This is a genomic window from Bradyrhizobium stylosanthis, from assembly GCF_001641335.1.
Lineage (GTDB): Bacteria > Pseudomonadota > Alphaproteobacteria > Rhizobiales > Xanthobacteraceae > Bradyrhizobium > Bradyrhizobium stylosanthis.
In genome coordinates, this window is sequence record NZ_LVEM01000005.1 from 561860 (window position 1) to 617115 (window position 55256).

General features: G+C 63.9%; 57 protein-coding genes (2 of these 57 running past the window's edge). 32 read left to right on the plus strand and 25 right to left on the minus strand.

Features of this window, described 5'->3' with window-relative positions; genetic code table 11:
* The 6 genes from A7X65_RS33950 to A7X65_RS33975 form a co-directional block, all read right to left on the minus strand.
* Nucleotides 1–370: the 5' portion of a peroxiredoxin gene (locus A7X65_RS33950; RefSeq protein ID WP_008543132.1), read on the minus strand. It extends 116 nt beyond the left edge of the window; only the first 370 of its 486 coding nucleotides appear in the window; its start codon is at nucleotides 368–370; its stop codon lies beyond the left edge, outside the window.
* 108 nt (nucleotides 371–478) lie between these two features.
* Nucleotides 479–1054, minus strand: coding sequence for a DUF924 family protein (locus tag A7X65_RS33955; RefSeq protein ID WP_063693596.1), 576 nt, complete (start codon nucleotides 1052–1054; stop codon nucleotides 479–481).
* A 16-nt stretch (nucleotides 1055–1070) separates the two neighbouring features.
* A complete protein-coding gene (locus A7X65_RS33960; protein WP_063693598.1) occupies nucleotides 1071–2756 on the minus strand; it encodes a long-chain fatty acid--CoA ligase in 1686 nt (561 codons plus the stop codon).
* A gap of 193 nt (nucleotides 2757–2949) precedes the next feature.
* Nucleotides 2950–4401, minus strand: coding sequence for a D-alanyl-D-alanine carboxypeptidase family protein (locus A7X65_RS33965; protein ID WP_063693600.1), 1452 nt, complete (start codon nucleotides 4399–4401; stop codon nucleotides 2950–2952).
* Between the two features lie 188 nt (nucleotides 4402–4589).
* Nucleotides 4590–6386 (minus strand): glucan ABC transporter ATP-binding protein/ permease, encoded by a 1797-nt coding sequence (locus A7X65_RS33970; RefSeq protein WP_063693602.1) that lies wholly within the window; start codon nucleotides 6384–6386, stop codon nucleotides 4590–4592.
* Between the two features lie 84 nt (nucleotides 6387–6470).
* Nucleotides 6471–7520 (minus strand): ABC transporter substrate-binding protein, encoded by a 1050-nt coding sequence (locus tag A7X65_RS33975; RefSeq protein ID WP_063693876.1) that lies wholly within the window; start codon nucleotides 7518–7520, stop codon nucleotides 6471–6473.
* Nucleotides 7521–7747: 227 nt separating this feature from the next.
* Between A7X65_RS33975 and A7X65_RS33980 the strand changes: the two genes are divergently transcribed.
* The 7 genes from A7X65_RS33980 (at nucleotide 7748) to A7X65_RS34010 (ending at nucleotide 13457) form a co-directional block, all read left to right on the plus strand.
* A complete protein-coding gene (locus A7X65_RS33980; protein WP_063693604.1) occupies nucleotides 7748–8116 on the plus strand; it encodes a hypothetical protein in 369 nt (122 codons plus the stop codon).
* A gap of 129 nt (nucleotides 8117–8245) precedes the next feature.
* On the plus strand, nucleotides 8246–8650 hold the full coding sequence (gene hisE / locus A7X65_RS33985) for a phosphoribosyl-ATP diphosphatase (RefSeq protein ID WP_063693623.1): 405 nt from the start codon (nucleotides 8246–8248) through the stop codon (nucleotides 8648–8650).
* Between the two features lie 36 nt (nucleotides 8651–8686).
* On the plus strand, nucleotides 8687–9289 hold the full coding sequence (locus A7X65_RS33990) for a YqaA family protein (protein ID WP_082885150.1): 603 nt from the start codon (nucleotides 8687–8689) through the stop codon (nucleotides 9287–9289).
* A gap of 46 nt (nucleotides 9290–9335) precedes the next feature.
* Nucleotides 9336–9875: a hypothetical protein gene (locus tag A7X65_RS33995; protein WP_063693625.1), complete on the plus strand. Its 540-nt coding sequence runs from the start codon at nucleotides 9336–9338 to the stop codon at nucleotides 9873–9875.
* Nucleotides 9876–9911: 36 nt separating this feature from the next.
* Nucleotides 9912–11312, plus strand: a complete 1401-nt coding sequence (locus tag A7X65_RS34000; RefSeq protein ID WP_063693627.1) for an aspartate ammonia-lyase — start codon at nucleotides 9912–9914, stop codon at nucleotides 11310–11312.
* A 257-nt stretch (nucleotides 11313–11569) separates the two neighbouring features.
* Nucleotides 11570–12538: an NAD(P)H-dependent flavin oxidoreductase gene (locus A7X65_RS34005; protein WP_063693630.1), complete on the plus strand. Its 969-nt coding sequence runs from the start codon at nucleotides 11570–11572 to the stop codon at nucleotides 12536–12538.
* A 145-nt stretch (nucleotides 12539–12683) separates the two neighbouring features.
* The gene (locus A7X65_RS34010) at nucleotides 12684–13457 is read left to right on the plus strand and encodes a thioesterase family protein (RefSeq protein ID WP_063693632.1); all 774 of its coding nucleotides are present in this window, start codon (nucleotides 12684–12686) and stop codon (nucleotides 13455–13457) included.
* Nucleotides 13458–13978: 521 nt separating this feature from the next.
* On the opposite strand, the gene A7X65_RS34015 is transcribed toward A7X65_RS34010, so the two are convergent.
* Nucleotides 13979–15541: an AMP-binding protein gene (locus A7X65_RS34015; protein ID WP_063693635.1), complete on the minus strand. Its 1563-nt coding sequence runs from the start codon at nucleotides 15539–15541 to the stop codon at nucleotides 13979–13981.
* A gap of 106 nt (nucleotides 15542–15647) precedes the next feature.
* Here A7X65_RS34015 and A7X65_RS34020 point away from each other — a divergent pair, with 106 nt between their 5' ends.
* The 4 genes from A7X65_RS34020 (at nucleotide 15648) to A7X65_RS34035 (ending at nucleotide 18777) form a co-directional block, all read left to right on the plus strand.
* Nucleotides 15648–16613, plus strand: coding sequence for an NAD(P)H-dependent flavin oxidoreductase (locus A7X65_RS34020; protein ID WP_063693637.1), 966 nt, complete (start codon nucleotides 15648–15650; stop codon nucleotides 16611–16613).
* Nucleotides 16614–16838: 225 nt separating this feature from the next.
* Nucleotides 16839–17087 (plus strand): hypothetical protein, encoded by a 249-nt coding sequence (locus tag A7X65_RS34025; RefSeq protein ID WP_063693639.1) that lies wholly within the window; start codon nucleotides 16839–16841, stop codon nucleotides 17085–17087.
* Nucleotides 17088–17218: 131 nt separating this feature from the next.
* Nucleotides 17219–17944 (plus strand): hypothetical protein, encoded by a 726-nt coding sequence (locus tag A7X65_RS34030; RefSeq protein ID WP_063693878.1) that lies wholly within the window; start codon nucleotides 17219–17221, stop codon nucleotides 17942–17944.
* Between the two features lie 137 nt (nucleotides 17945–18081).
* Nucleotides 18082–18777, plus strand: a complete 696-nt coding sequence (locus A7X65_RS34035; RefSeq protein ID WP_063693641.1) for a hypothetical protein — start codon at nucleotides 18082–18084, stop codon at nucleotides 18775–18777.
* Between the two features lie 54 nt (nucleotides 18778–18831).
* Here the strand turns inward: A7X65_RS34035 and A7X65_RS34040 are convergent, their stop codons facing one another.
* Nucleotides 18832–19056 (minus strand): cysteine rich repeat-containing protein, encoded by a 225-nt coding sequence (locus tag A7X65_RS34040; protein WP_063693643.1) that lies wholly within the window; start codon nucleotides 19054–19056, stop codon nucleotides 18832–18834.
* A gap of 235 nt (nucleotides 19057–19291) precedes the next feature.
* Here A7X65_RS34040 and A7X65_RS34045 point away from each other — a divergent pair, with 235 nt between their 5' ends.
* On the plus strand, nucleotides 19292–19582 hold the full coding sequence (locus A7X65_RS34045; protein ID WP_063693645.1) for a hypothetical protein: 291 nt from the start codon (nucleotides 19292–19294) through the stop codon (nucleotides 19580–19582).
* 134 nt (nucleotides 19583–19716) lie between these two features.
* Here A7X65_RS34045 and A7X65_RS34050 read toward each other — a convergent pair whose 3' ends face one another.
* The 4 genes from A7X65_RS34050 to A7X65_RS34065 all read right to left on the minus strand — a co-directional run bounded on the left by A7X65_RS34050 (nucleotide 19717) and on the right by A7X65_RS34065 (nucleotide 23028).
* On the minus strand, nucleotides 19717–21639 hold the full coding sequence (locus A7X65_RS34050; protein WP_063693647.1) for a sensor histidine kinase: 1923 nt from the start codon (nucleotides 21637–21639) through the stop codon (nucleotides 19717–19719).
* Nucleotides 21636–22319 carry a response regulator gene (locus tag A7X65_RS34055; RefSeq protein WP_063693649.1) on the minus strand — a complete coding sequence of 228 codons (684 nt, stop codon included), beginning with the start codon at nucleotides 22317–22319 and terminating at the stop codon, nucleotides 21636–21638. Before A7X65_RS34055 ends, A7X65_RS34050 begins: the two co-directional genes overlap by 4 nt.
* A 192-nt stretch (nucleotides 22320–22511) precedes the next feature.
* Nucleotides 22512–22760, minus strand: a complete 249-nt coding sequence (locus tag A7X65_RS34060; protein ID WP_145666777.1) for a GCG_CRPN prefix-to-repeats domain-containing protein — start codon at nucleotides 22758–22760, stop codon at nucleotides 22512–22514.
* A gap of 25 nt (nucleotides 22761–22785) precedes the next feature.
* Nucleotides 22786–23028 (minus strand): hypothetical protein, encoded by a 243-nt coding sequence (locus A7X65_RS34065; protein ID WP_063693651.1) that lies wholly within the window; start codon nucleotides 23026–23028, stop codon nucleotides 22786–22788.
* 276 nt (nucleotides 23029–23304) lie between these two features.
* Between A7X65_RS34065 and A7X65_RS34070 the strand changes: the two genes are divergently transcribed.
* Nucleotides 23305–24264, plus strand: coding sequence for an AraC family transcriptional regulator (locus A7X65_RS34070; RefSeq protein WP_063693654.1), 960 nt, complete (start codon nucleotides 23305–23307; stop codon nucleotides 24262–24264).
* Nucleotides 24265–24272: 8 nt separating this feature from the next.
* On the opposite strand, the gene A7X65_RS34075 is transcribed toward A7X65_RS34070, so the two are convergent.
* Complete coding sequence (locus tag A7X65_RS34075) at nucleotides 24273–24506, minus strand: hypothetical protein (RefSeq protein ID WP_063693656.1); 234 nt, start codon at nucleotides 24504–24506, stop codon at nucleotides 24273–24275.
* A 123-nt stretch (nucleotides 24507–24629) separates the two neighbouring features.
* On the opposite strand from A7X65_RS34075, the gene A7X65_RS34080 reads away from it, so the two are divergent.
* Nucleotides 24630–25091 (plus strand): DUF6314 family protein, encoded by a 462-nt coding sequence (locus tag A7X65_RS34080; protein WP_063693658.1) that lies wholly within the window; start codon nucleotides 24630–24632, stop codon nucleotides 25089–25091.
* A gap of 34 nt (nucleotides 25092–25125) precedes the next feature.
* Here the strand turns inward: A7X65_RS34080 and A7X65_RS34085 are convergent, their stop codons facing one another.
* On the minus strand, nucleotides 25126–25428 hold the full coding sequence (locus A7X65_RS34085) for a hypothetical protein (protein ID WP_063693660.1): 303 nt from the start codon (nucleotides 25426–25428) through the stop codon (nucleotides 25126–25128).
* Between the two features lie 135 nt (nucleotides 25429–25563).
* Here A7X65_RS34085 and A7X65_RS42240 point away from each other — a divergent pair, with 135 nt between their 5' ends.
* Nucleotides 25564–25782 carry a hypothetical protein gene (locus A7X65_RS42240; protein ID WP_156528357.1) on the plus strand — a complete coding sequence of 73 codons (219 nt, stop codon included), beginning with the start codon at nucleotides 25564–25566 and terminating at the stop codon, nucleotides 25780–25782.
* Nucleotides 25783–26515: 733 nt separating this feature from the next.
* Here A7X65_RS42240 and A7X65_RS34095 read toward each other — a convergent pair.
* Nucleotides 26516–27523, minus strand: coding sequence for an alpha/beta fold hydrolase (locus A7X65_RS34095; RefSeq protein ID WP_082885151.1), 1008 nt, complete (start codon nucleotides 27521–27523; stop codon nucleotides 26516–26518).
* 297 nt (nucleotides 27524–27820) lie between these two features.
* Between A7X65_RS34095 and A7X65_RS34100 the strand changes: the two genes are divergently transcribed.
* From A7X65_RS34100 to A7X65_RS34110, 3 genes are all read left to right on the plus strand, one after another.
* Nucleotides 27821–28687, plus strand: a complete 867-nt coding sequence (locus A7X65_RS34100) for an alpha/beta fold hydrolase (RefSeq protein WP_082885152.1) — start codon at nucleotides 27821–27823, stop codon at nucleotides 28685–28687.
* A 38-nt stretch (nucleotides 28688–28725) separates the two neighbouring features.
* Complete coding sequence (locus A7X65_RS34105; protein WP_063693664.1) at nucleotides 28726–29604, plus strand: polysaccharide deacetylase family protein; 879 nt, start codon at nucleotides 28726–28728, stop codon at nucleotides 29602–29604.
* Nucleotides 29605–29767: 163 nt separating this feature from the next.
* Nucleotides 29768–30493 carry an alpha/beta hydrolase gene (locus tag A7X65_RS34110; RefSeq protein ID WP_063693666.1) on the plus strand — a complete coding sequence of 242 codons (726 nt, stop codon included), beginning with the start codon at nucleotides 29768–29770 and terminating at the stop codon, nucleotides 30491–30493.
* Between the two features lie 172 nt (nucleotides 30494–30665).
* On the opposite strand, the gene A7X65_RS34115 is transcribed toward A7X65_RS34110, so the two are convergent.
* Both A7X65_RS34115 and A7X65_RS34120 read right to left on the minus strand, forming a co-directional pair.
* The gene (locus A7X65_RS34115) at nucleotides 30666–31178 is read right to left on the minus strand and encodes a YkgB family protein (protein WP_063693668.1); all 513 of its coding nucleotides are present in this window, start codon (nucleotides 31176–31178) and stop codon (nucleotides 30666–30668) included.
* A gap of 45 nt (nucleotides 31179–31223) precedes the next feature.
* Nucleotides 31224–31760 carry a carboxymuconolactone decarboxylase family protein gene (locus A7X65_RS34120; RefSeq protein ID WP_063693670.1) on the minus strand — a complete coding sequence of 179 codons (537 nt, stop codon included), beginning with the start codon at nucleotides 31758–31760 and terminating at the stop codon, nucleotides 31224–31226.
* A gap of 158 nt (nucleotides 31761–31918) precedes the next feature.
* Between A7X65_RS34120 and A7X65_RS34125 the strand changes: the two genes are divergently transcribed.
* Nucleotides 31919–32887: an AraC family transcriptional regulator gene (locus A7X65_RS34125; protein ID WP_245324019.1), complete on the plus strand. Its 969-nt coding sequence runs from the start codon at nucleotides 31919–31921 to the stop codon at nucleotides 32885–32887.
* A 29-nt stretch (nucleotides 32888–32916) separates the two neighbouring features.
* Here the strand turns inward: A7X65_RS34125 and A7X65_RS43390 are convergent, their stop codons facing one another.
* From A7X65_RS43390 to A7X65_RS34145, 4 genes are all read right to left on the minus strand, one after another.
* Nucleotides 32917–33234 carry a hypothetical protein gene (locus A7X65_RS43390; protein ID WP_245324020.1) on the minus strand — a complete coding sequence of 106 codons (318 nt, stop codon included), beginning with the start codon at nucleotides 33232–33234 and terminating at the stop codon, nucleotides 32917–32919.
* A gap of 111 nt (nucleotides 33235–33345) precedes the next feature.
* Nucleotides 33346–34266: a DUF427 domain-containing protein gene (locus A7X65_RS34135; RefSeq protein WP_063693672.1), complete on the minus strand. Its 921-nt coding sequence runs from the start codon at nucleotides 34264–34266 to the stop codon at nucleotides 33346–33348.
* A gap of 161 nt (nucleotides 34267–34427) precedes the next feature.
* The gene (locus A7X65_RS34140) at nucleotides 34428–39947 is read right to left on the minus strand and encodes a trifunctional serine/threonine-protein kinase/ATP-binding protein/sensor histidine kinase (protein ID WP_063693674.1); all 5520 of its coding nucleotides are present in this window, start codon (nucleotides 39945–39947) and stop codon (nucleotides 34428–34430) included.
* Between the two features lie 739 nt (nucleotides 39948–40686).
* Nucleotides 40687–41214: a YkgB family protein gene (locus tag A7X65_RS34145; RefSeq protein ID WP_063693676.1), complete on the minus strand. Its 528-nt coding sequence runs from the start codon at nucleotides 41212–41214 to the stop codon at nucleotides 40687–40689.
* Between the two features lie 462 nt (nucleotides 41215–41676).
* Between A7X65_RS34145 and A7X65_RS34150 the strand changes: the two genes are divergently transcribed.
* From A7X65_RS34150 to A7X65_RS34205, 12 genes are all read left to right on the plus strand, one after another.
* Nucleotides 41677–42042: a response regulator transcription factor gene (locus A7X65_RS34150; protein WP_063693678.1), complete on the plus strand. Its 366-nt coding sequence runs from the start codon at nucleotides 41677–41679 to the stop codon at nucleotides 42040–42042.
* Nucleotides 42039–42698: a sigma factor-like helix-turn-helix DNA-binding protein gene (locus A7X65_RS34155; protein ID WP_208608636.1), complete on the plus strand. Its 660-nt coding sequence runs from the start codon at nucleotides 42039–42041 to the stop codon at nucleotides 42696–42698. Before A7X65_RS34150 ends, A7X65_RS34155 begins: the two co-directional genes overlap by 4 nt.
* 56 nt (nucleotides 42699–42754) lie before the next feature.
* Complete coding sequence (egtD, locus tag A7X65_RS34160) at nucleotides 42755–43735, plus strand: L-histidine N(alpha)-methyltransferase (protein WP_245324021.1); 981 nt, start codon at nucleotides 42755–42757, stop codon at nucleotides 43733–43735.
* Nucleotides 43736–43869: 134 nt separating this feature from the next.
* Nucleotides 43870–44124 (plus strand): hypothetical protein, encoded by a 255-nt coding sequence (locus A7X65_RS34165; protein ID WP_063693685.1) that lies wholly within the window; start codon nucleotides 43870–43872, stop codon nucleotides 44122–44124.
* Between the two features lie 37 nt (nucleotides 44125–44161).
* On the plus strand, nucleotides 44162–44848 hold the full coding sequence (locus A7X65_RS34170) for a sensor histidine kinase (RefSeq protein WP_063693687.1): 687 nt from the start codon (nucleotides 44162–44164) through the stop codon (nucleotides 44846–44848).
* 19 nt (nucleotides 44849–44867) lie between these two features.
* Entirely contained in the window at nucleotides 44868–45380 is a 513-nt protein-coding gene (locus tag A7X65_RS34175) for a YkgB family protein (RefSeq protein ID WP_063693689.1), read from the plus strand.
* Nucleotides 45381–45891: 511 nt separating this feature from the next.
* Complete coding sequence (locus A7X65_RS34180) at nucleotides 45892–47538, plus strand: ATP-binding protein (RefSeq protein ID WP_167358322.1); 1647 nt, start codon at nucleotides 45892–45894, stop codon at nucleotides 47536–47538.
* Between the two features lie 2 nt (nucleotides 47539–47540).
* Nucleotides 47541–48155 (plus strand): response regulator transcription factor, encoded by a 615-nt coding sequence (locus tag A7X65_RS34185; protein WP_063693692.1) that lies wholly within the window; start codon nucleotides 47541–47543, stop codon nucleotides 48153–48155.
* A gap of 346 nt (nucleotides 48156–48501) precedes the next feature.
* Nucleotides 48502–49434 (plus strand): helix-turn-helix transcriptional regulator, encoded by a 933-nt coding sequence (locus A7X65_RS34190; RefSeq protein WP_063693694.1) that lies wholly within the window; start codon nucleotides 48502–48504, stop codon nucleotides 49432–49434.
* A 194-nt stretch (nucleotides 49435–49628) separates the two neighbouring features.
* On the plus strand, nucleotides 49629–50498 hold the full coding sequence (locus tag A7X65_RS34195; protein WP_063693696.1) for an alpha/beta fold hydrolase: 870 nt from the start codon (nucleotides 49629–49631) through the stop codon (nucleotides 50496–50498).
* A gap of 41 nt (nucleotides 50499–50539) precedes the next feature.
* Complete coding sequence (locus tag A7X65_RS34200) at nucleotides 50540–51514, plus strand: zinc-binding alcohol dehydrogenase family protein (RefSeq protein ID WP_063693699.1); 975 nt, start codon at nucleotides 50540–50542, stop codon at nucleotides 51512–51514.
* A gap of 32 nt (nucleotides 51515–51546) precedes the next feature.
* On the plus strand, nucleotides 51547–52317 hold the full coding sequence (locus A7X65_RS34205; protein WP_063693701.1) for an SDR family oxidoreductase: 771 nt from the start codon (nucleotides 51547–51549) through the stop codon (nucleotides 52315–52317).
* A gap of 101 nt (nucleotides 52318–52418) precedes the next feature.
* On the opposite strand, the gene A7X65_RS34210 is transcribed toward A7X65_RS34205, so the two are convergent.
* From A7X65_RS34210 to A7X65_RS34225, 4 genes are read right to left on the minus strand one after another with little or no spacing between them, the layout of a single operon-like run.
* Entirely contained in the window at nucleotides 52419–52631 is a 213-nt protein-coding gene (locus tag A7X65_RS34210; RefSeq protein WP_063693703.1) for a hypothetical protein, read from the minus strand.
* A 46-nt stretch (nucleotides 52632–52677) separates the two neighbouring features.
* A complete protein-coding gene (locus A7X65_RS34215; RefSeq protein ID WP_245324022.1) occupies nucleotides 52678–52944 on the minus strand; it encodes a DUF6510 family protein in 267 nt (88 codons plus the stop codon).
* Nucleotides 52945–52949: 5 nt separating this feature from the next.
* A complete protein-coding gene (locus A7X65_RS34220; RefSeq protein WP_063693705.1) occupies nucleotides 52950–53711 on the minus strand; it encodes a ferredoxin reductase in 762 nt (253 codons plus the stop codon).
* Nucleotides 53698–54315: a sulfite oxidase-like oxidoreductase gene (locus A7X65_RS34225; protein ID WP_063693706.1), complete on the minus strand. Its 618-nt coding sequence runs from the start codon at nucleotides 54313–54315 to the stop codon at nucleotides 53698–53700. The genes A7X65_RS34220 and A7X65_RS34225 overlap by 14 nt, the downstream gene beginning before the upstream one ends.
* 222 nt (nucleotides 54316–54537) lie before the next feature.
* Here A7X65_RS34225 and A7X65_RS34230 point away from each other — a divergent pair, with 222 nt between their 5' ends.
* On the plus strand, nucleotides 54538–55256 hold the 5' end (the start) of the coding sequence (locus A7X65_RS34230) for an amidase (protein WP_063693707.1). Its footprint extends 796 nt past the window's final position; 719 of the gene's 1515 nt are visible here — the first part of the coding sequence; it begins with the start codon at nucleotides 54538–54540; the stop codon falls past the right edge of the window.

The window sequence follows — 55256 nt, forward strand, 5'->3', positions numbered from 1 at the left end:
GGATGCCGAGGCCGTTGGCAGAGGCGTCGAGCTCCATGCCGATCGCCTTGGCGAATTCGGCATTGCCGTCGGCGAGGAAGATCGCCTCGTCGCGCTGATCGGTGTCGCGCTTCCAGGCGTTCATGACGAAGGCGTCGTTGACCGAGACGATCGCGATGGTGTCGACGCCCTTGTCCTTCATGGCGTAGGCATTGAGGAAGATGCTCGGCAGATGCATCTTGTGGCAGGTGCCGGTGTAGGCGCCAGGCACGGCGAACAGCGCCACCTTCTTGCCCTTGAAGATATCGTCGGTGGTCTTCACCTGCGGGCCTTCCGCCGTCATCACGCGGAATTTCGCCTCGGGCAGCTTGTCGCCAGTCTGGATCGCCATCGTCAGTCTCCCTGAAAATCGGTCCCGCTTTTTAGACCGGGCCGCGGGCCTGCACAATATTGCCGGCGGGGAAAGCGGCGGCGGTGGCCGCCCTTCACCGCGATGTCATCAGCCGGAAAAGCCGCCATTGTCGAGGAAGGCCTGCTCTTCCTCCGTGGTCAGACGCCCGAGGACGCGGTTGCGGTGGGGAAAGCGGCCGAACCGGCGGATGATGTCGGCGTGCACCCGGGCGTATTTCAGGTTCTCGGCACTGTCAGCCTCGTTGGCGACATTTTCGGCATTCTGAAACAGCGCGACGCAATGCTCCTGGTCGGGCAGGTGCTCGGAATGCATGAAGGGCAGATAGAGGAATTCGCGCAGCACGGGGTCGACCCTGCGGTCGGCGCCGCGATCGATGGCCCGCCGCGCGACCTCGCGTGCCCGCGCATCGCTGGAAAACGTCCGGGGATCGTCGCGGAACATGTTGCGGGGAAACTGGTCGAGCACGATGACGAGTGCGAGCGCGCCGTCGTCGCTCGCCTCCCAGGCTGCCAGTTCGCCGATGGCTGCCTTCTGCCACAGCGGGAGAAAGCGACGTCTGACGTCCGCGTCGAAGGCGTCGCTGCGCTCGTACCAGCGCTCGCGGCCGGCCTCACGCCAGAAAGCGAGAATGCCCGATGGCGTGGTGTCGTTCACGTCAGTCATGCATCAAAAGGCAGCCTCAGGCCGCCTCCGCCTTCTTCTCGTCGCGCAGCTGCCGGCGCAGGATCTTGCCGACATTGGTCTTCGGCAGGTCACTGCGGAATTCGATGTGCTTGGGCACCTTGTAGCCGGTGAGCTGCTCCTGGCAGAACTTGATCACGGCTTCCGCGGTGAGGTTCGGATCCTTCTTCACCACGAAGGCCTTCACCGCCTCGCCCGACTTGGAATCGGGGATGCCGATCACGGCGCATTCGAGCACGCCCGGATGGCTCGCGATCACTTCCTCGATCTCGTTCGGATAGACGTTGAAGCCGGAGACCAGGATCATGTCCTTCTTGCGGTCGACGATCTTGGTGTAGCCCTTCTCGTCCATCACGCCGATGTCGCCGGTGCGGAAATAGCCGTCCGGCGTCATCACCTTGGCGGTCTCTTCCGGCCTGTTCCAATAGCCCGACATCACCTGCGGGCCCTTGGCGCAGATCTCGCCGGGCTGGCCGAGCGGGACTTCGTTGCCGTCGTCGTCGCGGATCGAGATCCAGGTCGAGGGCACGGGGATGCCGATCGATCCCGAGAACTCGTTCGTGGTCGCGGGATTGCAGGTCAGCGTCGGCGACGTCTCGGACAGGCCGTAGCCTTCGGCGATGAAGCAGCCGGTCACCGCCTTCCACTGCTCGGCCACCGGGCGCTGCACGGCCATGCCGCCGCCGTTGGAGATCTTCAGCTTGGAGAAGTCGAGCTTCTTGAAATCAGGATGATGCATCAGGCCGTTGTAGAGGGTGTTGACGGCCGGGAAGCTGTTGACCTGGTATTTCGCCAGCTCCTTGACGAAGCCCGCGATGTCGCGCGGGTTCGGGATCAAGAGATTGCAGCCGCCGGCGCGTACCGCGAGCAGGTAGCAGGCCGTCAGCGCGAAGATGTGATAGAGCGGCAGCGCGCAGACGATCATCAGCTGCTCGACATGCGGCGGCTGGGCCAGCGCCGGCTGCAGCCAGGCGTCGTTCTGCAGGACGTTGGCGACGATGTTGCGGTGGAGCAGCGTCGCGCCCTTGGAGACGCCGGTGGTGCCGCCGGTATATTGCAGGAAGGCGACGTCGCCCGGCGACAGTTTCGGCTTGTTGAACGTCATGCCGCGACCGGCCGAGATCGCGTCGTTGAACGACACCGCGCCCGGCAGCGACCAGGCCGGCACCATCTTCTTGACGCGGCGGACGACGAGATTGACGATCACGCCCTTGAAGCCGAGCAGGTCGCCCATGCTGCCGACGATGACGTGCTTCACGCCCGTCTTGGCGATCACCTGCTCGACGGTGTGCGCAAAGTTCTCCAGCACGATGATGGCTTCGGCGCCGGAATCCTTGAGCTGATGCTCGAGCTCGCGTGGGGTGTAGAGCGGGTTGACGTTGACGACGGCAAAGCCGGCGCGCAGCACCGCCGCGGTTGCAATCGGATATTGCAGCACGTTCGGCATCATGATCGCGACGCGCGCGCCGCGCTGGAGGCCGCGGCCCTGCAGATAAGCGGCGAGCGCCAGCGACATCTGGTCGAGGTCGCGATAGCTGATCGACTTGTCCATGCAGATGAACGCCTTGCGATCGGCGAACTTGCTGAAACTCTCCTCCAGCAGGTCGACCAGCGATGCGTACTGCGTCGGCTCGATATCAGCAGGCACGCCGGGCGGATATTGCTTGAGCCAGATGCGCTCCATGGAAAACTCCCCTCAATTTACCAGAGCCCGTTGTGTCTCGGGCTTGCCTCATTGCCGCCAGTATCGAGCCTGCCGGAACGGGTGGCAAGTCGTCGAGGCTTAGGGCAAAGGCCGGGGGGAGGCTACTGGAATCGTCGCAAACCGCGTTGCCGCAGGTGCGAAGCGCGGGGTGCGGTTTGATGTCCGAGGCGCGTTAACTGTTGTTGGCAGGCTTGGCGGCGGCCGGCTTGGTCGCGGCCTTGGGCTTGGGCTTGGCCGCCGGATCGCCGCTCGCCGGCTTCTCTGCGGGTTTCGCCGCCGCATCGTGCTTGGCGGCGGCATGCTTGGTGCCGGCCGGCTTGGCCGCGGTCTTGGCGTCGCTCTTGGCGTCGGCCGGTTTGGCTGCCGCGGTCTTGGCGTCCTTCTTGTCCGCGGGCTTGTCGGCCGCGTCGGGCTTCTTGGCAACGCGCGACTTCTTGCCACGCGGCTTGGAGGCGGTCTGCTGGTCGGCATCGGCTGCGACCGCCGCGATCAGGGCGGGGCCGGTGCGGGTCGGGCCGGTATAGACCAGCACCGGTTCAGCCGGCGCCGCCGCGGTGGCCATCAGCTCGGAAGCCTTCATCAAAGGCGGCTGCAGGCCGGCCGTGAAGAACGTCACCTGCGCTTCGCCGCCGGTGGCCGATGCCGATCCGCTGGTGCCGCCATTGGTGGCGATCAGGGCATCGTCGTCGTCGCTGGCCGGCCGCTTGCGATGACCGCCGCACATGTCCTCGCGCAGGTTCGGCGGCGAGGCGTCGACCGGCACCAGCTTGTCGACGGTGCCGAGCGAGGGACGGAGCCAGGTGAGATTGTCCTGGGCGAAGCCGCGTTCGAGCAGCTGCGCCGCCTTCACCGCACGCGCGGTGCCGGAATTGGCGCCGAGCACGACGGCGATCAGCCGGCGGCCGTTGCGCGTGGCGGAGGCCACGAGATTGTAACCGGAAGCGCAGATGAAGCCGGTCTTGAAACCGTCGGCGCCGGGATAGCGGCCGATCAGCTTGTTGAAATTCCCGGTGACGCGCTTGCCGAAGCGGATCGCCGGGATGTGCACGAAGTATTCGTATTCCGGCAGGTCGCGCAGGAACGAGCGGGCGAGAATGCCGAGGTCGCGGGCGGAGGTGATCTGGCCGTCGGCAGGCAGGCCGTTCGGATTGACGTAGCTCGTCTGCGTCATGCCGAGCTTCTGCGCGGTGTCGTTCATCATCGCCGAGAAGCCGTCGATCGAGCCGCCGACGCCTTCGGCGAGCACCACGGCCATGTCGTTGGCCGACTTGACCATCATCATCTTCAGCGCGTTGTCGACGGTAAGCTGTGTTCCCGGCCGGAACCCCATCTTCGACGGCGACTGCGAGGCGGCCGTCGGCGACACCGTGAGCAGCGTGTCGAGCGTGAGCCTGCCGTCCTTCACCGCCTTCAGCGTCACATAGGCGGTCATGATCTTGGTGACGGAGGCGGGATACCACGGGATCGTCGCATTCTCCGCCTGCAGCACCTTGCCGCTCTCGGCTTCGATCAGCAGCAGCGCTTCGGCATTCGCGACGCGCGGCGCAAGCAATGCGGCGCATGCGAGGGAGGCAGCGAACAGGTTGAACAGGGATTTGCGAAGCAGCGGGCGAAGGGCGTGCACTATCCGATTCCGGTCCTTGGAGAGCCGCCTGATACGGACGGTTCTCGTGATCTGAGTTCGGGTTTGAAATCCGGCGCCGCCGCTTGCGGCGTCGCAAACCTATACCGGCTGATGCGTCGAGAATAGGGGGACCGGTGCGGTATTCCGCAATGAAATAGGCCGAATTTCGACGGTCCTCCCGGGACTTGCTAGGGGGATTTGGCGGCTGTCGCGGCAGCCTCGGCCGCCGTCACGCTGGCCCGTGCGGTCTCCTGAACCATGAACTGGGCCTTGGCCAGCTCGGCAAAATGGCCGCCTTTGGCCACGAGTTCATCGAAAGTTCCGCTTTCGATCACCCGCCCATTCTCGAACACCAGAATCCGCGTGGCGTTGCGGATGGTGGAGAGGCGGTGGGCGATCACGAACGTGGTGCGGCCCTTCATCACTTCGTCGAGAGCGGCATTCACCTTGGCCTCGGTGACGGCGTCGAGCGCGCTGGTGGCTTCGTCCAGGATCAGGATCGGCGGGTCCTTCAGAAGCGCGCGGGCGATCGACAGGCGCTGCCGCTCGCCTCCGGAGAGCATGCGGCCGCGCTCGCCGGCATTGGTGTTGAAGCCGCCGCTGCGCTCGATGAAGTCGAGCGCCTGCGCGCGCTCGGCCGCCTTGCGCATCTCGGCTTCGGTCGCGTCCGGCTTGCCGACGCGAAGGTTCTCCTCGATCGAGCGGTTGAACAGCAGCGCTTCCTGGAACACGACGCCGATGTTCCGCCGCAGCGAGGTCAGCGTCACGCCGCGCACGTCCATGCCGTCGATCCTGATGATGCCGGATTGCGGATCGAAGGCGCGATGCAGCAGCGCGATCGCGGTGGACTTGCCGGCGCCGGTCGGGCCGACCAGCGCGATGGTCTGGCCGGGCAGCGCGGTGAAGCTGAGGTCCTCGATCGCCGGGCGCTTGCCGTCATAAGAAAAGGTGACGTCGTTGAACTCGACGAGACCGGACAACCGTCCCGCATCGATCGCGTCGGGACGGTCGTGGACCGCCGGCACGGCATCGAGCACGTTGAAGAACTCGCGCAGGCGCGGGGCTTCCATGAACACGTTGTTGATGAAGCTCACGACCTGCTCGAGCTTCTGGATCAGCATGGTCGCGAAGCTGACGAACATCACGATTTCGCCGACCGAGGTCAGCCCCTGGTCATGCAGGGCGATGCCGAGCGTGAAGATCGCCAGCACCGTGATGGTGGTCGAGGCGCGCGTGATCACGGTGACCAGCGCCCACCAGGACAGCACCGGCATCTGCGCGGCGAGCAGATCGTCGGCGACCGAGCGCAGCCCCTTCACCTCGGATTCGACGCGCACGAAGCTCTGCACCAGCGCGACATTGCCGAGCGCGTCGGAGGCGCGCGCGGAGAGCTCGCTATAGTGCTCCTCTACCTCCATCTGCATGCCGAAGGTCTTGCGCACCACGAAGGTCGTCAGCGCCGTGAAGACGATGCAGAGCACGAACAGCAGGATCGCGAGCCGCCAGTTCAGATACAGCGACAGCGGCAGCAGCACCACGACGGAGAGGATCGCGGCGAAGTGCTCGCGGAAAAAGCCGAGCCAGAGCCGCCACAGCGCGTCGGTGCCGTTGAGCATCACCTTCATCAGCCGGCCGGAATGGGTGCCGGAGTGGAAGGTCAGCGGCAGCTGCAGGATGTGCTCGAAATAGTCGGTCAGCACCGCCTGGCGCTGGCGGTGCGAGAGCCGGTCGGCCTGCAGCGCGACCAGCGCGCTGCAGCCGATCGTGAACAGGCCGAACGCCACCCAGGCGGCCAGGAACGGCCAGGCGGAGTTGGAACCGGCCACCGACTTGCCGGAGAGCACGTCGACGATCCGGCCGAACAGCACGGGCTCTGCGAATTGCGAGGCCGCCAGCAAGAGATTGGCGATCGCGAGCAGCCAGCCCAGCCGCGCCTCCTTGCCGAGCAGTTCGAGAACGCGGGTGTAGAGGCGGAGGATGGACATGCGGACGGCAACTCGGGCAGCTGATGGGGCTCGTATTCTAAGCCGGGATCGCCTGCGAGATACAGCGGAAGCTTCCGGTTTTGCTCAATTGATGAGCCGGCTCTCCACCGGCGGCAGGAACCGGTCGTCGAAGATATCGCCGGCTGCCGGCCGCTTGCGGAATTTGAAGTCCTTGGCGATCTGGTCGAACGAACGCTCCAGGCGCGCCGGGTCGATGCCGCCGAGGCCGTTGCGTCTGACCTCGTCGGTCAGGATGTTGTCGACGAGCACGGTGCGCAGGCGCTCCAGTTCGAGATCGCGGTCGCCGTCGTCGATGCGGCTTGCGGCCTCTTCTGCCGCGCGCGCCGGCTCCTTGGCCGTCGCGTTGATGCCCGCGATCAAGGCGCGGACGAATCCCTTCACCGCATCCGGCTTCGCCGCGGCGAAGGCGGGGTTGGCCACCACCGCGAAGCCATAGGCCTCGCAGCCGTAGTCGGCAAAGCGCAGCACGACGAGATCGCCGCCGGGCACGCCGCGGTCGCGCAGGTTCACCGCCGAGAGATAGCTGAAGCCGGCGACCGCATCGACCTGTCCCGCGGACAGGATCGGCTCGCGCACCGCGGCGCTGATCTTGTGGAATTTCACCCGCGCGGTGTTGATGTTGTTCTGCTGCGCCAGCGCCGGCCACAGCCGCATCGTCAGATCACCGTCGGCGACGCCGACGGTCTTGCCGTCGAGGTCGGGCAGCAGGTTGATGCCGCGGCTCCTGCGCGCGACGATGGCGTAGGGCGCGCGGTTGAACAGCACGAACACCGCCTTGATCGGTGCGGCGTCCTCCTTGTCGCGAAAGCGGATCAGCTCGTTGATGTCGACCAGTGCGAGCTCGCTGTCGCCCTTGGCGACACGCGCAAGCGCCTCCGGCGATCCGGGCGCGCTGTTGAAGGACACGTTGAGACGCTCGGCGCTGAACTTGCCGTCCTTCGCGGCCAGGAAGAACGGCGCCATGCTCGAATCGATGGGACGATCGAAGGTGAAGTGGATCGCCGTGGAAGGCGCGGCGTTCTCGGCCGCTGTAGCATCGCGTGCAGCCAGCGCGGCGAGCGGGATCGCAAGGGCCAGCAGACCGCGAAGAATGATCGTCCTGAATCGTGACATCGACTTGCGCCGGTCCCGCATTGTTGTGGTTCGTGACGCTCGCAGCGCCGGCCGGCTTGGACCGTGCGCGCGTCAACATGAACGGCGGATGAGCAGCGGTTGCGGCATCGTTACGCAACCTCGTTCAGCTTGCGTTGGGGTTGGGGAACCTAACTTAGGTGACAGGTGTTTGAGAGACATGAGCCTGTCTCAAGGCACCATTCGAGGTCCCAAGGAGGGTCCAGGACATGTTTGACAGAATTTCGAGCCTTACCGGCCGTAAGGCCATCTTCGCGACGGCTGCGGTGCTGGCGCTGACCGCGGCTGCTCCGACGGCCTCTTACGCAGGTGGCCGTCACTGGCATGGCGGTGGTGGCGGTGCCGCGGCCGCAGCCGCTTTCGCAGCCATCGGCACCGGTCTCGCCATCGCTGCGACCCGCGACTCCTATGCCTATGACTACGGTCCGGGCTACGGCTATTACGGCGGCCCCGCTTATTACAGCGCGCCTGCCTACGGCCCCTATTACGGCCCGGGCCCGAACTACCAGTATCAGCGCTACGGCGGCACCGCCCCGTCCGAGGCCTGTGGCCAAGGTTACTACCAGAACTGCTACTAAGCTTGCAGCAGTCCCTGGCTACCAAAGGTTGACCAAAACAGGCCGTCGCGCTTGCCGCACCGGCCTGTTTTTGCCTTTATTGCCGGGCGTTAACGCGCTCGCCATTGGTTTAGAGTAGTTTTTAGTACCATGAGTGATTCGCTTGAGCGGCTATATCTGGCTGTGCTCGCGGCCAGGGATCTTGATCCGGCAACATCGCGCACCGCGCGTCTGTTTCAGCGCGGACCCTCCAAAATGGCGAAGAAACTGGCCGAAGAGGCCATTGAAGTCGTGATCGATGCGGTCAACGGCGACAGTGAGGCCGTGATCCGGGAAAGCGCCGACCTGCTCTACAATCTCACCGTGCTGTGGGCCTCGGCCGGCGTGCGTCCCGAGGACGTCTGGCGCGAGATGACGCGGCGGGAAGACATGCTCGGCATCGCCGAGAAGCTGCCGAAATCGCAGATGAAGCTGCCCAAAGTTGCGTCATCGCGCGTCGCGGCCAGGCGGCCAATTGTCGCGCTCGAGAGCCGCACGGCCCGAAAGCGCCATTAAAAGCTTCACAAAACTCGCGATGGACAAATCCGTCCCATGGTGCTTCATCGCGGCGCCATGCTGAAACGTATTTACGACTGGTGCATCGACGCCGCCCACAAGCCCTACGCGCTCTGGATCATGGGAGCCGTGGCTTTCGCAGAAAGCTCCTTCTTTCCGGTCCCGCCGGATGTGATGCTGATCCCGATGTCACTGGCGCGCCCGCAGCGCGCCTGGGTCTATGCCGCGGTCTGCACGGTCACATCGGTGCTCGGCGGCCTGCTTGGCTATGCCATCGGCGCGCTGCTGTTCGACTCGGTCGGTCACTGGCTGATCCAGGCCTACGGCCTCGGCGACAAGGTCGATGCCTTCCGCGCCTCCTATGCGGAATGGGGCGCGGTGATCATCCTGCTCAAGGGCCTGACGCCGATCCCCTACAAGCTCGTCACCATCACCTCGGGCTTTGCCGGCTATAATCTCATTCTCTTCATCCTGTGCTCGATCGTCGCGCGTGGCGGCCGCTTCTTCATCGTGGCGATCCTGCTCAACCGCTACGGCGACTGGATCCGGCACAAGCTCGAGGAACATCTCGGCCTGTGGGTCACGCTCGGCGCCGTCGTGCTGGTGCTGGGCTTCGTGGTGGCGGTCAAGCTGATCTAAACCTCCGCGCTTTGCCGCCGCGCCGGCTTCGGCTACGGTTGCCATCATGATGGTTCGATCCGGCAATCCGGCCGTGCGGCTCGGGACGCTGATGTCAGTCGCGGCGCTGATCCTGCTCGGTGCCGGCGGGGCGGGATGGCCGCAATCGTCGCCGCCGTCGCTCGGTCTGCGGGAGCAGGGGCCGCAGGCTGCGCCGCCGCCGTCGACGCCGGCTTCATCGGCGCAGCCGGAGCGCGAGGAAAATCCCGGGCTGATCAACGAAATGGGCAAGCTGTTCGACAAGCTGCCCTCGATCCTGCCACCGATCAAAAGCCCCGGCGAGACCATGAATGACCTGTCGCGGCTGGCCAAGCCCTCGACCATGGTGTCGGGGCGTGTGGCCTGCCCGGCCTCGTCGAACGGCGCGCCCGACTGCAAGCAGGCCGCCGACCAGCTCTGCCAGAGCAAGGGCTACAAGGAAGGCAAGGGCGTCAACGCCGACTCCGCCGAGAAATGCTCGGCCAAGGTTCTCATTCCGGGCAGGCAACGCAAACCTGACGATTGCCGCACCGACACTTTCGTGACCAGCGCGCTGTGCCAGAACTGACGTGACGACGTCGCGCGCATGCAACAAGGAGTGCCCATGAGCCGTACGGAGCAGGACTTCCTCGGACAGCGTGAGATCGCCGACGACATCTACTACGGCGTCCAGACCATCCGGGGGAAGGAGAACTTCCACATCACCGGCATTCCCATGAACCAGGAGCCTTACTTCGTGAAGGCGCTCGGTTACGTGAAGAAGGCCGCCGCGATGGCCAACCGCGACCTCGGCGCGGTCGACGCCAAGGTGGCCGACGCCATCATCCTCGGCTGCGACCGCGTCATCGCCGGCGACATGATGGATCAGTTCGTCACCGACTTCATCCAGGGCGGCGCCGGAACCTCGACCAACATGAACGCCAACGAGGTGATCGCCAATCTCGCGCTGGAATCGCTCGGCTTCAAGAAGGGCGACTATCAGCACGTCAGCCCCAACGACCACGTCAATTACGGCCAGTCCACCAACGACACCTATCCGACGGCCTTCCGCCTCGCGCTGATCCTGCGGCTCGAGAGCTACATGACCGCGCTGCGCCAGCTCCAGGAGGCGTTCTTTGCCAAGGGCCGCGAGTTCGATCGCGTGCTCAAGATGGGCCGCACGCATCTGCAGGACGCCGTGCCGATGTCGCTCGGCGCCGAATTCCGCGGCTGGGGCACGACGATCGGCGAGGAGGTCGATCGCATCTCCGAGGCGCGGGCGCTGCTTCGCGAGATCAATCTCGGCGCCACCGCGATCGGCACCTCCGTCACCGCAGCGGTCGGCTATCCCAAACTCGCGGTCCGGCATCTGAGCGCGCTCACCGGCGTCGATTTCATCCTGGCCGGCGACCTCGTCGAGGCGACCTCGGACACCGGCGCCTATGTGCAGCTCTCCGGCGTATTGAAGCGCACCGCGAGCAAGCTGACGAAGATCTGCAACGACATCCGTCTGCTGGCGTCGGGCCCGCGCGCCGGCTTCAACGAGATCAATCTTCCGCAGCTGCAGCCGGGCTCCTCGATCATGCCGGGCAAGGTCAATCCGGTCATCCCTGAAGTCGTCAACCAGACCAGTTTCCTCGTCATCGGCCTCGACACCACGGTGACGCTCGCCGCAAGCGCCGGCCAGCTCCAGCTCAACGTGATGGAGCCGGTGATTTCATTCGCGCTGTTCTTCTCGATCCGCACCATGGAGCGCGCGGTCAACAGCCTGCGCGAGAATTGCGTCGTCGGCATCACCGCCAACGAGGAGCACACCCGCAACATGGTGCTCAACTCGCTCGGCATCGTCACGGTGCTGAAGCCGCTGCTCGGCTACAAGCAATGCGCCGAGATCGCGCGCGAGGGCTACAAGAGCGGCAAGTCGCTGCACCAGATCGTCGTGGTCGAGCGCAAGCTGCTGACACAGGAGAAATGGGACGAGATGTTCTCGTTCGAGCGGCTGATCAATCCGGATTTGATCGGGTAGGCGTTGAGCCGCCGCTCTCACCTCGTCATTGCGAGGAGCTCTTGCGACGAAGCAATCCGGCATCTCTCCGCTTAGACGGTCTGGATTGCTTCGCTTCGCTCGCAATGACGGGAGGGCGGCGAGCGGAATTCCGTTGCTTGGAATTGTGGTAGCCGCGTCCGCTGCGGCGCCAAAACGCAATACTTGACAGTGGAAAGATTGCCTTGTTGGTATGGCTCCCGACGTCGATTTGACAGCCAGAAGAGGATCGTTCCGCAATGTCCATGCCTGCCTTGTTCAAGGGGCGCCTGTCGATCCCCGTGATCGGCTCGCCGCTCTTCATCATCTCGGTGCCCGATCTGGTGATCGCGCAGTGCAAGGCGGGTGTGGTCGGCTCGTTTCCGGCGCTGAACGCGCGGCCGCCGGAGCTGCTCGACGAATGGCTGGCGCGGATCACCGAAGAACTCGCGGCCTATGACCGCGCGCATCCGGAACGGCCCTCGGCCCCGTTCGCGGTCAACCAGATCGTGCACAAGTCGAACAACCGTCTCGATCACGACATGCAGCTCTGTGCCAAGTACAAGGTGCCGATGGTCATCTCCTCGCTCGGCGCGCGGGAGGAGCTGAACCAGGCCGTGCACGACTGGGGCGGCATCGTCTTCCACGACGTGATCAACCAGAAATTCGCGCACAAGGCGATCGAGAAGGGCGCCGACGGCCTGATCCTGGTCGCGGCCGGCGCCGGCGGCCATGCCGGCACCATCTCGCCGCTGGCCTTCGTCGCCGAAACGCGCAAATGGTTCGACGGTCCGATCGCGCTGTCGGGCGCCATCGGCAACGGCAAGGCGATCCGCGCCGCGCGCATCCTCGGCGCCGACTTCGCCTATATCGGCTCGGCCTTCATCGCGACGAAGGAGGCCAATGCGGTCGAGAAGTACAAGGAGATGATCGCGGGCTCGACGGCCGACGACATCGTCTATTCCAACCTCTTCACCGGCGTGCACGGCAACTATCTGAAGCCGTCGATCCTCGCCGCCGGCATGGATCCGGAAAACCTGCCGACCTCCGATCCCTCCAAGATGAATTTCGGCACCGACGCCTCCGGCGAGCGCGCCAAGCCGAAGGCCTGGAAGGAGATCTGGGGCTCCGGCCAGGGCATCGGCAGCGTCGAGGGCATCGTCGGTGCCGCCGAGATGATCGCGCGCTTCAAGAGGGAATACGACGAAGCGATCGATCCGCCGTTGTGATCACTCTCGTGTCCCGGACGCGCTGCAGCGTGTAACGCTGCTGCGCAGAGCCGGGACCCATTGCAACGGTGGACCCCGGCCCAGCAGCGCACCGCTTTGGCGCCGCGCTGCGTCCGGGAAACGCCAGCCGAGATAGCGAACAAACATGGCCCCCATCTACCGCGTCGACGGCAACAACGTCGTCACCAGCCCGGATGCCGCAGGTCCCTGGGACCGGCGCATGCAGCATGGGTCGGCGCCGGCGTCGCTGGTGACATGGGCGGCCGAGCGCGTTCCGACACAAGTGCCGATGAATATCGCGCGCGTGACCATCGACCTGATGCGTCCGGTGCCGGTGGCGCCGCTCACGATCGCCACCGAAGTGCTGCGCGAGGGCCGCAAGATCCAGCTCTGCGAAATCAAGCTGCTCGCCGACGGCGTGCAGGTCGTCGGCGCCACCGTGCTCAAGATCAAGGCTCAGGCGCAGGCGCTGCCGGATGACATCAAGGAACTACCCGTCACGCTGCCCGCGCCGGAGGACTCGCTGGTCGAGGACGGTCACGCCGCCACCAGTCCGTTCGTGCGGTCCGTCTCGATGCGCGCGGCGCGCGGCCGCTTCGGCCAGGCCGGCGCCGGCGCGATCTGGTTTCGCGTCGATCATCCGCTGATCGAAGGCGAAGCCATCTCGCAGGCGATGCGCGCCGTGGTCGCCGCCGACTTCTCCAACGGCACCGCCTCGACGCTCGACTTCCGCGCCTGGACCTACATCAACGCCGACCTCACCGTGAGCTTTGCGCGCCAGCCGGTCGGCGAGTGGATCCTGCTCGACGGCGATTCATGGATCGGCCCCGACGGTGCAGGCCTTGCGATGTCGCGGCTTGCTGACCGGCAGGGCTATTTCGGCCGCGCGGTGCAGAGCCTGGTGATCGAGAAGCGGTAGGGCACTAGCGCGCCGGGCGAAGAGGAGCGCGACGCGCCCCATTCATGCCCCGCGAAGGCGGAGCATCCAGTACGCCGCGGCCTATCGATTCAATCGCAGCCGTCTCGGAGTACTGGATCGCCCGGTTGAGCCGGGCGATGACACCTGTTGTGTCGTCGGGTCTGGTGATCGAGAGGTCTTGAGCGTGACGGCGGAGCCCGTCATGGCTCCTTCCAATTGAACGGCAGGCTTCCGCCGCCGCGGAAGGGATGCTTGGCCGTGTGCGACGCTGCATCCTGCCAGTTCACAAACCGTAGAAGATCTTGATCTCCCACAGCACCACGATGATAGCCGTGATCAACGTAACCGCGGCGACTGCACTTTCCAGGGAAGCGACTCTCATGCCTTACTCCGCTTCCCAGCCCCGTCAGCGGGTCTAATTGATTCCCTGATTCGCGGGCAATCGGGCGGGCATCGCCGGCGCGCACTCCGTGGCGCGCTGTGGTGCCGGGGCCACAACGCCCCCGTGAAATCCCGGGATTTTACCCTACCATCCGGTCACGTCCGCTCCAGAAGCCCGCACGGAGTACCTTCTTGTCCACCTTGCCGACGCCGGTCATCGGCAGCTGCCTGACGAACTGGATCTGCTTGGGCGCATGGGCCGAGCCCTTGCGCGACCTCACGAGATTGATCAGCTCATCGGCATCGGGCGTGGCGCCCTCGCGCGGGACGACGACGGCGGTAACGGCCTCGCCCCATTTCTCGTCGGGAACGCCGACCACGGCGACCATCGCGACGTCGGCGTGTTGCGACAGCACGTCCTCAACCTCGCGCGGAAAGATGTTGAAGCCGCCGGAGACGATCATGTCCTTCTTGCGGTCGAGGATGAACATGTAGCCGCGCTCGTCCTTGCGCGCGATATCGCCGGTGTGGACCCAGCCGTTCTTCAGCGTCTCGGCGGTGATGTCCGGCCGCTTCCAGTATTCCGCCATCGCATGCGGCGCGCGCACGCAGATCTCGCCGGCCTCGCCCGTCTTCACCTCCTGGTCGTCGTCGTCGAGCAGCTTGACCTCGCAGGCCGCGATCGGGAAGCCGCAGGACAGGAACAGCTCCGGCGTCTTGGGATCGTGATCCCTCTTGCGCAGCACCGAGATCGGATAGCATTCGGTCTGGCCGTAGAGCTGCGAGAACACCGGGCCGATGCGCTCGATGCCTTCGACCAACCGGCTCGGCGACATCGCGGACGCGCCATAGAGCACGAGCTCGAGCGAGGACAGGTCGGTCCTGCTCAGCGCGGGGTGATCGAGCAGCACGTAGATCATCGTCGGCACGAACAGCGTGAAGTCGATGCGCTCGCGCGCGATCGTCGCCAGCACCGCTTCGGGATCGAAACCCTTCAGCATGTGCACGGTGCCGCCGCGCATCAGGGTCGGCAGCACCTTCGTGCCGGCGACATGGCTGATCGGGGCGACGGTGAGATAGCGCGCACCTTCAGGGATTTCGAAGTCTGCGAGGATTGCGCCGGCAGCCCCGCTGTTTTCGCGGTGATAGCGCAGCGCGCCCTTGGATTTGCCGGTGGTGCCGCCGGTGTAGTTCAGCGTGGAGAGATCGTCGGGGCCGGCGAGACAGAGCGGGCTGGCGTGGCCTTCGATCTCGATGGCCTGCAAGAGATCGACGCCATAATCGGCGGGGCCCATGGTGAAGACCGCCTTGAGCATGCTCGCTTTGGCGGCAAGCTCGCCGCCGCGATCGCGGAAGGCGGCGGCGTCGACCACCAGCATCTCGGCTTCAGAATCCTCGAGCTGGAACAGCTGGTCGCTTTGCGACCCCAGCGGATGCAGCCAGGTGATGCAGAGGCGCGACAATTGCGCGGCGACGCCGGCGCACCAGGTGTCGGCGCGGTTTGCGGTGAGGAAGGCGACGCGCGCGCCGGGCTGCAAGCCAAGCCGCATGAACACGCCCTGGATCCGCCCGATCAGGTCGATCGTGCCCTGATAGCTCAGCGATCCCCCGGGCCAGGCGAACGCGGTGCGGCCGGGATAGCGCGACAGTGCGCGTAGCGTCTGCGCGCAAGTCGGCGACGATGCATGGAGCGGGTCGGCCATATGTTTCCTCGTTGCTTTGTCATCGGCTTCTGACGTGCCAATGTTTGCCGCAACGCTAGCACAGGGAATGCGGGAGGAAACGACAGCCCGCGCGAGGGAGGCATGCGTGACATCAGACCGACTGCAAATTTTCAGCGATCGTCTCGCCCTGCCGCTGATCGCAGCGCCGATGTTTCTCGTATCGGGTGTCGAGCTCATGGTCGCGGCCTGCCGAAGCGGCGTAATCGGCAGCTTCCCCACCGCGAATTGCCGCAGCACGGAACAGCTCGATGCGTGGCTCGGTGAGATCGAAGCGCGGCTGCTGCAGCACGAACAACAGGCCGGTCGCAGGGCGGCGCCGCTCTGCCCGAACCTGATCGTGCACCGCTCCAATGCGCGGCTGGAGCAGGATCTCGCCGCGCTGCTGCGGCACAAGCCGGAGATCGTCATCACCTCGGTCGGCTCGCCGGCGCCGGTCTTGAAGCCGCTGCATGACGCCGGTGTGCTGGTGCTGGCGGACGTCGCCACGATCCGCCACGCCGAACGCGCTGCGGACGCCGGGGCCGACGGGCTCGTGCTGCTCACCGCAGGCGCGGGCGGGCAGACCGGTTGGCTCAACCCGTTCGCCTTCGTCCGCGCGGTGCGCGCATTCTACGACGGCATCATCGTGCTCGCGGGCGGCATCAGCGACGGCCGCAGCTTGCGTGCCGCGGAGGTGCTCGGCTGCGATCTCGGCTACATGGGCACCAAGTTCATCGCGACGCGCGAGAGCATGGCCGACGACCGTCACAAGCGGATGCTGGTCGAGAGCAGCGCCGACGACATCCTGCTGACCACCGCGTTCACGGGCCTTCAGACCAGCATGCTGAGGCCGTCGATCGTCGCTGCGGGTCTCGACCCTGATGACCTGCCGGCGCGCGGCGCGATCGACATCGCCAAGGATATCGACGTCGCCGCGCGCGAGAACCGGCCAAAGCGTTGGCGCGACATCTGGAGCGGCGGGCACTCGACCTCGGGCGTGACCGACGTGCCGGCGGCCGGCGATCTCGTTGCGCGGACCATCGCGGAGTATCGCGAGGCGGGCGGGCGGTAGGTGGGCTCGTCATGCCCGGGCTTGTCCCGGGCATCCACGTTCTTCGTGCCCCGCCGAGACGTGGATGGCCGGGACAAGCCCGGCCATGACGATGCGGAGACTCTACCATCGCATCGATCACAGTTAATTCCGCATGCCTCCGGCCCGGCTCACTTAACGGCGGATTAACCAAGGCCAGCCAACAATCCCCCTCACGGCCGCCAATCAGGATGAGAGGGACAGGCGATGGACTTCGATTATCTCAACGCCAAGACGGCGGCATCGCTGGATGAGATCCGCGTCCGCGTCGCCCATGCGCTGGCCCGCCATCCGCTGTGCCGCAACGTGCGCTTCGACATCGTCAGCGTCCCCCGCACCCGCCGCGGCGGCAACTGGACGGTGACGCTGCAATCGGTCGAGCCGCGTGCGGTCTGGGAAGCCTCCGAGATCGTCGCCGACATCCAGGACGCCTACGACCTGGCGGCAGCTGCCTGATTTTATTGGAGTTTTCGGCGATGTCGCCGCAGTCCGCGCGATTGCCGCTGTCATGGCACGGTTAAGCCTTATTTACCGCCCAGTTTTACGGCAGTGATCACATGGACTTGAAGTCGGACGCGGAGGGACGTTTGTCCAAAGCCATCACCATCGTTGTGCTGACCTGTTTCCTCGTCCTTGGGGCCGCCACCACCGCCATTCTCGGCCGCGACAGCGTCCCCAGCGTCAGCGCCGAGATGATCACCGAAGCCCCGCCGGCCAAGCCGCTTGCCACCAACCGCGCCGCCAAGGCCGATCGTCTGGTTCCGACGCTGGCTCTGGCTTCGGCCGCGATCGAGTCGGTCCAGGTGCCCGCGGACAGGCTCGCCCAGGCGCCGGTCTTGACCGAGCCGCTGCGTCAGGCCTTTGCCGCCGCAACGCCCTCCGATTTTCCGCTGCCGAAGAAGGGTTCGTCGGCCGGCGTCAACGAGGCTCCCGCCGCGGCCGAAGTTCCCGCCGTCGAGGTCCCGGCCAAGCCGAAGGTCGCCGCCAAGCCGCAGCCGCAGAAATCCTATTCGTTGCTCTCCGACGTCCAGATCTCAGGCATCAAGGATCGCCTGAAGCTGTCGTCGTCGCAGGAATATTACTGGCCTTCGGTCGAGACCGCGCTGCGCAACGTCGCGCGCAGGATGCAGGCGAACAAGCTGTCGAATCCGAACGCGCCGCCCAGCGCGCAGATCGATCCGAATTGCGACGAGGTGCAGCAGTTGAAGTCGGCCGCGATGCCGCTGCTGTTCCAGCTGCGTGACGATCAGAAGGAAGAAGTGCGCAAGCTCGCCCGCCTCATCGGGCTCGAGAAGGTCGCGCAGCAGATCTGACACGGGCCGGTTTCCCGAATGGATCACGCTCGATGAATGTCTCGAAGCGCGACGGCTCATCGCGCTTTGGAACCGCACCCATCAGGAACATCTGGTAATCCCCACGCGTTGCCCGCCTCGAAAGAGGGAGTGGATCAATGCGCGCCTCGACAGCCTATTTCGTCGGTGCCGGAACTATCATAGTGGCCATTGCCATTGGTCTCGGCGGCGGCATCGTTGCCGGTAACATCATGAATCCGATCGCGCCCAAGCAGGGTGCGGATGCCAGCAAGATGGCGCAGCGCACGGATGCCGCCAGCGCGCCGGCCCAGACCAATACGCCGTCCGAGCGCGTGCAATATCTGACGGGATCGCAGGCGTTCGGCACGATCGTCGCGCCGCCGGCCCAGGCCGAAGCGAAACCTGAAGCGGCAAAGTCCGACACGCAGGTCACCCAGGCGAACGCCGAACCGCCAGCGCCGCCGCCTTCGCAGGCGGCCGCGGTCGAGCCGCCGAAGCCGGCGCCGGCATCGTCTGCGAAACCTGCCGAGCAGCAGGCTTCGACGAGCCAGCCCTCCTCGTCCGACAACGCCTCTGCCAAGGACGCCTATGCCAAGGCGAGAGACTCCGACGTAAAGCGCGCCGCGAGTGAGCGGCGCCGGGCCGAGCGGCGTGAGCGCTGGGCCGAGCGCCGGTACTATGAGTCCCGCGACCCGCGCGCCATGCGTGACCGCACCGATTGGGACGACGTGGCCCGCAACGTCCGTGAAGATTCCGAGTCGCGTGATTATGCGAACCGCCCGCGCAGCGGCGTTCCGCAGATCAGGCTGTTCGGGGCGGATGACGACGATTAGCGTGTGTCGGCGCGCCCAGCTTCCTCGCTGAGCGCGCGATCGCTTTCGTAACGATCAGCCGCCGTGCGACTCCACGACCTTGCGGCAGCCGTCGGAAAGCTTCGACTTGTTCTCGCGCAGGCAGGCATTCATCTGCGGCGGCTTGCCGATGTGTTCTGCGCAGAACTTGCCGGCATCGCTGCGGCAGGCCATCTGCTCCTGCGGCGTCGGACCGGATTGCGCTGCGGCGGGCAGGGCAGTGGCGGCAAGCAGCAGCGCGGCAAGAACCGAAATCTTCATAAAGCACCTCTTTGCAATTGTCGGGCGTCCCGTTCGGGATCAAGCGGGCGGACAATGTCGCGAAGGCCTGGTGCCGGTCCATGCCATGTTCATGGCATCGGCGCGCCGCCTCGGCCGCCGCACCCCCATCTTCATGGCATGTATCCGCGCGCCGCATTTTGCCATTCAGGCTGCACGTCGGCTGCGAGACCCGGTGAATTGCATCGGGCGCCGAACGGGAAGCAGGAGAGCAAGAATGTCGAAAACAACGGGAGCGCTGGGCGCCGGGCTGACAGTCATGGTGCTGGCGGGTGCGGCAATGGTGTCGCTGGGGACGAGCCCGGCACAGGCGGTGGTCTATTGCAAGACGGTCGGCGTGCCCAAGGGCTGCGTGGTGCGGCCGACGGCGGCGGTGGTGGTCGCGCCGGGAGCGCCGGTCGCGGCGGCTGCGGTTGCGACCCCCGGCGTCGGTGCGCCCGGTGTCGGCGTGCGTGCGGGCACACCGATGAATCGCGGCGGTCCGGTCAATCGCGTCGGTGTTCGCTGACGGTCTCGTTCGATTGAGTTGATTGCATCGTTTCGGGCGCAGGAGCTGCGGACGAACCCCCCCGTCCTCCGCAGGCAGACAATCCCGCCCGTTCCCTCTCTCCGCGCGTCCCACACGTTCGGAGAGGGGGCTTTTCAGCCACCGGCAGCATCGCTGTCGGGAAAGACCTGCGGCAATTGCAGCCGCACCTGCGTGCCCTGGGCATCCGAGCTGAGGTCGAGCATCGCACCACAGCGTGCGGCGCGGCTTCTCATGTTGCGCAGGCCCCGTGCGGTCTGGCTCGCGCCGGCGGCCTCGCCGTTCTCGGCTCGTGCGAAACCACAGCCGTCGTCGGTTACGCTGATCACGCCATACGGTCCCTGAGCTCCGTCGAGCGTCTCGATGGTGACCGCGATATTGCGGGCCTGGGCGTGCTTGACGGCATTGGTCACGGCTTCGTCGAGGATGCGCACGATCTGGATCACGTGCCATGGCCTGAGCTCGGGATGCAGCGGCACGCCTTGCGGCGTCGCCACACGCCAGTCGAGCGCGATGTCGTGCGGCCGCAATTGCGCCGTCGCACGCTCGCGCCAGGAGCCGAGCGCGAGCATGAGGTCGCCGCCGATGTCGTCCATGGAATCGATGACGAGGCGCAGATCCTTCAACGCGGCGCGGGCGGCGTCCGTGATGCTCGCGCCCTCATGGCCGCGCTCGGACAGCGCGACGATGCTGACGAGCTGGCCGCCGAGGCCGTCATGCAGATCGCGCATCAGCCTTGTGCGCTCATTGGCGAGCGCGGCGGCGCGGGCGCGCTCCTCCTCGCGGGCAAAGCTCGCCTTCAGCCGCTCCTCGGCCTCGTGCACCCGCGTCACCAATTGCCCGGCAAAGCTGTCGACCTGGTTCAGCGCGCGGGCGAAGCGCCAGGTCAACCCCGCACCGATCGCGACCAGCATCGCCGAATAGGACAGGCGCGAGACGAAGATGCGTTCATTGGTGACGATCTCGAACACCGACAGCATGTCGTGGACCCAGCAGGTCAGCACGATGGTCACCGCGCAGCCGATCGTGAAGCTGGCGGCATCCTGCCGCCGTACCACCGCGGTCGCGGTCACGCACGCCATCAGGAACAGGCAGATCCCGACGGTGGGGATGCCGAGCACGAGAAACAGAATGCGCGGCAGCGGCGGACCGGCGATCAGGCCGACCACGAACACGATGAGGCCCGGCGCGAACAGCAGCATGCCGTAGCGCGGCCAGCGCCAGCCGAAGAACAGCACGCCGAAGGCGACGATCAGCGCGCTTTCGGTCGGCGCGGACGCGAGCAGCACCGCGGCAAGCCGCGATATGGCGGCCGGCGGCACCGGCGGCGGTATGAATGCCTGGATCACGCCGAGCACCATCGCGACGGCCAGCACGCCATAGACCGGCTCGCGCCGCCGCATCAGCCACATGATCGCGAGGATGACGGCGAGGATCGACTGCCAGGCGGAGAACGCCACCTGCAGCGTCACGAACAGCAGCGTGCGCGTCTCGTAGGACGGACGCAAGGCGGCGTCCGGTCCGACATAGACGGTGTCGAGAAAGCCCTTGAGCGGCCCCCACACGAACAGCCGCACCGTGATCTCGTTGCTGCCGTCGCGAAGCAGCGAAGCGGGAATGACAGCGATCTGCGGCGTGTTGCGATCCGGCCGGTTGGCATTGGCGTCGCGACGGGAATCGAGCACGACGACGCCGTTGACGGCGACTTCCACCGCGTTGCTGAAGCGCGGCAGGTACACCGACCAGCCCGCCCCCGCATCGGCGCTTCTGAAGGTGAAAGCGCCGGTGTAGAGCGGAGGATCCGCCAGCGAATAGCGGGATGACGTGAAGTGCGGCAGCGTCACGGGGCGCGTCACGCCGTCCTCGCGCAGCGAAAACTGGCTCAGCGCAAAATCTTCGGGGTCGCTGGGCTGCAGCAGCCGCAGCCCGAGGATGGTCGCGATCACGATCAGCGCCTGGAGCAGCAGATAGGGCACGAGCCGCGACACGATGAGCCGGCGCCGCGGACGGGTGGGGGCCTTCGCCGCGATCTCGCTCACAGCTTGATCAGGCCCTGCTGCACCGCCTCGAACACCGCTTCGCTGCGTGTGTGCACCTCGAGCTTGCGATAGATGTTCTTGATGTGCCCGGGCACGGTCTGCCTGGACAGGCCGAGATGGCTCGCGATCTCGGCATAGCTGAAGCCCTTTGCGATGCCCCAGAGGATGTCGATCTCGCGCGGGGTCAGCTTCGCCGTGTTGAGTGCGGGACCCGGCGTCGCTCCGGCCGAACTCTGCGCGGCGCCTTGCGTCCGGCGCACGATGAAGCGGGCGATAGAGGCCGAGATCGGGGAATGGCCGGCGACGAGATCGCGCACGGTGGTGGCGATGTCGGTGGGGAAGGCGTCCTTGAGCAGATAGCCGGTGGCGCCGACGGTGATCGCCGAGATCACGCTCTCCTCGTCGCCGAGCGCCGAGATCACCATGATCTCGGTGTCGGGAAAGCGCTGCCGGACCTCGCGGATCAATTCGACGCCGTGGCCGTCGGGAAGCCTGAGATCGGTGAGCAGCACGCGCGGTGCGGCTTCGGCCAGCGCCGTGCGGGCCTCGGCCAGCGTGCCGGCGCTGCGCACCTCGTAGCCGGCCTTGACCAGCGCGTCCTGGAGCCGCCAGCAGGTCGGCGCATCATCCTCGACGAGGAGGATGGTGACGGTCTCACCCGTCTCGCCCTGTTCGCTCATGCTTCATCGTCCCGCACCCGCGTGTCCCCCGCGGCGCGAGGCCAAGTTTAGCCGCGGAGCGCCAGCCGCGACACCCATAATCATGGGGGCGGTCAGGCATCCCTCGTGTCCGTTGTGGATCGGCGTCCTGGCGGGAGTGGGCCGTTTGCGAGGTCGCCTCTCCCCGCAAAGCGGGGAGAGGTCGCTCAGTCCTTACCGGCCGTTGCCGCGGCATGCGCCGCCGGGACCGATATGGTAGCCGCGCGGGCAGGCATGCGCGGCGGGGTTGGCGTAGTTTCTCAGGCAGCCGCCATAGGGGCCGCGGTGCCAGCCCTTGCCGCAACCGCCGGCGACCGCGACGATGTCGCCGCTCCCGCCGGTGAGCGGAGCCAGCGGCATGGCCTGGGCAGAGCCTGTGATCGCGCCGAGCGCGAGGCATGCAACGAACACGATGCGCATCATGTCTGGTTCTCCCGATGCCGTTGCGTCAGCGGCCGGCGGCGAACGCGATGCCGGCGCGCACTTCGCCGATCGCCTGGTCGATCAGCCCGATCGCCTTCTCGCGGTGGCCGCCCTTGTTGGGCTCGGCCTTGCCGAGCTCGACGCGGGCCGACTGCAGGATCGCAATGGCTTCGTCCATGTGGGGCTGCGCGCCGAGCGCGTAACCGACGCAGAGGCTGGTCGCGATGGCGCCGCCGAGCACGAGGCTGCGGGGTAGAGAGGTTCGCATATGATCGTCTCCTCCAGCGGGCGTCAGGCCGGGGCCGCCCGGTTGCCCGGATTCGGTCCCGTCTGTGGCGGGCCGCCGCGGCGACGCGCGCGCCTCGTCTTGGACTGTTCGGCGCTGGACGGCCGCCGGCTTGGACTGACCGGCGCAGCTTGATTCACGTTGGCGTGCTGATAGCCTGTCGCGGTCGCCTTCAGCGTGCATTCATGTCCGCCCGCGATGTTCGGCCGGTTTCGTGCACGATTTTTCTCGAAAAATTCTTTCCTGGAAGTCCTTTCGATGTCCGTCACCCGAAAGTCGCTCTCGACCGACATGCTGCCGCAAGACTTGTCCGACCGGCAGCGCTTCATCCGCTTCGCCGAATTGTTCGAGCATTTCTCCAACACCGGCGAGCTGGATCCGGCATCGGACGTGCCGTTTCGCGCGTCGATGAACTCGATCCACATCGGCACCACCATGCTCGGGCGTTGCGACGGCAGCTTCGTCACGGTGCGGCGCGAGAAGCGCCAGGTGATCGAGACCGGCGACGATCGCTTTTGCCTCGCGCGCAACACCGGAGACCGCCCGTCGCAGGTGATCCATCGCGGACGTGAGTTCACCATGCGGCCGGGATCGATGGTGCTACTCAAGCTGGACGAGCCGTTCTTCGCCGCCGACGGGGCCAGCCACAAGCGGTTCACCAACGTGCATTTTCCGGTCGATACGTTGCGGGCGATGGTGCCTGACGTCGACGATCTCGTCGGCTGCGAGCTCGAGCCGGGCGGCGCGCTGACGCTGGCGATGGACTACAGCGATCTCCTGCTGCACCATCCCGTCGCCGCGGACGAGGCCGGCATGGCGATCGCCGCCCACCTGATCGATCTCGCGGCGATCGGTCTCGGTGCCCGCAACGATGTCGCCGCCGCCGCACGCCGGCGCGGCTTGCGTGCGGTGCGGCTCAAGGCCGTGATGTTGATCCTTCAGGCGCGTTTCCACGAGCCGGATTTTTCCGCGCAGAAGCTCGCCGCTGCCGCCGGCCTCTCCGAGCGCTACGTCAACGAGCTGCTGTTCGAGGCGGGCGCCAGCTTCACCACCCGTCTCAACGAGCTCCGCCTGCGCAAGGCGGCCGACCTGCTCACGCATCGCGAGGGCCGCATCAGCGACATCGCCTTCGCCTGCGGCTTCAATGATCTGTCTTATTTCAACCGCTGCTTTCGCCGCCGGTTCGGGCTGACGCCGACCGCGGCACGGGGGAAGTGAGACCTGCCCTACGAGACATCCACCCGCGGCGGCGGATAGCGCCGCGCCAGCGCCGACAGCGGCAGATGCCGTTCGCCCTCCGGCAGCTCCAGAAAGGCCAGCACGAGCGGCCGCTTCCAGTCACCGACGCCGAAATCCATCGTCATCCACTTCTGCGGCTCGGGGCCGTCGAGGCCCCGGACCCAGACGAAGAAGCGGGGGAGGTCGTCGGCGTCCGCTTCGCTCGTGCGTCTCCTGGCCATCAAGCTGCTCGCTGCGTCACCATTCGTTGCGGTAGGATATAGGTATCGGCTTGCTGAAGTCGAATTCCCGGCTGCCTGATCCGGTCAGGCCGGATCGGTTGGTTAACGCGCAGGCGTGAAAATATGAACGAAGCCACGATCGAAGGCTGGGGTGACATCCTTCAAATCACGCAAAAGCTGATCGGCTCGTGGTCCCTTAACCGGGTCATCGAAAGCCAGGCCACGATGCAAGGCATCGCCACCTTCACGCCACTGGACAGGGAATGGCTGGCCTATCGCGAGCAGGGAGATCTGAAGCTTGCCAACGGCGCCACGGTTAAGGCCGAGCGCGAATATGTCTTCAGCCGCAGCGACGGAGGATTCAAGGTCTTCTTCAGGGAAGACCCACCGCGGCTGTTTCACGAGATTTCGCTGTCCGCATCGCCGAGGGGAGGGCTGAGCGGACATGCGCACCATCTTTGCAGGCGCGACGAGTATCAATCGGCCTACATGTTTCTGCCGGATGGCACGTTCGTCGTCCGCCATGTGGTGTCGGGTCCAGCCAAGGACTACACGATGAACACGACCTACAGGCGTCTGGCGTGAACAGGCCGGCGCGATGGCGACGGCGGGCTGCCCTTCACTGCCAGAGCTCGCTCTCCGCCACGCGGTTGATGTCGGCGAGCCGGCGGTCGGCGTTGCCGTGGACATCGATGCTCGCGACCAGCGCCAGCAGGCGCTGATAGGCACTGTTGGCGACCTCGACCGGCAGCGGGGCCTCGTCGAAGGCCTCGACATAGCTGCCGACAAGACTGCTCAGCACACGGCACAGGCCGCGTTGGGCGGGATCGTCCCGGCCGATCGTCTCGAGCTTTTGCTGGAATGTCCGGAAGGTGCGCAGGCCGTGGTGCTGTTCGGAAAGCCACGCGTGCAGGTCGTTCATGATGAGCTCCTTCAGCTACAGAAGAAGCTACCGGCTTATACGGTGGGGATGTGACGTCCGCTAGAGCGGGGAAGCGGTTCAGCCATGCCGGGACGATCGTGCGTTTTCGTCAAGGCTTTGCCGGACGCACATGGCATGACTGAGCCATGGCGAAGCGTGGTGCCCCTGGCCGGCAATTGGCTAGGAGCACAACCAATTGGCTTGGCTGCATTTTTTGTGCATATGATTGCCGATACCAACAAAGATACCAACAGGATGACGTGCGGTAGTCGCCGACAAAAAATAGATACCGGCAAGGGGATGGCCGATCCAGTTCCGGTCTCACAAATCGCGCCAACTGCCTTTTCAGCATGATCGTCAGCGGATCGACTTGACCCTCTCAAGGCTGAAACAGGGGTTCGATTCCCCTAGGGAGCGCCAGCAAACTCAGGCACTTAGGTCGCCATCGAGCCGCGTTGGTTGATTAAGACGCTGGTGAACAGCGGCGAACGTTTCCGGAATTTGCTGCCGACATTCGCCAAATTGCTTCGGCGCGATGTCTTGCTGTCGCTGGCGCATTCGCGAAAATTTCCAAGTCGCCCCTTGATGTCCGGAAATATTCAACCCTCCCGCTGACGTGCGCTGTCGTACGCGAGCGCCCTCGGGTGTTCGCATTGACGTTGCTCGTCGGACAATCAACCCTCGTCCCGTCGAGCTTTTGTGCGAAAAGGAGGGCCACGTGGCGAGTGATTGGCACCACCTGGATGCTGCTGTGCGGTTTTCCTGCGCTACGCCTTTCGCGCAGCAGACCGCGGGTGCGAGGTCAGCACCCGGTCTTCCCTACGCCCTCTTGGTCAAGAGGGTGGAACGAGAAAGCAAAGCTCGGGCGAAGCAAGCCGCGAGAGCGCGGCACTGCGCGTGCCGCCGTGATCACCTTCGGCGGTCTGCTGTGCAGGGGATGCTCGTCGTGCGTCTTGTCAGCGGCACCATGCAGCTTCTTGACAAAGTCCCGCTGCGCCGCGAGTTCGCTCACAAGGTCGACGAGCGCCTGCACGTCGCACTTGTCCCGCGCTACCAGGAAATTGAGGAGTTGCCCTTGCTTGGAGAACTAAGCCGACAGGAACCTGGTTAGGAGCCCTGCCGTGTCGGTGGGATTCTCCTCGGGGAAGAAGTGACCGCCCTTGACGGCCTGGCCGTGCACATCGTCGGCCCACTTCCTCCAGATTCCCAGTGCGCCCCCTTCCTGCTCGTAGAATGTATCGAGGGGGCCGCCGGAAGCCCACAAGTGAAGCATCGGGCACTTGATGCGCCGGCCGTCCTTCTGGTCCGCCTTGTCGTGCGCGATATCCAGCGTTGCGGCCGCGCGATACTCTTCGCAGATGGCATGCACCCGGGCTGGATCGCGATACGTCTCGGTGTATTCCGCCCTGACGTCGGGGCCGAACGAGCCCTGGCCGAATGGATTATCGAAGACCGCATCAGGCGCGCCGCCCAGGTATTTTTCGGGAAGCGGGGCCTTCTGCGAGAGCAGACTCCAGGGCCAATAGGTCATGGCGAACCTTGCATCGGCATGGCCCCACGCCTCCGAGATCGGCAGGACGTCGAATACCGCGAGGCGTTGCACCTTCTCCGGATGATCAAGCGCGAGGCGATAGGAAACGCGACCGCCGCGATCGTGTCCGACCAGGTCGAATTTGGCAAAGCCGAGCCTGTCCATCACGGCGACGAGCTCCTTCGCCATCGCGCGCTTCGAATAGGGGTAATGATCCTCCGCGGAAGCGGGAATGCCGCTGCGGCCATAGCCGCGAAGATCGACGCAGATCACCGTGTGCTTGCTGGCGAGACGCGGCGCCAGGTGACGCCACATCAGGCTGGTTCGAGGAAATCCATGGACCATGAGCAGCGGGGACCCGCTCCCGTAGCGCCTGATGAAGATGGTGTTGTCGTCGGTCTTGATCTCAGCCGTCTCGAAGTGATCGGAAGCGGTCGAGGTGGCTTTGTCGAGGGGGTGGCCGGCAGCGCGCGGCGGCAGTAGCGCCAATGACAGCGCGGCGCTGGATGCGGCGGTCATCGCCCGGACGAAGGTCCGGCGCTCGATTTTTGTCTCTTCGATCATCTCTGATGTCCTTCAAGGCTGGCGCAGCGCACTAGCCAACCCCCCTTCGATGACGGCGCGGCAAGACACGCTAGCAGCGCCGCGGAATCTCGTTTTCGCAGAATTAGCGTCTCTGGACCATTCGTGCTCAAAACACCGTTATCCGGCCAGTACGATGAGGCCGCGGCAGGAAAATAATCGGGAATTGATCGTCGGAATGATCGGCCACTTGTAACCAGATCGGCTGGATCGCCGAATAGCGTAGGTCTGCGTCCAAGGAAGCGCGACCGCGCGGTCTGGCAGAGCAAGGGAAGAGATATGTCCGAGGAAATCAACCATGAGCGCCGGCATTTCCTGGGTGCAGCGGCAATGGCAGTCGCGGCAGCGGAGCTTGGCGTAATCGCGCCTGCGGATGCCAATCCTCACGCGAGCAGGAAAGTCGTTCGGGCCAGCACCAGGAGATCGGAAAGCGCGGCCGCGAACGCCACCGTCGTTCTGGTTCACGGCGCATGGGCGGACGGCTCGAGTTGGGCCCGCGTCATCACGTCGTTGCAATCCAGAGGGCTGAAGACGTTGGCTGCACCGATTCCGCTTACGTCGTTATCGGATGATGTTGCGGCGCTCGAGCGGGCATTGGAGCGGACCGACGGTCCGCTCGTCCTCGTCGCTCATGCTTATGCCGGCGCCGTAATTGGTGCATGCACGAACGAGAGGGTTCGATCGCTGGTGTTCATTTCGGCTCTATCCCCCGACGAAGGTGAGACAGTCGCCGACGTATTCTATCGTGACAAGCCGTCGCCTGAGGCGCCGAAACTCGCGCCCGACAGTCACGGTCTCCTCTGGATGCCGGACGACCGGTTCAGGGCAGCCTGGTGTCAGCATGCCCGGCCCGAGCAGGCCGCGCTCCTTGCCGCGATCCAGCGCCCCATTGCCGTCGCGGCCATCCAGGAGAAGGCCCCGAAACCGGCATGGAAGACGAAGCCGTCATGGTACCTCGTCGCCGAGGAGGATCGCATGATCAATCCGGCGACCCAGCTGTTCCTGGCGCGTCGGATGGGTGCGCAGGTTCGCTCGGAGAAGGTCGATCATGCATCGCCGATCACGGCCCCGGAGCAGGTCATCGCAATGATACACGAGGCCATCACCGGCTCCGTCGCACGTCAGAACGGCACGCAACACAGCTGACTGATGGCCGAGGTGACTTATCCAGGAGTGACCGACTGATGCAGACCCAAACCAAACGCTACGACTTCACGCCGATTGTCGATCGTCCGCTTGTGTCCTTTCCGCACGGAGAACGCGTTGCGATCGCGATCTACATCAATCTGGAGCACTTTCCGGAAGATCGGCCTGGCCCGGCGATCGTGCCGCACACCGCGCATTTCATGCCGGACTCTCTCAACTATGGTTGGCGAGACTATGGGCAGCGCGTCGGTATTTGGCGATTGATGGAGACATTGGACAAGTATGGCTTGCCGGCAAGCGTGTGTCTCAATTCAGATGTCTGTCGCGAGTATCCCCGGGTCGTTGAGGAAGGCTCGAAACGCAAATGGGACTTCATGGGGCACGGACGAAATAACTCCGAGATCGCCAACGGCCTTTCGTTGGAGGAGGAAGTGTCGCTGATCGAGGACACGCTCACGGTCATTGGGGCGGCCACTGGTGAGAGGCCCAAGGGTTGGCTCAGCCCGTTCTTGACGGAGACGCACGCCACGCCGGATCTGCTCGCTGAGCGGGGCATCGAGTATCTGTGCGACTATACGTGCGATGATCTGCCCTTTCGGATGAAAGTGAAGAAGGGCTCTCTTCTGGGAATGCCGTACTCCGTCGAATGCAACGACCTTCCATCAGTTCTGACGTTCGGTACGTCCGCGGAAGACTTCGGTCGGATCATACGAGACCAGTTTGACGTTCTTTACGAGGAGGGGGAGCGGCTCCCGAGGATTTTTCCCATTGCCTTGCATCCCTTCATCACGGGCCAAGCGTTTCGGACGAAGCACCTGGCGGCAGCCTTCGCCTACATATCGAGCCACAAGGACGTGTGGGTGACGACCAGCGGCGAGATCAACAAGTGGTACCGGCAACACCATTTGCGGAGTTAGCCGTACCTCGTATCACGCGAATCTTTCCGGCACTGCGATCCTGGACAATCCCACAGGCGGCCGGCCTTTGCAGCTCACAAGGCAGATCATCTTGGGCGGCGCGGCTGAGCGCGTACGCCAGCGAAACCACCTCCTGCGTAACTCTCAATGAGAAGGAAACTCCATGAATCCCGAAACACTGCTGCCCACCATCGTGCTCGTGCATGGGGCCTTCGAAGACGCGTCGATCTGGAATAAGGTGATCGCGCGGCTCCAGCGCGACGGCTACCCGGTCGTGGCTTTTGCCAATCCGTTGCTCGGCGTGGCGATCGACGCCGCCTATCTGCGCAGCATGTTGGACAGGATCCAGGGACCCGTCATCCTGGCGGCCCATTCCTACGGTGGAGCCGTCATCACTCAGGCCGGCACGGACCCCAGGGTAAAGGGTCTCGTCTACGCAGCCGCAGTGATGCCCGCGGCAGGAGAAGCTGCAAGCAATTTGCTCGAGCGGTTTCCCGGCAGCACATTCTCCACGTCCGTCGAGGCGGTCGCCTACTCTCTCCCTGACGGAACCAGCGGTACGTATCTCCTTTATCAGGCCGACAAGTTCCACAGTAACGTCGCTGCCGATGTGCCCGCGAGCGAGGCTGCCATGATGCTCGCCACCCAACGCCCGATGAACTTGGCGGCCCTGACCGAGACGCTGACATCCGCTGCGTGGACGAGCAAGCCGAGTTGGCAAATCAGGACCTTGCAGGATCTCGCCATTCCTCAGGCCGAACAGAAGTTCGAAGCCGATCGTGCAAAATCGCACGTCGTCGAGGTGAATGCATCGCATGCCGTCACCGTGTCAAACCCCGACGTCGTAGCCGACGTGATCGTACAGGCCGCCCGCGCGGCTGCGATGTAACTGCGGCTTACAGGGTAGAAATGACTAGAAAATCAAAGTATCGGCGATCCAGCCGGTTATCTCGATGGACCGAAACGCTCCGACTTGATTCGCACTACGCCGGCGCGAACGCGCAATCGCCGGCGAACCCGAAAGCTCGCCGGCGATGCATCGCCCCTCGGCAGAGTGCCACCTAATGCCGTATCAGGCGAACCAGATCCTGTCGGAGCAGGTAGAAGGAGACCGCGAGCAGCACGACGTCCTTCATCAGGAACGGCACGTTGCCCGTCATCGCCGGGAAGCCACCGGCGGCAACGTCCCAGCCCTCCGGCATGAAGGGAATGATGGTGACGGTCGCGATGAAGGTGCCGGTCGAGCCCAGAGCGCCGAGCACGCCAAGCCGGTGGCTCCAGAAGCCCGCGAGCAGCAGCGAACCAAAGGTCCATTCAGAAACACCGAGGAAATAGCTGGCGCCGGCGTGGCCGAACACGGGATAGAGCCACCAAATCAACGGGCTGTTGCTGATGAACGGGACGAGCCGTTCGAATTCGTACGGGAACCACTTCTGGTAACCGAAGAAGAAGAACATGATCACCATGGAGGCGCGGACGACATGGTAGTCGAGATCTTCCGCGAGCAGCCCAGATCCCTGCAGGGCGCGGACGAGAGGATTTTGGGCGGTGTGGGTGTTAGCAAGCATGGTCATGGTCGTGATCCCTGATGTGAGATGATCGACGTGGCGGCCGTCGCGTTAGGTAACCGCCGGGAAGTCGATCTCGGTATCGTTGATGCGGTTGAAGACGTTGGTGAACACGGTGGTGGCAAAGGCGAGGCTGATGTCGACGAGCTGTGCGTCGCTGTAGCCGGCGGCCTTGATCGCGCGGAAATCCTTGTCGCTGACGGTGCCGCTGGTGCGCGCAAGCTTGTCAACGAAAGCGACCAGCGCATCGCGCTGGTCGTCACCGGTGGGCCGGCCATCGCGGATCTGCTTCAACACCTCCGGCGCCAGGCCGACGAGCTTTCCAAGATGGCTGTGGGCGGCGACACAATAGTCACAGCCGGCAGCCTCGCTGATGACGAGCTTGATGATCTCCCTGTCGGACTTGGTCAGTCCGCCGGACGCGAGCACAGTGTCAGCGGCGAGCACGGCCTTGAGCGCAGCGGGGCCGTGGGCGGCGATGGCCGCAAAGGTGTTCGGCACGCTGCCGATCGCCTTCTTGATCTGGGCATAGACCTGGCCGGCGGGGCCGGCGTCGGCTTCGAGGTTCGGGACCGAAAGACGGGACATGATGGCACTCCGTGGTTGGGGTGGTGAACGATTGCGGAGTGACAGTACGGTCGCGGTATGAGACGTTAAATGCTGCATTTGCTTATATATATGCCTAATCGTCTCATATGGCATATTGAGAGGGGAATACAATGGATTGGCTGAGCCGGCTGTTCGAGATGATGCCGGTGCGCGGCCGTCTGGACCTGCGCTGCTCCTACGGCGCGCCGTGGCGGATCGAGCAGGGGCCGGGCGGGGCCAACGAAATCCCGTACCACGCGGTGCTCGCGGGCTCGGCGATGCTGGACGATCCGGCGGGAGGTCGGCCACTGCTACTGGAGGCCGGCGACATTCTGCTGCTGCCGCGCAACCCCCGACACGTCATGCACGACGGCAGCGGAGCTGCGCCGCTGAAGGCCCGCAACCGCGCGTCACTCAACTTCACGATCAGTGAGAATCCCGGCTCGGACGCCCGGCTCGATCTGTTGTGCGGACATTTTTCGATCGCCCCGCCGCACGACCGACTGCTGCGCAACTATCTGCCGCCGGTGCTGATCGTGAGGATCGGCGCGCAGGCCGGAGAGCGGGATACGGCGGGGCAGCTCGCAGGCCTCGTTGCCTTGATGCGCGGCGAGACCGCAGACGATCAGCTGGGTGGCCGCGCGATGCTGAATGCGTTGTCGACGGCGATGTTCGCCCTCGTGCTGCGCTTCGCCAGCGAGACCGCACATGCGCCACGCGGGCTCCTTGCGCTCGCAGGTCACCCACGCCTGGCGCCGGTCGTCGCGGCCATGTTCAATGCGCCCGCGCGCGCATGGACGCTGCCCGAACTCGCGCAGCTCGCCAACATGTCGCGTGCGACGCTCGCGCGTCAATTCCAGGAGAAGGTCGGCCGTTCGCCGAGCGAATTGCTGACCGACATCCGCATGACGCTGGCAACGAATGAGCTGAGGAAATCCTCGCTCTCGACCGGAGCGGTGGGCGAAGCGGTCGGATATCTGTCCGAGGCGGCGTTCCAGCGGGCGTTCAAGAGCCACATGGGCATCACCCCCGCGCAATGGCGAAAGGCTGCGCAGACGCCTGCGACGATTGACGGGCTGGAGCTGACGAAGAGCGTAGAAGCGACATCGGGTGTCGAGAATGCCTAGGCAGGCGAGCGTGAGGTGGCCGGGCTACCTCAGCATCCGCGGCAGATGATGAGCTTGCGATCCAGCATCTGATCGCGCTGCTGCTGCTCACGCTCCCAGGCCGACAGGGAGTCCGATTGAGGCGCGTCGGCCCGGCTCGGCTGACGGTGACCGACCGGAGCGAGCCAGGGCCGGTGCGATGTCGGCTCGGCCGAGGCGAGACGCTCGGCGGCCCGCGACGGCAGATTGGACAGGGCGTCGAGAGAGGTGCTCCGGTCGAAGGCATGTGCGGGCGACAGCAGACCGATCAGGAGAAGGCCTGCAAAAGCGGAGCGGATCGAGCGTGTCTGGCTCGAACGATGGGACATTGTGGCGCTCCCGTAGTGGAGGCTCGGGATGAGCGGCTCCGTTGAGGGCCACAATAGTCGTGGACGCGAAAGGCTGAATGCTGCGCGATCTCGGAGATATGCTCGTTCGTCTCACGAGCGTCGATGGAGGGGACTGGTTGCAGCTTCAGCGGGCCGACCACCAGGCGTTGGCTCGGGGACCACCTCGGCGATGTCAAGATTGCGATCGGGGCCGTGTGGAACCACCAATTGGCCGGATTCGAGACGCAGCTGCGTGCCATCGAGATGGACCGTCACGATATCCGGCTCGAACGATAAAAAATCGGAGATGCGGCGGACTTCGGGATAGGCGTCGGGATACGACCATGCCCCCTGGCGCGCGTCTCCGATGGAGTAGTAGCTGCAGAGGCCCTTGTACGGGCAGAAGGTCTGGAGCGTGACCGGAGTGAGCGCAGACTCATCGATGTCGGCACGCGGAACGTACCAACGGGGTGCAAAGCCGGACTCGTAAAGGACCAGCGGCCGCTTTGTATCGGCGATGACCCGGTTCTGGTGGTTGACCACGAGGTTACGAGAGGACTGGCGGATGTCGATGCGGTGATAGGGATCGGCGGCATGGCCCACGATGCGTTCGTCTTCCTCGTAGAAGGCATCCATGGCCCGCCAGGCGAACGCGATCAGACTCTGCAAATCGCCTGCATGGGCGGGCAGGCTGGTGTGCCGCCATGCTCCTCGCGCCGCGATATGTTGCTCGTCGACCCGAACGCTGTACCAGGACGTCGGCCCAAGATCTGCGTGTTGCGTGATGTGCTCGGTCGGTTCCAGCACACGTGGGGAAACATCGGCCTCCGGGAAATAGGCCACGGGATAACGGCCCGGTTCGAAAAGCAGTAGCACCCGCTCGCTATCGGCGATCCAGCTTCCCCCAAAGCGCACGCGGAGGCGGCGGCGTAACGGTTCGACGTACAAGAGGCGCTTAGGCAGCGGCTCGGGGACGAGAAAGCGGCCGATTGCTCCCGTTGAAAGCGGGCCTTGTTGCCAGGACAGTCCCAACTGATCTCTCCGTGCAGCGCACCGTCGGTCGGCGGCGGACCTGTTCCGGCCCGCGCTTGGCTTCGCCGGCGCGATCCTATGGCCATATTTCGTTCGCGGCCCGGCCCTGGTTACAGGTCATCCCACCAATTTTGCGGTTTGATGACGCCAGCCGAGATGCTTCAGCCAACCGCAAAGCCGTCATCGATCGGCACGGTGAACTGGAAGATGGCTCCGCGCGGTTCGTTTGCAGTCGCCCACAGTCTGCCGCCATGCGCCACGATGATCGAGCGGCATATCGATAGTCCGACACCGAGGCCGCCCGATTTGGTCGTGTAGAAGGGTTCGAACAGCCGCGCTTGGCCCTCCGCAGACAAGCCCGGTCCCGAATCCGTGATCGATACGCGTATGCTCTCGGGATCTGCTCTCGTGGTCTGGATCAATAGCTCGCGCTTGCCCTCCGTTGTCTCGCTCATGGCCTCGATGGCATTCAGGATCAGGTTGAGCATGACCTGCTGCAGCTCGACACGATCGCCGATGACCTTGGGCAGACGATCGGCGAACACCGTCCGGATCGCGACATCGTTCCGCGCCGCTTCAGCTTGCGTGAGTTCAATGACCTGACCGATGACGTTGTTGATCGACAGGGAATCCCGTTTGGGTGGTGATTTCTTGACCAGATCCCGGATTCGCCCAATGACCTCGCTGGAGCGGATGCCGTTCTCGATGGTGCGTGTCAGCGCCCTGCGTGTCTGCGCCAGCGCCGGCGGTTGGTGATCGAGCCAGCTCAAGGCCGCTTGCGCGCTGGCGATGACGGCGGTGTTCGGCTGATTGACCTCGTGGGCGATCGACGCCGTCAGTTGCCCCATCACCGCCACGCGGTTGGCGTGGGCCAGCTCCATCTGAGCCTCGCGGTAACGCTGCTCGTTCTCGCGTGCCTCGGTTTCGGCACGTTTGCGCTCGCTGAGATCCAGCACGAAGGCGACGCCTTGCTCTTGCTCGTCGTCGAACAAGGCTCCACCGGTCAGCACCGGCACCCGGCTGCCGTCCTTGCGGAAGAACGCCTTTTCGAACGGGTGGACAACCCGCGTCGCCTTCAATTCGGCCCGGGCGCGGGCGGTGCGCTCCTGCCATTCGGGCGGCGTCAGATCTGCCCAGCGCAACCGGCCTGCGGCGAGATCCTCGCGATCATATCCCACGGTCTTCAGGAACGCGTCATTGGCATCGAGAATGTCGGGTGTGTGATCGAAGATGAAGATCCCGATGATATTGGCCTCGACCAGCCGGCGGATCCTCGACTCCCGCTCCTGAAGCTCCCGGTACAGACGGGCATTGTCGAGCGAGGTCGCAGCCTCGGATGCGAGAAATTTGAGGATCGCGCTCCGGGCGGGTGTGAAGACGCGCGAGGCGAGATTGTTCTCGAGATACAGAAATGCCACCGCCCTGCCTTGCTTGACGAGTGGCACGCACAAGGCTGATCGGACGTGCTTCTTCTGGATGTATTCGTCGCTGCCGAACGCGCTGCTCGTCGAGGCATCGTCGAGCACGACGCTTTCCTGGGTGCGAGCCGTGTAAAGTACGATCGACATCGGCACTTCAGCGGCGGAGATCGGTGAATCGGCGAGATCGAGGGCGACCGAACCGTCGCCAGTCACCGCGTCCGCCCGAATTCTCAACTCCGAACCCCTCGGTAAGATCAGCACGCCGCGCTCCGCACCCGCATGCTCGATGGCCGAGCGAAGCAGGGTCTCCGTGAGCTTCTCCAGCACGATCTCGCCTGAAACAGCCTCCGACACCTTGAGAACCGTCGCTAGGTCCAACTGCTCGACGGGTGCTCCGATCGTCCCTGCGGCGCTGAGCGCGGATCCTCGCTCCCGCAGGCCCGGGTAAAGTTCCTCGAGCTGGCTCACCTTCGCCTCGGCGCCCCAGCGCGCGTAGCAGTCGCGCGCTTTCATCAGGTAGGAAAGTACGACCGTTCGAATGCCGCGCGCATCGTAGAACCGCGCTGCGCGCTCAGCAGCGATCGCCTCAATCTGCACAAATCCGGATTCTTGGGCCAATCGGATCGATTCTTCGTACAGCTGTTCCGCCTCGAGTTCACGACCCTCGACACGCGCAAGTTCGGCCGTGATGAGCTTCTGTCGGGCGGCGAAGTTCGCTGGGCAGCGGTTCGACCAGACTGTGAGCTTGCGATGGTGCTCGCGGAGGTCGACGAGGCGTCGCTCGCGATCTTCGGGCCGTGATGTGTGATAAGCTCCGGCATGAGCGAGCGCCGTGTAGAACCGGTATTCGGCAAAGTCCGAGTAAGCGCGGACGCACCATGAGAGCTCTTCGGCGCGTTCGGCGAGAGCGATCGCGACGTCGTCACGTCCGGCCAGGGCCTCGATCTGAACTTGCATGGCATAGTAGGAAAAGGTGCTGAGCGGTTCACTCGCGTCTGAGGGTTGCAGCGCCCCCGCGCGCTCGAAGCCATTCCTCTCATCGCGCCCCATCAGGCTCAGCGCCAGATGTCGTTGCTTGACCAGGCTCTCCGAAGCCAGCCGGACGCCCAAACCCTCGGCGAATGCCAGGGCCCGCTCGGCGTTCGAGCAGACATCCATGAGCGAATCGCCGCAGAACAGATCCACCGATATCAGTCCACGATGCGAATACGCCGCGAAAGCCAGATCTCCGGTCGTCAAACAGATTGCCAGGGCGCGCTGAATGAATGGCCGTCCCGATCGGATCGGGCGAATCCATGGGGTCACGTGGAGGCCGAATACCAGAAGTGCACGGCCGCTCAATCCTAATTGCGGGTGCCTGTCAGCAAGGGCTGCGCCAAATTGTGACAGTCGGAATCCGAGTTCGGCATCGGTTGAGTCACTCGCAAGGACGCCGAATATCGCGGTCAGCGGATAGCACGCTTCAGGGCTGATCCCGTGCTCGATCGTCAGCCGAGTGGCCTCTACAAGCATGATGTCGGACAGGTTGCGATCGGTCAGAAACGCAGGTGTGACGAGATCGGCCAAGACGCACATCGTCGCTCGATGATTCGGATCGGTCATCGGCGGCAGCGCATGAAGCTGGGCGTCGGACAGTTTTTCGGCCAAACTCCGCAGGCGTCGCCGATCTTGATCCACCTCGTTTCGGTCGGGATGAGGGGGCCAGTCGATCCCGATCTTGTGCAGGAACGCGAGGCAGACGTCGACCGCCGGCTCGGGCTGTCCCGCAGCAGCGTACAGCTGCGCCTGAAGTCTGGCGACCTCGGCGCTCGCCTGAATGTCTGAACAGCTCTGCGACAGGATCGTCAATTCCGCTTCCGCCGTATTCAGCTCGCCGAGCAGGAATTTGCATTCGGCGTGGAGCAGGCCGATCGCGAAGGCGTCATCGCCGCACAGCGGATGTCCTTCCTCTCCGAGCAGTGCGCGTGCAGTTTCAAGATAGGTCGTTGCCGCATGGTAAGCCGTTGCATCTCGCGCGCGTCGGCCCGCAGCGAGATTGACGGCAATGACCTGGTTGCGTTCGGTGCCTGTTGCCAAAGCGGCGATGCCGCGGTTGAGTTGGTTGGCAACGATATAGACGCGCTCGTTGGTTTCGTTAGGCGTCAGCTGTGCTGCCAAGGCCATACCGATCCGAAGGTGCAAGGCCGTTCGCCTGTTCTGGTCCCGTTGAAGCGCATAAGCGGCTTCTTGCACGCGATCGTGCACGAACGCGTAAGAGTTCTTGAGGCGTCGAATTAATTCAAAACGCGTGGCGTCTCGCAAATCCGCGTGCAGCGTCTGTTCCGAAGTTCCGTGCACGAGGCAGAGCACTGCGATCTCGGCGCTGTTGCCCAGGCAGGCCAGCTCCAGCAGGGCCTGACGTGTCTCGTCGCGCAGACCGCTCAGCTTGCCGACCATGAGATCCGCGACGTTTTCGGCGTAGCTTTTTTCCTTGATGCGTTCGAGATCCCAGCGCCACTGTCGCTTGTCATGATCGAAGGTCAGCAGTTCCTCTTCGGCCAGCGCCCGCAGAAACTGCGTGAGAAAGAACGGATTCCCGTTCGTCTTCTCGTATATCAGCTGCGCCATGGGCATGGCGTATGTCGGCTCGCAGTGAAGTGCATCCGCGGTGAACTCCAGGACGGCGTCTCGGGTGAGGGGGGCCAGGTCGATCTCCCGCACCCGCTTGCGGGACGTTCGAATTTCGACGAGTCGTTGCGCCAGCAGATGTTTGACGTCGACATCGTTGCGTCGGTAGGCGACGATGAGAAGCAGATTTTGCAGGTCGGATCTGTTCAGAAGAAACTCGATCAGATCCAAAGTGGCCAGGTCGAGCCACTGCAGGTCGTCGAGGAAGAGCACGAGGGGATGGTGAGGCTTGGCGAAGATGTCAATGAAGCGTCGAACGACGAGCTGGAAGCGTCGCTGTGCGTCTTGCGGGGGAGCCTCCGGGACGGGTGGTTGATCCCCGATCACCAGCCGCAGTTCCGGTACGAGATCCACCATCAGCTGACCGAGATGGCCCAACGCGTCGTGCAGTGCGCTGCGCCAGGGCGCCAAGTCGGCATCGCTCTTGGCGAGGAGGCTTCGGATAAGGCCTTGAAACGCATGCGCGAGCGTTGCGTAAGGCATGTCGCGCTTGTGCTGATCGAACTTGCCGGAGGCGAAGAAGCCTCCCAACGGGACCAAGGCCTTGTGCATTTCGTCGACGAAAGCGGACTTGCCGATACCGGAGGGGCCGGACACCAGGATCAACTCGGGCGTGCCGCTCCGGGTGACGCGATCGAACGAGGTGAGCAACGCCTCGATCTCGTGCTCCCTGCCGTAGAGCCGTTCGGGAATCAGCAGGCGGTCCGGTATATCGGTTTGCGCCAGAACGAAATCATCGATCCGTCCCTGCGCTTCCCATTGGGCGAGTGACCGTTCGAGGTCGCTCTTGAGACCGGCGGCGGTCTGGTAGCGGTCCTCGGCCGTCTTGGCGAGGAGCTTCATGATGATCCCCGACACGGCGCGAGGCACGCCATTGCCTCGTTCGGCGGGCGGAACGGCTCGTCTGGCGATGTGGCTGTGCACCCACTCCATCGGACTGGACGCGGTGAACGGCAGTTCGCCCGTCAGCATTTGGTAGAACGTCACGCCGATTGCGTACAGATCGCTGCGGGAATCGACGGACCGGTTCATGCGGCCGGTCTGCTCGGGCGCCATGTAGGCCAGCGTGCCCGCCATGGTCTCCGGTGGTTCGAACTGCTGTCGCTCGCGTGGCAGGCGAGATGCGAGGCCAAATCCGGTGATCCTGACGTCGTCTGCCCCGGTCACCAGAAGGTTGGCCGGCTTCAAATCCTTGTGGACCAGGCCCTGCCGATGCAGCTGGTCGACGGCGGTGGTGATGCCGAGAGCCAATCGTAGAAAGAGGGTCAGCTTCATCGGCGCACCGAGCAACTGCTCGAGCGGCTCGCTGCCGGGATCTTCCAAAACAAGCAAAGTTCGACCACCGTCGCGGATCAGCTCCAGCGGCCGCACGGCCCAGGTCCCATCGAACTCGTCGCGCAAGGCGTATTCATGGGCGAGCCGGTCGAGGACCGCGGCCGGCGGATGCTCCGCAGCAGCTCTAACGATCAAGACACTGTCGAAGCTGCCGTCGGCGCCCCGACGCCTTTCGCGGCAAAAGACGCGCTCCCCGTCGTCCCATAAGAATTCGAGACCAGAACCCCCGGGCGTGGGGATCGGCGAAGATACATTCATCTGCCGGCCTCCGGACCTGCCCGGCTGCTTCGTGGAGAAGGTGCGCCAAGCGTCCAATCGCCCCCTCATCACCTTACCCCTCGGAAAAGTCCCCCACAACGGCACGCATCAGAGCGGATCCATCAGCTTCACTCTGCTCCCTCCTCTGGCCTTCAGTATTCGGGGACGCCGCCACAAAGGTTACAGGCAGATTCCGTATTTGATCGGGAACTCTAAATGTCGGTAACTCTCCCATGGGCCGCGGACTCCCGGGCTGCGGCCTTTTTGGCTCGCATTGTAACCAATTCACACCCGTCTCGACGATGCCGGCCTATCCGGAAGTGCCGGGAGCGCTGCGGAAGCTCCGCGATGCCGGCTTTCGGCGTTCACCCTGACGAACAATCGCCTGAAGTTCAGACCCGCCAGTTTGAACGCGGTGGAATTGCGAAATTCTTCGAAAGCTGGTTCAGCGTGGACAGCGTCGAGGTCCATGAGCCGTCGCCGCAAACCTGCACCCACGTCGAGAATAAACTGGGAGCCCGTCCGTCGCAGCTCTGCGTGATACCCTGCCATGCCTGGGACATGCCGGCGCTGTGGCGGGCAGGCTGGGAAACCGCGTTTGTCAGGCGGCCCGCCAACGACGTCCTCGGAGTTGGTCCTCGGACGCAGACAATTGGCAATCACTCGTCGATGTCGCCGCGCAGCTCATCGCCCGTCACAGGGGACGACGCCGACCTTGCTCTTCCAGTGCCAACAGGCGCTATTGTATCGCTTCCTGTCGAACAATCCCGTTCTGAACCGGCGACACGTCGGCTGCTGCCCGGAGGAGGTCCCGCTTGAGCAGATAGACGGAAGCCGCAAGCAGTACGACATCCTTCATGAGGAAAAGGAACGGCAACGTGGCCGCAGGAAAGCCGCCGGCCGGCGCGGCCCAGGCATCTGGGAAAAACGGAATGATCGTCACGGTGGCGACATAAGTCGCGCATGAACCCAGCGACCCCAGGACCGCCAGTCTTCTGCTCCAGAAGCCGAGCAGCAGAAGCAATCCAAACAACAATTCCGCTGAACCCAGGAAGTAGGCCGCACCGCGCACGCCAAGCACCGGGTACAGCCAGAAGATCAGCGGACCATGGCTGATGAACGGAATCAGCGCGTGCGCTTCGTAGTCGAACCATTTCTGGCAGCTGAAGACGAAGAAGACGACGATCATCGCCACACGCGTGGCATGATAGTCAAAATCCCCTCTGACCAGATCGAGCTCGGACAGTTTCTTTATGAGCGGGTCCATCTGATGTCGTCTCATCCTCGAGGTGGCGGATTGGCGCCGAAGGGCGGCGTCGACGTCTGTCGTTACCTGAACAGTAGCCAAGCTTTGAGGGGCGCGCTGTGCGCGGGTTATCGTGCATTTCTCAAACTTGCGCCGTTCGGCCGCGGTCTTTCTGCTACGCGTCCGCATCGCCCTTGATTGCGTTGGCGCCGCAAACCCATACCAAAGTATGGGTCTGTGCATCACAACCGCGAGATTGTAGGGGGCACCCGCCGAACGCATGCTCGGGGCCGACATGCGCAACCGATCCTGGCGCAGCCGCTGGATTTTCCTCAATTGGGGAGACCGAACATGTGCCTCTCGCGAACAAGCATCGAACGTCACGACAGCAGCCGCCTGGTCAACTGGGGAGCGGCTTGCGCTTCAATCGACCCTGTTGCGATTGCGTTTCGATGATGATCGCGTCTTGCGAGGGTAAGTCAGGTGAAGGTCCCTTTTGTAGGAGTCGTCGATGACGACGAGGCCCTGTGCCTGTCTCTGGTGGATCTGATGCGATCGATCGGCTACCGCTCCGAGCCGTTTGACAGGGCCGAAGCGCTGCTGAGCTACGCCGACCGGTTCAGCTTCGACTGCATCATTGCCGACGTTCATATGCCTGGAATGGGCGGGCTGAACCTCGTTCGCGAGCTCCGGCAGCAGAAGGTCGGAGCTCCGGTGATTCTCATTACCGCGCTTCCTCACAGGCAGCTGGACGCTGAAGCGACCTCGACCGGCGCATTCTGCCTTCTCAGAAAGCCGTTCGAAACGAGCGCGCTGCTCGAGTGTCTCGACAGGAGCCTTCGAAGATGAAAGCGCTCTCGGGTGACGACATCGCGTCCTCCATGGCGACGCAATCATCCGGCGGCCCCGAGCCCGGGCGTGCACGCCCCCGGGAGGATACGGATTCGCCGCGACATGATCGCCGGAAGACGGCGCGTTGGGAGAGATGGAACGATTGTTCGGAGCGATGGGGCCGGCTCTTGCTTGCGGCGCGAGCAGGGGATGGAGCCGCATATGAACGATTGCTGCGGGAGCTGGATCTGTGGCTTCGGGCCTACTACGCGGGCCGGCTTCCCTATCCCGCTGCCGACGATGCGAGGCAGGAGGTGCTGCTGGCCATTCACGCGAAACGCCACACCTTTGCCCCCTCGAAGCCCTTCGGCGCCTGGGTCACGGCGATTGCGCGCTACAAATGGGTCGATCGCGTGCGCGATGCGTCTCGCTACAGCGCGCTCGCGCTCGACGAGGACATCGCGATTGAGGATCACGAAGGTGCCGCGATCAGCGCTGCCGCGCTGGACCAACTGCTTGGCCGGTTGAAGCCTGCGCAAGCGAGCGCGATCCGCCTCGTGAAGCTCAATGGTCTGAGCATCGCGCGTGCGGCGGGTGCGACCGGCCAGTCGGCGGCCCTGGTCAAGATCAATATCCACCGCGGCCTGAAGAAATTGGCGACCCTGGTCTCCTGACGTCGTTGCAGCCGCCGGCTGGGCCGACCGAGACGTCGTGCGAAGGAAAGTCGAAATTGCTTCAACTCCAGAACGAAATGCGATCCGCGGTGGCCGACCTGACGACGGCGTTCCGCTATGACATCATGGAAGGGCTGAGCCTCGCGCCAAAGGCAATTCCGGCGAGATGGCTTTATGACCGCCGCGGATCGGCTCTGTTTGAAGCCATCACGCTGCTGCCCGAATACTATCCGACACGAACCGAGCGATCGATCCTTGCGTCCGCAGTATCGGAAATCGCCGCGCTCGCGGGGCCGGGCCGCGCAGTCATAGAATTCGGCTCAGGCTCGTCGGCAAAGACGCGACTGTTGCTGGCAGAGACGAAGCCCTCTGCCTATGTGCCAATCGACATCTCGGGCGAGTTCCTTCGCGAGGTTGCGGCAGGCTTGTCGCATGCATTCCCGAGGTTGCCGATCTATCCAACCGAGGCTGATTTCACTTATCCCTTTGCGCTGCCGGAAGAGATTGCCTCGACTGCGCGCCTCGGCTTCTTTCCGGGTTCGACGATCGGAAACTTGACCGTGCCTGCGGCGGTCGACCTGTTGCGGGCCATGGCGGCGACGCTGGGTACCGGATCGATGTTGCTGATCGGCATCGATCGTATCAAGGATCAGGATGTTCTCCTGCCGGCATATGACGACACGCAAGGGCTGACGGCCGCATTCAATCTCAACCTCTTGCACCGGATCAACCGCGAGCTGGGCGGCTCGATTCCCATGGGGGCATTTCGCCACCTGGCGCGCTGGAATGATGCGGAGGCGCGTATCGAGATGCACCTGGAAGCGACGCGTGACGTCCGCTTCGAGGTCGACGGTCACGTTTTCTCGTTGTCGAAGGGCGAGACCATCCACACGGAGAACAGCCTCAAATACGGGCGCAGGGATGCCTTTGTCCTGCTGCAGGCCGGCGGATGGAATCCCGTCGCCGATTGGACTGACGACAGAGGGCTCTTCTCGGTCATTCTCGCGGAGCAAAGGCCCGCGCCGACGGCGCCCTAGGCTGCATCGGCGGCGCAAACGGAATCATTCCAACAATATCGCCTCAATCGGCGCAATCCACGAACAGCGAGGCACGTACATATGCTGCATAATGTTCGCGTCATCATGGCAATCAACTGCGTTGAGGCGCGACCATGCAACTCCGTTCATCCCTTATTCTGAGCTTCGCCGCCATTCCTCTAACCGCCCTGGCAGAACCGCTCCCGGCGCCGTCGCCGAAAGCACCGAGCCCGGCTGAGAGCGTCCAGGTGCAGCCGCGCGGCAATGAATTCATGCCGAACTCAGTCGCCGAGGATGCGTTGCAGAAGCGCATTACCGACTTCAACCGGAAACAGGAAGGTCTGGACGCGGATCTCGACAAGAAGCTGAAAATCTGCCGCGGGTGTTGATCGATCTCCGGCTCAGCAAACAGCGATAGGTCTGCACATGAGGCACACGGTCACCGGTTCGTTCCGCGACGACGGAAGCGGGTGTGCGCACTACGAGCGGATCGCCCCGATCCGGGATGACGAGCTCGAACTTGTGGTCAGGGAATTGCAGCATCGCATGCGCAATATCCTCAGCATCGTGCTGTGCTTCGTGAACAACACCGATGCGAATACGACCGCCGATTTTCGCGAAGCGCTCTCGGCACGGATCGCGACCCTGTCAGATGCTTACAGGATGATCGAATCCGCGGGAAAGCAGCGTGTGTCTCTCGCGGAGATGCTGGAGCGAACGCTCAAGCCGCATGCGATGTTTCACAGCGGCCGCATTCTGCTCGCGGGGCCGGACCTCGCGCTGGAGCCGCACATCGCCTTGGCGCTGCACTTGATCCTTCACAAGCTGGCTACGAACGCGAGCAAGTACGGTGCGCTGACATCGACTGCAGGAGCCGTCGAGGTGATCTGGGAGAGCCCGCCCTATCTCGGCGGACAAGGTCTTGCGATCCAGTGGCGCGAGCGCGGCGGACCCAGAGTGAACAAGCCCGAACGCAGAGGCTTTGGCACGCAACTGATCGCAAGGGCTCTACCGGGAGCGCAGGTCGATCTCGACTTCGCGCCCGACGGTCTTGTTTGCCGGCTTCTGATTGATCTCGGCCAGACGCCGATCACGCGAGGGGCTGTCAGTTAGAACCAGGAGGATCGACACCATGAGTACATTGGCGAGTGTCCCGCGCAAATCGTTCGCAAGCAGGCTGCCGATATCGTGGCTGCTTGTGGGAGACCTGGACTACCACATCGTTCGGGCGTCGATGGTGATCCTGTTCTTCTTCTTCGGCTACCAGAAATGGTGGGCGTACGAAGCGGATCGCCTGGAACCCTTCATCAGCAACGGTCCCCTGATCTGGTGGCTCTACCCCGCTTTCGGCTATCGAGGTGCGAGCTGGTTCCTCGGCGTCGCCGAATGGACCTTTGGTGCCTTGATATTCGCGGGCTTCTGGAGTAAGCGCCTCGGCATTCTGGGCGCGCTTGGATCGACCGGGACCTTCATCGCAACAGTCACAATCATTCCGTTTATGCCGGACGGTTGGGACGTTGCTGCGGGTGGCTTTCCGGCGATGACGGGCAACGTTCCGTTCCTGATGAAGGATGTCGTGCTGCTTGCGGTATCGTTGTATCTCCTGAAGCAGGACGCGGCGCGTGTCCTGCGACTTGAGGCTTGAGATACGCGGCAAGGCAGACGCAGATCATGGCCAGCGCGAGCGTGGGATAGCGCAACGAGACGGCCGCCGCGGCGAGGAAGCCGATCAGGGTGATCAAGGATCGCATGCTCATTATCATGCGGGTCTGGCCCGGGATCTCCTCGATCGCCGGCCGGTCGACGGTTTCCCAGCACAGCATAGGTCGCGTTCACCAGGGCGAATATGCCGGCGTGGACGGTGACAGGCAGCGGCGCCAGCCCGGGCGCAATGCCGTGCTCAGCACTTTCGTAGACATTCGAAGCGGACGTTGCATCGGTTACACTTGCTTCGAAAAAAAATCGGGCAATGCGAAACGACATGCATGGTGCGGGCTCGTAAACAGTGGCTCTCCGCAACCAAACTTGGCAACGTTCGCAAGTCTCGTTACATGTTGCGGCGTACTGACGCGCTCTCGGCCCACCCCTCGATGCGCAAGCGGCGGGGGGATACGTCGAGACGTCTGGATATGATTGTCACGACGAGACATCTCGGTATGAGGCTTGATAACGAGACGCACGAACTGGATCTGGTCGCAAAGGCGTTTCAGATTATTTCGAGAGAGATCAGCTATCAGGGTTTGGCCAAGGCTCTCCTCATGGAGGCGCTGAGTTTTTCCGGGGCCAGTCGGGGGGCGATCCTGCTCAGCGGGCAAAGAGAGTTGCTTGCCAAGGCCGATGCGAGCTTCCCGCGCGAGAGGGCGAACTTCCTTGCCTCCTTCCCGCCGAATGCCGAATTCCGCTTGCCGAGCGACCTTGCCGAAGAGGTGCTCGATCGAAAGCAAACGGTCGTGAGGCAAGCCGGCGCGGAGAACTCGGCACTGATCGACCCCGTGAACCCGCCATCTGGAAAGATAGCCCAGCTGTGCCTGCCGCTGATTCACCAGCACTGGGCGATTGGCGTTCTCTATCTCGAAGCGGATGGCGATGCGGATATCTTCACGCCGCGGTGCGTCTGGGTGACATCCATGCTGGCCAATCAGGCCGCCGTCTCATTCGAATCGGTCCGCCTGTTCGAGGCGCTGCGCGAGACCAATATGTGGATGGTCAGAGGTCAGCAGATCGGCGGGATGGGCAGCTATCGCTGGAACACGCGGACCCTGCTCTCCCGTGGATCGCGGGAATGTTACCGCATTCTGGATATCGATCTGGACGTAAACCCCGTGCCATTCGAGGTGTTCAGGAGCCGGGTCCACCCCGAGGATTATCCCGCGCTGGAGCAGGCCCTCACCGAGGCGATCAGCACGCAGTCGCCATTCACCCACGAGTACCGTGTAGTCCATCGCGACGGCAAGACGCTACATGTCGTGGCCGTCGGGCAATTCGATGAGGGGCCCACAGGCGACCTCGAGCTGGAAGGCATCATCACTGACGTCTCGCAACGGAAGGCGGCGGAGCAGGCTCTCGCCGACGCACGAAACGAGCTTGCACGGGCGACGGGTCTGACGTCCCTTGGCGAACTCGCCGGCTCGATCGTTCACGAGATCGATCAGCCGCTGACGGGAATGATCATGAGCGCGGAAGCTTGCCTGCGGTGGCTCGCCCGGGATCCCATCCAAGCAGCGGAGGCCCGCAAGTCGGTCGCGCGCATCATCAAGCAGGCACGTCGAGCGGCGGAGGTTGTGACCGGGGTCAGGTCTCTGGCGCGGGGCACGCAGATCCATTTTGCCGAGTTCGATATCAACGAGGCGGTTGCGGAGGTTCTGCTTCTGTCGGAAAGGGAAATCGAGCGAGCCGGGGTCATCGTCCGTACCGACTTCGATCGATCATCGCCTCGTGTCGAAGCAGACCGTGTTCAGGTCCAGCAGGTCGCCCTTAACCTCGTGCGCAACGCGATCGAGGCCATGGCCGGGGTTGAGGAGGGGAACCGCATTTTGGCTCTCTCTTCGGAGGTCGCCGATGGTATGATTTCGGTGGCAATCGCGGATACGGGGAGCGGCATCAGCCCGGCTGATAGAGAGCGGGTCTTCGAGACGCTCTATACGACGAAGGGGGCGGGACTCGGTCTGGGACTGTCGATCTGCCGCAAGATAGTGAAACTCCACGGAGGACAGCTATGGGTGGAAGAAAACGGGAGGTGCGGGGCGAGGTTCACCTTCGCTCTCCCGCTTCGCCAGGCGGTTCAGACCTCGGAAAGCCGGTAGACATGCCTCCGTCCGGCGTTGTTCATATCGTCGACGATGACCGCGCGGTTCGCGAATCCCTTGGCGACCTGCTCGAGTCCCTGCACTACAAAGTCGCCTTGTACGGATCTGCTTCGGATTTCTTGAAGGTCGAACTGTCGGATGCGCCCGCGTGTCTCGTGCTCGATGTCAGATTGCCCGGCACGAGTGGCTTGGAGCTGCAGGAGTACCTGACGAAAATCAATGTCGGAATCCCGGTGATCCTGATGACCGCCTTTGGCGACATTCCCATGTCGGTCAGAGGCATGAAGCTGGGCGCGGTCGATTTTCTCACTAAGCCAATACGGGATCAGGATCTTCTCGATGCGATCACTGCCGCGATCCGAAAGGACATCGATCGGCGCGACGACAACGCGCACCTTGCGCAGTTGCAGGAGAAGTTTGCGCTCCTGACCACGCGCGAGCGGCAAGTGATGACGCTGGTGGCATCCGGCCTGATGAACAAGCAGGTCGCCGGCGAGCTCTCGATCAGCGAAGCGACGGTCAAGATGCATCGTGGCAGCGTGATGCGGAAGCTCGGGGCAAAAACCGCGGCAATGCTCGTTCGAATGGCTGAGTCGCTCCAGCTCCGGGGCTGACGCTTCGCCTCCGGGACCGGCATCTCGCGCTGAATCATCGTAGCTCCGTCCCTGTATGCGACCCATACCTAAGTATGGGCTGGAACAGCACAAGCGTGAGATTGCCGGCTGGGGCGATGAAAAGCATGTTGTCCATGTGCGGTGCTGCCAGCCGGCGTTGGCCGCGCGCTTTGACCGGAGAGGTAACGCCACTTGCAGCTTGCGGCTTCAACGCCCGTATCCCGGCGATCAGGGCATCTCCTCCGTGCAGAAATTTGTTGACGATCGGACGCGGCCATCCGGAGCACAGAACAGGGCGACGACGATGGGGATGTACGTATCAAATTCGAGTGAGAGCACGCCAAGGATGGCGGTCTCCGCTTCGCCAATCCGGCCGGTGGACGAGACACTGTCTTTCAGGCCATCCGACGCGGCGCTTCATCCGACGGTCAGCATCACGCCTTCCGAGCCGGTGAAGCGCCTCGGGATAGGCTGGCGTTGGTGGTTTTCGGAGAGCGTTCACCTCCCGGTCGGCAACAGGATTGAATTTCGCTTTCAGGGATCGAGACATCTGCTGGCGTTGTACAACGAGGGAGCACGGAAAAGCGGTGAGACCTCCATCGATGGCCTCTGTTCGTCGAAGCTGCGAGGCTCCGAGCACAGGCTGACCTTTGTCCCGGCGGGACGCGCTTATCAGGAATGGCATGAGGCCGCCTCGTCTGCGCAGGTGACCTTCCTCTATTTAGACCCCGCCGCACTTCACAAGTCCGACGACAGCGCGGCCGGGCTCGCGCCGAGAATATACTTCGAGGATCCGCTGGTCTGGGAGACCGCCTCCAAATTGAAGAAGGCGATCGAGAGCGCCGAGACGAATTGCGCGCCTTACCTCGAGGCGCTCTGCGGCGTGCTCGCCCACGAGCTTTCCAGGTCTGATCACGATCTTGTTCGCGAGCCGGCAGCGGTCAGCCGTGGAGGGCTCGCGGGCTGGCAGAAGCGTGTCGTGGTCGAGTACGTCGAGGGGCATCTGGGAGAACAAGTCTGCCTCCTGAAGCTCGCCGAGCTCGCCAGGCTCAGCGTTCACCACTTCTGCCGTGCGTTCAAGAAGTCGTTCGGAATCCCGGCCTACCAGTATCAGGTGCAGCGACGCATGGAGTTCGCCAAGCTGCGGCTGGCGGATCGTGCGGTATCGATTACGGACATCGCACTCAGCCTGGGCTATGCGCAAACGAGCTCCTTCAGCTCCGCCTTTCGCAAAGCGACGGGGTGGACTCCCACGGACTATCGCAGGGAGTTCGAATGAGCCGATTAGAAAGGCGATCGATCCGGTAGGGGAGGCGATGCGGAGTCTCGTGTGGGAGAAGAATCCCGGGAAGTCTGTAACCGGATCGTCCCGAACCACGAAATATCCAGGTGAGATCGCCTTGGAGCGGCTGCCAACGGTCGTCGTTCTCACGAGGTGCAGGGGTGTCGAGGGGGCACCGCGAGGGACCGCAGATGACGAGCACTCGATACCGCACGGCAGACGTGGACGGCCTGAAGATATTCTATCGGGAGGCTGGCCGGGCTGATGCGCCCGCCTTGCTGCTGCTTCACGGATTTCCGACCGCCAGCCACATGTTCCGCGAGCTGATCCCGGCGCTCTCGGATCGCTTCCGATTGGTAGCGCCGGATTTGCCTGGATTTGGTCGGTCCGGCATGCCGGCTCGCGAAAGCTTTGCCTATACCTTTGCCGCGTTGGCGCAGGTGATCGAACGGTTCACGGAAGTCATCGCACTCTCTCGTTTCTCGCTCTATGTCTTCGACTATGGCGCGCCGACAGGCTTTCGAATGGCGCTTCGACATCCCGAGCGCATTGCTTCCATCATTTCGCAGAATGGCAATGCCTATGAGGAGGGATTGAGCGAAGGCTGGAGTCCGATCCGGGCCTACTGGCAGGATCCATCGCAAGCGAACCGGGCGGCGCTGCGATCATTCCTTTCGCCGGAGACGACGGTCTGGCAATACACCCACGGGGTGCCCGACGCCTCCCTGATCTCCCCTGATGGCTACACGCTCGATAACCATTATCTCGCGCGCCCGGGCGCGGATGAGATCCAGCTCGATCTTTTCGGCGACTACAGGACCAACGTCGCCATGTATCCGGAATTCCAGGCCTACTTCCGCAAGCACAAGCCGCCCTTCCTGGCGGCCTGGGGCAAGAACGATCCCTTCTTCCTGCCGGCCGGCGCGAAGGCGTTCCGGCGCGACATGCCGGGTGCCGAAGTGCGCTTCTTCGACACGGGGCACTTTGCGCTCGAGACGCATGCTCGGGAGATCGCAGCGGCTATCGGTGATTTTCTTCTCCGGCCAAATTCCAATGGGTAACCGCGGTCTCTCTCGCCGCGAGAGACGTCAGGAGGGCCATCATGCGCGCTATCGTTCTTGAAAAATTCGGTGGCTTGGACAGCTTCGTCTATCGGGACGTTCCAGAGCCAGAGCCGCAGCTCGGTCATGCCATCATCGAGGTCAAGGGATTCGGCATCAATCATGCGGAAATGCACATGCGCCGGGGCGAATGGGCCGAAGCGGCGCCGATTAGCGGCATCGAATGCGTCGGTCTCGTGAAGTCGTGCCCGGGCGGAGAATTTCCGGTGGGCGCCAAGGTGGCCGCATTGATGGGCGGTCTCGGCCGGACCATCAACGGCAGCTACGCCGAATACACGCGTGCGCCGGTCTCGAATGTCGCATTGATCGACGCGGATTTGCCCTGGGCCAAGCTCGCAGCGATACCCGAAACATTCGCGACGGCGTGGACCTGTCTCTTCCGAAACCTCGATCTCGAGAAAGGTCAGGTTCTCGTCATTCGCGGAGCGACCTCCTCGTTCGGTCAGGCGGCACTCAAGCTCGCGGTCAATGCCGGCGCGCGGGTCATCGCGACGACGCGCAGCCGGGAGCGCTTTGCCATGCTGGAGAAGCTCGGAGCTGCGCGGTGTGAAATTGAACGGCGAGATCTCTCAAAGCATCTGCCCGAGGCGAAGCAGGTCGACGCGGTTCTCGACCTCGTCGGCAACAGCGTCGTGCTCGACTCCCTCGCCTTGCTTCGCCGGGGCGGCCGCTCCTGTCTTGCCGGCTGGCTCGGCGGGCTTGATCCGATTCCGGATTTCAATCCGCTGCTGCAGATGCCGAGCGGCGTCCATCTGACGTTCTTCGGCAGCTTCGTGTTCGGCTCGCCCGGGTTTCCGCTCTCCGATGTGCCGCTGCGGGAAATCGCCGCCGACGCCGCGGCCGGCCGGCTGGACGTCAAGCCGGCCCGGATCTTTCGCTTCGACGAGATTCGCGAGGCGCATCGCGTCATGGAGGCGAACGAGGCGGTCGGAAAGATGGTCGTGGTTCGCGACTGATACTTACAGGCTTGGTATCCGAGAGGGTTCATATGTCGAAATCAGTCGCGATCGTAACGGGTGCGAGCCAGGGAATCGGCCGGGCGACCGCGGTGCGCCTAGCGCGCGATTTCTCGGCGCTTGTCCTGGTCGCGCGAAACCGCGCCAATCTCGAGGACACCGCAAAGGCGGTCAGGGCCGCCGGCGCCGAGGTGCTGGTGATCGATGCCGATCTGGCCGAACCTCGTGCTGCCCAATCTGTCGTCGACCAGACCTTGGCGGCCTTCGGCCGGATCGACGCCCTGCTCAATATCGCTGGCGCGGTGCCTCAGGTCGATCTGTTCGAGACGACGGAGGCACAGTGGGAAGCTGGACTGGCCTTGAAGCTGCATGGCGCCCGGCGGCTCACGATCGCCGCCTGGCCGTCGCTCATGGCCGCGAAGGGGGCGGTGGTGTTGATGTCGGGAAACTCGGCCTCTTTCCCCAAGGCTCCCTATGCCGCGGTCGGCACCATCAACGCTGCAATCGTTGCCTTGGCAAAGGCGTTCTCCGACAAGGGAATCAGCGACGGCGTCCAGGTCAACAGCGTCCTGCCGGGGCCGGTGATGACGGGCCGCCGCCGCTCCTACCTCGAGCACTGGGCGCCCCTGCACGACATGACCGTCGAGGAAGCTACGGCGAAGTTTCCCAAGGACGCTGGGATCGCGCGTTACGGCGAACCGGACGAGATTGCGGAGTTGATGGCGTTCCTCGTATCGCCCGGCGCGCGCTGGATGACCGGCTCGGCGTTGCGGATGGACGGCGGCGAGGTGAAATCGGTCTGATTGGCTCCGAACGCAGGGTGATCGACAAGATCGTCGACGCATTGAAATTTCACAGCTGAGGCTTCCAAACCTGTTCGGTGCGCTCGCGCCCACCGTCCTGTTCAGTCTTCGCCAGTTCTGGCTCTGAGGAGTTCTTCGCGACGCCTGATCAGAATCTCGAGCCGTGCGGCCTGATCGTCAATGCGCTGGCCGACAAGCTCTTCGCTCATCGCGGCGACATGTGCGGCGGACTGCTCAATCAACTCGCGAAGCTTCGCCGCCGTGGCGGCAATCTGGCGCTCGATTTCAGCAAGGTGGACGTCTTCACCGTACATGGCGGGTCTTTGATTTCGGCGTTTGGCGGGCGATCGGGGGCGGCATTCAGAGGTACAGGTGCCGGGCACTGTGCAGTTCAAGGACGCACCCCTTCTGGGTTCGCGTCGCTCTCATCAGCTCGCTTCCGCAATCGGCGCACTTGACGAGCGCCTCCCGGTGCCCGCCGTCGACGGCGAGAGCGCCAAGGCAGGACACCGTGTTGCATGCCGCACACCGGATCTTCGTCAGGGTGATGTCAAAGGCAGAGGCTTCTTGAAGCAAGTGTGCGCCGGGATCACCGCCAAGAATGAGGTCGGCGATGTTGTCTGCCATGGCGATCATGCTCCTGTTGGCCCGAAACGCTCGGTTCTTATGGCGAGAGGGTTGAAGCCGAGTTTCACGAGCATGCTCGAGATGCCTTCGACAAACCCCGCGGGACCGCAAATGAAGAAGGTTGGATTCTGCTCGCGCGTAAAGCTGTTCTCTGCGAGCAGAGCCGCGTTGACCCGCCCCCGATGTCCGTTCCAGCCGCTCGGATGCTCGCGGGTGAGCGCATAAGCCAGACGCAGGTTGCGATCGCCGCGAGCCATCGTATCGAGCTCATCCCGGTACACGACGTCGGCAAGGCTGCGCGCCGAATAGATCAATGATGCCGGTATGTGTGGGAGCGAGCTCCTGCGGTGGCGTAACATGGCCATCAGCGGCGTAATTCCGGTGCCGCCCGCGACCAGGCAAATCGGTCCGCCGCAAGTCCGGCTCCAGATGAAAAACCGCCCAATGGGGCCGCGAAGTTCGAGAGCGTCGCCGACCCGCAATTCGTCGAGCAGGTAAGGCGAAACCTCACCGTCCTCGACCCGCTCGACAGTGAGGGTAAGCAGTCGTTCTTCCGGCGGCGATGCGATCGAGTAACTTCGTTCGGCTTGATAGCCGTCGTCGGCGGTGAGCCGTATGTCGACATGCTGGCCGGGCCAGTGCCCGGACCAGCGCGCCGGCTGCAGGATTATGCTCTTCACGCGGCTGGTTTCGGCCACGATGGCTTTCACGAGACCGGTCTGCCACTCGATTTTGGGCTGCTGCGAAGGTGCATCAGTCGCCGTCATAACGTTGCTCTCGCCAGGGATCTCCGTAATTGTGATAGCCGCGCGATTCCCAGAATCCCGGCTCGTCCTTGGGCATGAAGCGAAGCCTTCGCAACCACTTCGCGCTCTTCCAGAAATACAAATGCGGCACCAGGAGACGGGCGGGGCCACCGTGCGTGGGGGCGAGCGGCAGACCCTCATAGCGGGTCGCGATCATCGCCTTTCCCGCGACCAGGTCGGCCACCGGAAGGTTCGTCGTGTATCCGCCGTCGCAATGCGCCATGACAAAGGCATCCGGCGGCTCGCTCCGCCCGACCGTCTTGAGAAGATCGTCGAAGCGGACGCCCTGCCAGACCGTGTTGAGCTTCGTCCATTTGGTGACGCAGTGAATGTCGACCGTGATCGTGGTCTGAGGCAGCGCCTCGAACTCGTCCCAGGTCCATTTCCCCAGCAACGAGCCGCCGAGTTGAAGCGCGATCTTCCAGTCGGCGACACGAATCGCCGGCGTGGGGCCCGCCGACAGGACCGGAAAATCGGTCGTCAGATACTGACCCGGCGGTAGCCGAGCGGCTTCGGATGGCCATCGCTTTGATTTGAAGCCGCGAGAAACAGGAGGTCGGTCCATGGATGCGTGTCCTCGTTCCGTGACGCGCAGGATGTCCGGATGTGTGTCGGCATACCGTGCAGCCCGCACGAGTGCAGATGAACCCCGGTCGATCCCTTGTCGATGGCCGCGGCGGAGAATGCATCAAGATCGCCAAAGACGAAGCAATCGCGGCTGCGCGGGCGCCGACGAACTCAATGTCAAATGCGGTTTCGTCCTGAAGTGGTTCAAAAGGAGCAAACGATGTCGAGCGTGATCCGGACCTTGCATTCCGACGAACTCGCGTACCTCCCCGCGCACGAACTGGCTGCTCGCATCCGGCGACGTGACCTGTCGCCCGTCGAAGTGATCGATGCATTCATCCGGCGCATCGAAGCGCGTAATCCGAGCCTGAATGCACTGGTGTATCTGGATTTCGACGGCGCGCGCATGAGAGCGAAAGAGGCCGAGCGCGCATTGGCCGCCGGCGCGTCGTGGGGGCCGCTGCACGGCATTCCGTCGGCGCTCAAGGATCTGTTCGATTTCAAGCCGGGCTGGCCCGCGAGCCTGGGCGGCATCCGTGCGCTCAAGCACCACGTCGTGAACGGCTACTGTGTGTTCTGCGAGCGCATGGAGAAGCGTGGCGGAGCGGTGTTCCTCGGCAAGACCAACAGCCCTCTCATGGGATTCCGGGGCACCTGCGACAATTACCTGTTTGGTCCGACACGCAACCCCTTCAATCTTGCCAAGAACACCGGAGGGTCATCGGGAGGAAGCGCCGCGGCGGTTGCCGATGGACTGCTGCCCATTGCAGAAGGCACAGATGCCGGCGGTTCGATACGAGTCCCGTCGGCCTGGTGTGGGGTCTATGGCTACAAGGCTTCATTCGGCCGCGTGCCTTTCCTTGTCCGTCCGAACGCGTTCGGTACGGCCGATTCCCCGTTCCTGTTCGAAGGGCCGATCACACGGACGGTCGAAGATGC

What these genes read in the sequence shown, in the direction of transcription:
- A7X65_RS33990 (WP_082885150.1), top strand. Translation starts at nt 8,687, where the DNA reads ATGGTGCTTCATCGCGGCGCCATGCTGAAACGTATTTACGACTGGTGC.
- hisE (WP_063693623.1), top strand. Translation starts at nt 8,246, where the DNA reads ATGAGTGATTCGCTTGAGCGGCTATATCTGGCTGTGCTCGCGGCCAGG.
- A7X65_RS34180 (WP_167358322.1), top strand. Translation starts at nt 45,892, where the DNA reads ATGAGGCTTGATAACGAGACGCACGAACTGGATCTGGTCGCAAAGGCG.
- A7X65_RS34170 (WP_063693687.1), top strand. Translation starts at nt 44,162, where the DNA reads ATGAGGCACACGGTCACCGGTTCGTTCCGCGACGACGGAAGCGGGTGT.
- A7X65_RS33970 (WP_063693602.1), bottom strand. Translation starts at nt 6,386, where the DNA reads ATGTCCATCCTCCGCCTCTACACCCGCGTTCTCGAACTGCTCGGCAAG.
- A7X65_RS34195 (WP_063693696.1), top strand. Translation starts at nt 49,629, where the DNA reads ATGACGAGCACTCGATACCGCACGGCAGACGTGGACGGCCTGAAGATA.
- A7X65_RS34210 (WP_063693703.1), bottom strand. Translation starts at nt 52,631, where the DNA reads ATGTACGGTGAAGACGTCCACCTTGCTGAAATCGAGCGCCAGATTGCC.
- A7X65_RS33955 (WP_063693596.1), bottom strand. Translation starts at nt 1,054, where the DNA reads ATGACTGACGTGAACGACACCACGCCATCGGGCATTCTCGCTTTCTGG.
- A7X65_RS34075 (WP_063693656.1), bottom strand. Translation starts at nt 24,506, where the DNA reads ATGGCCAGGAGACGCACGAGCGAAGCGGACGCCGACGACCTCCCCCGC.
- A7X65_RS34120 (WP_063693670.1), bottom strand. Translation starts at nt 31,760, where the DNA reads ATGTCCCGTCTTTCGGTCCCGAACCTCGAAGCCGACGCCGGCCCCGCC.
- A7X65_RS34110 (WP_063693666.1), top strand. Translation starts at nt 29,768, where the DNA reads ATGAATCCCGAAACACTGCTGCCCACCATCGTGCTCGTGCATGGGGCC.
- A7X65_RS34215 (WP_245324022.1), bottom strand. Translation starts at nt 52,944, where the DNA reads ATGGCAGACAACATCGCCGACCTCATTCTTGGCGGTGATCCCGGCGCA.
- A7X65_RS34165 (WP_063693685.1), top strand. Translation starts at nt 43,870, where the DNA reads ATGCAACTCCGTTCATCCCTTATTCTGAGCTTCGCCGCCATTCCTCTA.
- A7X65_RS34100 (WP_082885152.1), top strand. Translation starts at nt 27,821, where the DNA reads ATGTCCGAGGAAATCAACCATGAGCGCCGGCATTTCCTGGGTGCAGCG.
- A7X65_RS34040 (WP_063693643.1), bottom strand. Translation starts at nt 19,056, where the DNA reads ATGAAGATTTCGGTTCTTGCCGCGCTGCTGCTTGCCGCCACTGCCCTG.
- A7X65_RS42240 (WP_156528357.1), top strand. Translation starts at nt 25,564, where the DNA reads ATGACTGAGCCATGGCGAAGCGTGGTGCCCCTGGCCGGCAATTGGCTA.
- A7X65_RS43390 (WP_245324020.1), bottom strand. Translation starts at nt 33,234, where the DNA reads ATGTCCCATCGTTCGAGCCAGACACGCTCGATCCGCTCCGCTTTTGCA.
- A7X65_RS34125 (WP_245324019.1), top strand. Translation starts at nt 31,919, where the DNA reads ATGATGCCGGTGCGCGGCCGTCTGGACCTGCGCTGCTCCTACGGCGCG.
- A7X65_RS34205 (WP_063693701.1), top strand. Translation starts at nt 51,547, where the DNA reads ATGTCGAAATCAGTCGCGATCGTAACGGGTGCGAGCCAGGGAATCGGC.
- A7X65_RS33960 (WP_063693598.1), bottom strand. Translation starts at nt 2,756, where the DNA reads ATGGAGCGCATCTGGCTCAAGCAATATCCGCCCGGCGTGCCTGCTGAT.
- A7X65_RS34010 (WP_063693632.1), top strand. Translation starts at nt 12,684, where the DNA reads ATGGCCCCCATCTACCGCGTCGACGGCAACAACGTCGTCACCAGCCCG.
- A7X65_RS34085 (WP_063693660.1), bottom strand. Translation starts at nt 25,428, where the DNA reads ATGAACGACCTGCACGCGTGGCTTTCCGAACAGCACCACGGCCTGCGC.
- A7X65_RS34000 (WP_063693627.1), top strand. Translation starts at nt 9,912, where the DNA reads ATGAGCCGTACGGAGCAGGACTTCCTCGGACAGCGTGAGATCGCCGAC.
- A7X65_RS34095 (WP_082885151.1), bottom strand. Translation starts at nt 27,523, where the DNA reads ATGATCGAAGAGACAAAAATCGAGCGCCGGACCTTCGTCCGGGCGATG.
- A7X65_RS33975 (WP_063693876.1), bottom strand. Translation starts at nt 7,520, where the DNA reads ATGTCACGATTCAGGACGATCATTCTTCGCGGTCTGCTGGCCCTTGCG.
- A7X65_RS34055 (WP_063693649.1), bottom strand. Translation starts at nt 22,319, where the DNA reads ATGAGCGAACAGGGCGAGACGGGTGAGACCGTCACCATCCTCCTCGTC.
- A7X65_RS34190 (WP_063693694.1), top strand. Translation starts at nt 48,502, where the DNA reads ATGGCGGTCTCCGCTTCGCCAATCCGGCCGGTGGACGAGACACTGTCT.
- A7X65_RS34035 (WP_063693641.1), top strand. Translation starts at nt 18,082, where the DNA reads ATGCGCGCCTCGACAGCCTATTTCGTCGGTGCCGGAACTATCATAGTG.
- A7X65_RS34005 (WP_063693630.1), top strand. Translation starts at nt 11,570, where the DNA reads ATGTCCATGCCTGCCTTGTTCAAGGGGCGCCTGTCGATCCCCGTGATC.
- A7X65_RS34145 (WP_063693676.1), bottom strand. Translation starts at nt 41,214, where the DNA reads ATGGACCCGCTCATAAAGAAACTGTCCGAGCTCGATCTGGTCAGAGGG.
- A7X65_RS33980 (WP_063693604.1), top strand. Translation starts at nt 7,748, where the DNA reads ATGTTTGACAGAATTTCGAGCCTTACCGGCCGTAAGGCCATCTTCGCG.
- A7X65_RS34025 (WP_063693639.1), top strand. Translation starts at nt 16,839, where the DNA reads ATGGACTTCGATTATCTCAACGCCAAGACGGCGGCATCGCTGGATGAG.
- A7X65_RS34155 (WP_208608636.1), top strand. Translation starts at nt 42,039, where the DNA reads ATGAAAGCGCTCTCGGGTGACGACATCGCGTCCTCCATGGCGACGCAA.
- A7X65_RS34060 (WP_145666777.1), bottom strand. Translation starts at nt 22,760, where the DNA reads ATGATGCGCATCGTGTTCGTTGCATGCCTCGCGCTCGGCGCGATCACA.
- A7X65_RS34045 (WP_063693645.1), top strand. Translation starts at nt 19,292, where the DNA reads ATGTCGAAAACAACGGGAGCGCTGGGCGCCGGGCTGACAGTCATGGTG.
- A7X65_RS34200 (WP_063693699.1), top strand. Translation starts at nt 50,540, where the DNA reads ATGCGCGCTATCGTTCTTGAAAAATTCGGTGGCTTGGACAGCTTCGTC.
- A7X65_RS34225 (WP_063693706.1), bottom strand. Translation starts at nt 54,315, where the DNA reads ATGGACCGACCTCCTGTTTCTCGCGGCTTCAAATCAAAGCGATGGCCA.
- A7X65_RS34185 (WP_063693692.1), top strand. Translation starts at nt 47,541, where the DNA reads ATGCCTCCGTCCGGCGTTGTTCATATCGTCGACGATGACCGCGCGGTT.
- A7X65_RS34080 (WP_063693658.1), top strand. Translation starts at nt 24,630, where the DNA reads ATGAACGAAGCCACGATCGAAGGCTGGGGTGACATCCTTCAAATCACG.
- A7X65_RS34070 (WP_063693654.1), top strand. Translation starts at nt 23,305, where the DNA reads ATGTCCGTCACCCGAAAGTCGCTCTCGACCGACATGCTGCCGCAAGAC.
- A7X65_RS34140 (WP_063693674.1), bottom strand. Translation starts at nt 39,947, where the DNA reads ATGAATGTATCTTCGCCGATCCCCACGCCCGGGGGTTCTGGTCTCGAA.
- A7X65_RS34115 (WP_063693668.1), bottom strand. Translation starts at nt 31,178, where the DNA reads ATGACCATGCTTGCTAACACCCACACCGCCCAAAATCCTCTCGTCCGC.
- A7X65_RS34220 (WP_063693705.1), bottom strand. Translation starts at nt 53,711, where the DNA reads ATGACGGCGACTGATGCACCTTCGCAGCAGCCCAAAATCGAGTGGCAG.
- A7X65_RS33995 (WP_063693625.1), top strand. Translation starts at nt 9,336, where the DNA reads ATGATGGTTCGATCCGGCAATCCGGCCGTGCGGCTCGGGACGCTGATG.
- A7X65_RS34015 (WP_063693635.1), bottom strand. Translation starts at nt 15,541, where the DNA reads ATGGCCGACCCGCTCCATGCATCGTCGCCGACTTGCGCGCAGACGCTA.
- A7X65_RS34065 (WP_063693651.1), bottom strand. Translation starts at nt 23,028, where the DNA reads ATGCGAACCTCTCTACCCCGCAGCCTCGTGCTCGGCGGCGCCATCGCG.
- A7X65_RS34105 (WP_063693664.1), top strand. Translation starts at nt 28,726, where the DNA reads ATGCAGACCCAAACCAAACGCTACGACTTCACGCCGATTGTCGATCGT.
- A7X65_RS34175 (WP_063693689.1), top strand. Translation starts at nt 44,868, where the DNA reads ATGAGTACATTGGCGAGTGTCCCGCGCAAATCGTTCGCAAGCAGGCTG.